The sequence below is a fragment of the Mucilaginibacter rubeus genome (assembly GCF_003286415.2).
Lineage (GTDB): Bacteria > Bacteroidota > Bacteroidia > Sphingobacteriales > Sphingobacteriaceae > Mucilaginibacter > Mucilaginibacter rubeus_A.
This window is the reverse complement of record NZ_CP043450.1, coordinates 6,574,551-6,629,743: the sequence shown is the minus strand read 5'-3', so window position 1 is coordinate 6,629,743 and position 55,193 is coordinate 6,574,551. Positions and strand designations below refer to the sequence as shown.

Genomic DNA, 55,193 nt, shown 5'->3' with positions numbered 1-55,193 from the left:
TCTTTGCCTTCGTACTTCGTTTCAATACGAGCAATTCCGTTTTTATTTTCGGCTTTCCATTGTGCCACTTTTTCGGCAGACACACCAGCCGGATAAACTATTTCTTTTTCGGTTTTCATCGTTTTAAAGGGTATTTAAAGGGTTTTATTAAGCGCGTTTGTATCGCATTGCCAGCCAAGGCAATTCAATTTCCATCATTTTAGCGCCCTGCTCCATTGCCTCTTCCAGATCGGTAAATTGTAGACCCAGAATGTTAATAGAGCGCAAAGGGCGGTTAAATGCCTTTCTGTAAACTATGGTAGACGTGATTAGCTGATAAGGCACATCGGTAATGTCTTCGTAACCTGCCGCCTGCGCCACATCATTAAGCTTGTCTACATCTCCTTTCAAAAACTTAAAAGAGCCGTCCCGTTTGATGTTGCCAGTTTGGATGCCAAACGCTTCCTCTCCAGCCGCAAATAAATGCTCCGTTTCTTTGCTTTTTTTTATTTTGAAGCCGCGCAAACCGCGTATGGTTGTACCCAGTACGCTAACGGTCACGTGTTTCCACTCCAGTTCTTGTGAATCCAGATAAGTTGCCATTGATTATTAATTAAGGTTTGGATTGTAAAAACCCAGTTCAACATCTATTACTTTGAGGTAGCCTTTGCGGCGTATGCGCAGTTTAGTTTTAAACTTGCTGGTAGCTGTGATTTGCTGGTTTTCGTCGACGTAAACAACCGGGTCGCCGCTCATACTTGCGCTCATATTTAAATTAAGCGCTGCAACGGTTACCCCTTCAAGAGCCTTTAAAACGACAGGCTCGATATTGTTATTGTCATCTAAATCAACATCATCGTTAATCTCGTTACAGTAAACTTTATAGGCGATTATCGACGCTTTGTCAATCACCCGGCCCGTAGCTAAATTGGCGTAATCATCGCTTTCGGCCACGCACATTGGGTCATTGCTGAAATAGAAACCAGCAGAGCCGTTCGGATAGGTTTTAACCGTGATAAAGCCAGCGTCGACAAGCTGATCTATTTGTTTGTACCATGCTGCCTGTGGATTATCTGTATCCTGCAAAATAGGCAAGCCACCTATAAAGTATGAGCTAATAGGAAGATCGCCGTCTTTTACTTTACCGATACAAACGTGAGGCGCGGTGCTGGCTACTTTACCCAAAACCAAACCCATTGATGTAATGCCATCGTTTGCAGTTCCGCCGATCACCAAACCAACATTATTTGCGGTCATGGTTTTAGGCGTATCAATGGTTACACTGGTAACATCATTAACCCTTGCAGCAATAAGTATGCGCAAAGGGGTATGATTTTCAAACATGGCGGTAGCGAATGTTTTCGCTACTGGCACAGCCAGCGCAACATCGCTATCCAAAAACTTTGAAACCGTAGGCACGTAACCCACTGCCGGAGTACGCGCAACACCTAATACCCTGATTGTACCCTGTGCGGCGTTAATCAGCTTTTTAATGCCGTTTTCATTATTGATATTGCACACATCAACAAGCGAAACGGCAGCGCCTACAAGCATAATCCAAACCGGGGCGTTTAACGTGCCGGGGATGCTGTAGAATTCTGTAACAAAACGGTATGCTTCCGGCTCCGCTTCGGCGGTTACGCCCTGGGCTTTCGCGTCATCAACGCTAATAACTTTAATTGGAGCTAAAAGCCCCAGTATGCCAGTGCCGGCCCCGGTTAGTACATACCCGGTTAAGTTGTCGTTAGTTGAAATACTGCCCCCTATTTGGCCGTTTGCAAGGTTAACATTTGCTTCAGGTATCATTAGTTAGCTTCTCCTTTCTCTTCGACAGCCGCCTTAGCTTTTTGATCTTTAGTGATAAGTCCTTTTTGTGTTGGAGTTCTTTCGGCCTCCGGCGTGTTATATGCCACCTCCAGAGCAGACACGCCCGGCGTTTGCTCCGAATCTGGCTTCGCCCCACTTTGGCTGGCAATGTCCATAATAAGCGGCGCTATCTTTTCGGCAGTCGCCTCTGCTATTGGCCTAACCTGTGCAATGGCAGCGGCTAAAGCTTCGTGTACAAGATTGCGGGGTGTTTGCTCTTCGTGTGCCAAAATATTTGAAGGCGGCACAATCACGCCGCCGCACTCCGGTGTAAACCCTCCGCCTTGTGTTTGCAAAAATTCGCTATACGGGCCAGCTATTGAGGGATGCAAAGGCGCAACAGCAGGGATGATTTCACCGCCCAAACCATCGGCGAAAGTTTCCGGGCTGTAGTCTTCCAAATCTTCGCGCGAAATTTCCAGCACATTTTTATCAAACAGGCGCTGCGCATGCGACTGCGCCGCCAGATCATATAAAAACGGCATGCCATCAGCGGCGATAAAAACAACGTCTACGCCGGGGTGTGTTTCAAACAAAGCCCTTAGGCGCTCATTTGTCATATTGTTATCAATCATTGCGTTTTGGTGTTAAAAGGGCGGCAGGGCATTTGTGTTATTGCCGGGCTGGCTGGCCCTGCCGTTTGCCTTTGATTATTTAATAGGGGGTTATTTAATACCGAATACCTGCTTGAAATAAAGCTCAATAAGGCTTACCGATTCACTCCATGTTACCTTCCCGTCAGATGCAACCATGATTAACCGGGCTGCCAAATTGTGGTAAAAGCCGTTTTTATCTGCATCATCGCTGAAATGAACCTTATTTAAAATATCGTTCAACAGCACGTTTTTATCTTGCGGCGGGTTTGTCTCCAGCCAGTTTTTAACAAAGGTCAATCCGGCCATTGTGGGTACAATCGCTTCATCAATCAGCGCCACGATTTTGTTATCCAGCGTGCCGGGTATTAAATCGGTTACTAAAATGGTTACGGGGCTTTCAACCACCTTTTTAACATTATTTACAATGTCAATTACGTGGTTAATAGTATCCTGCGAAATGTCGATGGCAGGCACTTGCACAACCACATCGTTTGAAGTTTTCTTTTTAAACAGGGTAGCCCATGCAAGGGCAATAAAACTTAAAATAGATTTCATGTATTTAAAGGGGGTTTAAAGCGGTTTTAAAAACAGTTTAGCTTCTTTAGCGCGGCGGTCGGTTAGCACCTGTGATACTACTTTCTTGCCTTCCTTAGTTACCTTGTTCCACCTGCCAAACTCTGCGGCGGCTCCGGCAAAGTCGCCAGCGTTTAACTTTTTGAGTAGTGTGCTCACTGCAAGCGCACCTGTGTTATATTGAAAGCTTAATAGGGCATCAAACTGGTTTTGATTGATTGTAACCTTAACCAGATTGTTAATTTGTGCGGCAAACCCTTTTAGCTTGAATTCCAGCAGATCATCAGCACACTCCCTGTTTGGCAGGGTATCGCCTTTTTTAACTGGCTTGCCGTTTGCATAGTGGGTATTACCCCAGCCAATTGTCCATACGCCTGCTATATCCTGATAGGCTTTTAAGCGCAAACCCTCAAAGCCTTGTATAAGCTTTTCGCCATCGGCACTGGCGGCGTGGTAAGCGCGGGCCGCTACGGTTTTTAAATTACTGATAAGGGCCAGAGAGCTGGCGGCAACCTTGTTAGCCATTATATAAGCTTGTTAATTTGTCCTTGATTTTGTTAATCCATGCGGTTTTGTCTTTACCAGTTATTACCGCAAGGTTTTCGAGTATGGAGATGATATTCTCAAAAGCGATCTGTACAATCAGTACACTTTGCAGCCAGTCGAAAACGGCCGCCATAAATTCTTTGTGCCTGGCTAAAAAATTTTCTTGCCAGTGATAGGGAACGGCAATTATTACCAGATATATGAACACCTTAAAGGTGAAGCGCGAAAGCCTCAAACTACTAAACTGTTGTTTGCTGATATGCGATGCAGCCAACCCGCTTGCAAGCTCCATTATGAACGCTGCGCTCATGGCTATAAAAGCCGGGCCGCTTATACCCAGCGTTGCTTCAACAGCAGGGAAAAACATTGCTGTAAAAGCCGTAATACCGGGATACAAAACACTTAATACTAATAGCGGCTTTGTAAGGCTATACCGAACAGAAGGCGCAAGACTTTCAAAGAAATTGATTAACCCATGATAGTCGTAAGTTGCCAACATCTGCACAAACCAGCCTTTTTTCATTTGGGATTTTGAGTTGAATAAAAAGCCCGCCACGCATTGCAGCGGGCTTTTTGATAGTTATTAATTGGGGATTAGTGAGCCGCTAAATAAGCGTCGATTTGCGCCTGTGTTGGCTGGCCTTGTACAAGCAATACAATACCTCTCCAGTCCGCACGGCGGGCACGACCACCAACACGTTTTAAGAATGAAAACAGGTCACCATAATAAACCGGGTTGCCGTATTGGTCAAACATTTTCATGTCGCCGTTTGCAGTTTCCACAGCATCTTTATACCAGAACAGAACACCTTCGCAGTCTGTAGCCTCTGGCGCAGCGCCCGGCGCTTTGATTGTGCCGTCTGCCGCAATTGTAAACACGTTACTACGCTGCATAATACCGAAGCCATTTGATTTACCCAACAGGCCGTTACGGCGCTCATCTTCTGTAGCAGCTTGCATATAGGTTGCGGTTACGATGCTATCAGCCGGGTACGTTTGAGCGTGCAGGTTAGCGCTATACAGGGCGTACATTTGGCCCTCAAACCAACGGTTTTGGGTACGTAAAAATGTAGCAGCCCTTTGCTGATCTGAAAGCGAAGCGGAAAAGCGGTAGCCAGTCGCGCCGGGGGCGGTTGCTTGCACAATTGGGCCGGTAGTTTTAATAATACTGGTTGCAGGTAACACCGCGCCTGTGTTTTGGTCATGCGTCCAGTTGTACAGCATTTCTTCTGCAATGGTCTGCGATAACTGGTTTTTGTCTTCACCTAAAACACTTTCGCGTTTATCGTATGAAAGCTCTACAGTTTCGGCGTTTGAGATTAGAACGGGGTCGGTAGTGAACTCATCAATCAGGTATAACACATCGGTATCGGTACGCTTACGAACGGTTGCACCACCCTGCGTAAAGGCACGGTTTTTAACAACATTACCAGCGCCACCAGATTGAGGGATATGCACCGCCCGGCCATTCACATACTCATCGGCATTGAAAGAAAAGCGAATAAATGCGTTATCCTTAAAAATGGCTTCTTCAATGTGATTTTCCCAGATTTCTACCTGCACGGCCATAAAGGCAAACCCAGGCATTTTAACGCAGTTTAAAAGACTGCCAGTAGCAACAGCGCCGATTGCGGCAACCGGAGCAGCAGCGGCAACGGATATGCCACCCAGTACAAAAAGGATAAATAATACAGCCACGTTGTACAGGTAGTTAACGCGCTTTAATTTTTGATTAAACATGATTTTAATAGGGGTTAATTAGAAACTTAAGTTGATTTTAATAGGGGTATTGTTGATGATTAGCCTTTGTACTCTTTGCCGAAATGCTCCAGATATTTTGCTTTGAAAGCGTCCAGACTTTCAGCCTTAAGCTTCACAAGCGTACCTGCTTTATCCATCTGGCTATATGAAAGCTGTGCGTACCATACGCCACCGCCTTGCTGGTTTTGTAGAGTTTGCGCCAGCGTGGTACTGCCCGGCATGCTATTTAAAAGCTTGATTGTGCCGTCAAAATCACGCTCTAAAGCTGCGCGCCAATCGGCTTCAGCGCCCGGCAAAAACTTACCCGCGCCCCCGTTACCAGTGCCGTTAAGCTTGATTGCTTCGTCTACTTTTGACTTGTTAGACAGCTTGATTTGCGCTGCCAGATCGCCTTCCGCTTTGGTTAACTTGCCTTGTATAGTTTCCTTTTCGGTAGTTAGGGTTGTGATCTCGTTTTTTTGATTTGTAGACAGCGTTATAAGGTTTTGAACTGCCGTTTGAACTTCTACATCTGTAGCGGTTTCTTTCAGTTTAAGGCCCAGCAGTATTGCTGACTGCACATCGGCGCTAAGGGTAATTAACTTCATTGTTGGGGTATCCTCTTTTTTAGTTATTTGAAGGTTATTGAATAGGGTTATTAAGCCGTTTTGGGTGAGGTCTGAAAGCTGGATTAGGTTTTCATCAGCGTTGTAAAGAGCGCATGGTAATGCATCGTCGTTACCCCCGATATCCACACAGCTAACCTCGAATAACTTGCCTTTGGTTACAGTTGGGCCGATCTGCCCGGCCACCATTAATTGAGGGTCTTCGCTCCACTCAAGTGGAATTACCCCGGCGCTTAACATTCTCAAAGTACCATTCTCATACTTGTTGAAAATTGCCATTGCGAAAGTGTCAGTTTCGTCAAATTCCAGCGCGCAAGTAATCTGGTCGCCTTCGAGACGAAGGTCAACAGCGTTACCAAGTGGCAGTACTTCATCTTTACTTAGCCCTCGCGGACGCTGGTGCATCCATAGCGTTATCGGGTTCTTTTCATACTGCGTTAAATCGAGGCCCTTTGTAAGGATTCTAAAAAAGTAGCAGTTAAGTGCGGAGGTCGTTATTACATACCGCTTTGATGTTCTTTTCATTTAATTTTTTTCGGTCGTTTTCATGATTATTTCGCGCACTTAACGCATACTTTTTGCCTGCATTTGGGGGAGCTTTCAGATTAGTTTTTCATTTGTTTTGTTTTCGTTTTGTGGTGCAAACGTAAGGCGCATTTTTACCGAAAAAAAACCGCATAATTTGTTGATTAACATAGTTTTACCTTACGATAAAAGCTACTTACATCATCCATTTTTCTGCTTTTATATTGTATAAAAAAGGGTACACTTTTGCGTCATAACCCCCCGTTATGGCAGAGAAAAAAAGACTATCAAAAGCAGAAATAGCAGTGCGAAAAGAGCTTGCTAAAAACCTGTTTACTAAGGATGGCGTGACTACCCAAAAGGAGTTGGCGGAGCGCGTAGGAATTAGTGAAAAGTCAATAGGAAAGTGGATTGCAGAGGAAAAATGGGAGACTCAACGCGCAGGTATTTTGATGACCAGAGAGGTTGAGTTAAAAAGGCTTTACAAACAGTTCACTAACCTAAATGACGCTATTGAAAAGCGCGGCAAAGGCGCTGACTTCCCCGACAGCAAAGAGGCGGATATTTTAAAAAAATTAACCGCATCTATCAGGGATTTGGAAACCGAAGTGAGCCTGCAAGAGGCGTGCGAAGTGTTAATGAAGCTTATAAATTTTGCCCGGACTGAAAACCTTACAGAGGCAAAAATTATAATGAAGTGGGCTGATTTAATGATTAAAACCCTCGTTAAATGATAAAGCCCGCTGATAAACGGGCTTTAGTTAATTGGGATGTTTTTGTAGACAATATGAACCGGGCCGCCCCGGTTGATTTGACAGAAACCCCCTTGCAAAAAGCGGCGCGTATTTCCGCGCTGGAAGCCTACCCGGAACACTGGTTTCAATATTATTTTTCAAAGTTTTACACGGCAGAGCCAGCACCGTTTCACCTGCGCAGCACCCAAAGGGTTTTAAATAATCCTGAATGGTTTGAGGCCCGCCCGTGGAGTAGGGAGCTTTCAAAATCTGGCCGTACTATGATGGAAGTTTTGTATCTGGCAATGACAGGTAAAAAACGGAATATCATATTAGCCAGCAACAACAGCAGCAATGCTATACGCCTGTTACTGCCATATAAAACCATACTGGAAAAAAACAGCAGGTTAATCAATGACTATGGTGTGCAGCAAAGTATTGGCAATTGGAAAGCCGACGAATTTATAACACGAAACGGCGTTGCATTTCGCGCCCTGGGCGCAGGCGAAAGCCCGCGTGGTACGCGTAATGATGAGATACGCCCGGACTGTATTATAGTCGATGACTTTGATACCGACGAACAATGCAGAAACCCCGAATTGGTTGAGCAGGCTTACGACTGGTTAGAGCGGGCGTTAATCCCTACGCGCTCCATTTCTGTGCCTTTGTTGGTGATCTTTAACGGCAACATCATTGCCGAAGATTGTTGTATGCTCCGCGCTATGGCCGTGGCTGATTTTTACGAAATCGTAAACATCAGGGACGAAAACGGCAAAAGCACTTGGCCCAATAAAAACACGGAAGCTTACATAGATACAGCGCTCCGCTTTTTGAGCTACAAAGCTATACAGGGCGAATACTACAACAATCCCATCACAGAGGGTAAAGTATTCAAAGAGATACATTTCAAAGCCATACGCCCTTTAAAGGAATATAGATTTTTAGTAAGCTACACCGACCCCAGTTACAAAAGCGGGCGCAAAAACGACTTTAAAGCCACCTGCTTAATGGGCAAGTGGAAAGATGAATACCACGTAATACGCCAGTACTGCCAGCAAACTACTACCGCAAATATGCTGGCGTGGCATTATGAAATAATGTCGCTGGTTAACGGCGCTGTACCGCTTTACATGCTCATAGAATGGCCGTGGATTGATGACAGCTTAAAACTGGAGATAGCCAAAGCCAATAAGCATTTTAAACGCAGCCTGCCGCTAACACCCGACCCCCGCAAAAAGCCCGAAAAGTTTTACCGCATTGAAAGCTCACTGGAGCCGATCAACCGAAACGGAAAACTCTATTTCAATCAGGCCATAAAGGACACCCCCGACATGAAAGCATGCGAGGCACAATTTAAAGCACTTAGCCAAACCAGCCGGGCGCATGATGACGGCCCGGATAGCGTAGAGGGCGCAAAAGCCACAATAGACAGCAAAACAATAAGCAACACCGGAGGCATGCAAGTGCTACCACCAATCAAAAACAGCAAACGAGTTTAACATGGCATTTATCAGCAAAGATGACTTAACCAGCCTCATGTATGAAGAGGATATGGACGCGATAACCGAAGGCAAAGACGAAGAGATAACAGGCGACACGGGCGCAATAGCGATTGGCATCACCGAAGCAAAAGGCTACTTAAACAGGTTTGACACTGCCGTATTATTTGCACGTGAAGAGAATGAGCGCGACCCGCTTTTAGTAGAGACATGCAAATCGCTGGCGCTTTATTACCTAACAAAAAAGTGCGCACCAAACCAAAATGTAAAGGACATACGGGCCGCCGCAAATGACGCGCGTATCTGGCTTGCTAAGGTGCAAAGCGGCAAGCTTACCCCCATTGGCTGGCCGCTTAAAGCCGCGCCGGAGGCTAACACTTTCTTTCACGTCTCCAGCTACCCAAAACGCAAAAACAATATTTAAAACCCTTTTAATACCCCTTTAAATGTCAAAGAATAAAAAGCATAGAGTTAAGCTTGCGGGCATTATCCCAACGCCACAAAAAGCGCCGCGGTCTATAACAGTTGACAAAGGCACGGCAGCGCGGCAATATTTGGCAGCCAACGGCGTAGCGGTTAACCAACCTATCAAAATAGATGTAAGAGCACCAATACGCCGCCCGCTTGATTTAGGCGTATGGCGAAACGGCCAAAAGCAGTTCGATAGCATCTTTGCCCCGCGCCGGGTAATCCTATATGATTTGTATCTCGATATAATGAGTGACGGCCATATCATTGCCGTTACTGGGAAACGTATCGACGCAATCACGACGGCTAAATGGCAATATGTAGATAAAGACGGCAATCCGGTTGATGAGATAAATGAACTTTTGGATAGCCTGGGTTTTGCCGATCTGTTAACTGAAATTTTGAACGCCCGCTTTTGGGGGTATTCAATGATAGAGTGCAATATCTATAAGGATACCGAAGGCCGCTGGCAGATGATAGCCGACCAGCAGAACCGCAAACACATGCGCCCGGAAACTGGCATTATCACCACCGATCAAAACGGAGACACTGGGGTAAACATCAGAGAAGGCCGCTTTGCACAAACAGTTATGGAAGTTGGCAAGCCGCGCGATATGGGCTTGCTGATCTCTGCCTCTATGTATGCCATTTTAAAGCGTAACAATTTAAGCGATTGGGCAAACTTCGTTGAAGTTTTCGGCGCTCCTATTATGGATGCCGAGTGGGACGGGTTCGACGAAGACCAGCGTTTAAAATTATTGGCGGCTATTGCTGCAATGGGCAATAGCGGGCGACTGGTTAGACCAGCAGGGACAAAGGTTAATTTCTTCCCAAATACCACCACATCAAACGGGCAATTGCAAAAGAGCTTTCACGATACCTGTAATGAGGAAATAAGCAAAGCCCTTTTGGGCACAACCGAAACCACGCAAAGCAGTAGTTCGTCGGGTTATGCGCAGGCTAAAGAACATGGCAGGCAGGATGATGATAAAAAGGAAGCTGATAAAGATTATGTACGCAGGCATTTAAACAGCTTCTTTATAAAGATCATGCGGGCGTTTGGCTTGCCTGTAGTTGAGGGCGGTAAATTCATTATTCCTGAAGGAAAAGAAAAGGTTACCCCGACCGACCAAATGAACATGTTTGTGCAAATGGCAAAGGATTTAGGCATGCCAATTAATCATGATGACGTGTACCAATTGGCGGGCATGAAAAAACCGGATGACTACGAAGCGCAAATGGCGGAGAAAAAAGCCCTTACAGATGCTTTAACGAGCGATTTTGAGGAAAATGGAGGCAAAGAAAATGCAAATACCCCCCAATCTTCAAAGGAAAAACAAGGCAAAAAAGGAAGCAAAGACGACAAAAAGCCGGGGAACGTGAAGCTAAAAACCCGTGAAAAGCTGGCATTATACCTACTTGATTTTTTCGCATAGCCCCGGAAGTAACGGGGCAACTTAAATTATCAGACCTGTACACTTATTGCGATTGCGGTCACGATCACGTTATCAAGCTTGCTGCCGGGGATGCCCGCGACATCTTGAATAAATTTTTATCAGATGTTCATTCAGGCAAATTAACCGCCGACAGCATACAGCCGGACTATTACAAAAACCTGTCTGCAAAACTGGTTAGTGCCGTTGCCGAAGGACTGGGAGGTAAAAGCTTTGGCGGCGATGACTACCGCAACAGTTTAAAAACCTATCTGGAGCATAATGTATATGCTTTCAGCGCCGCTAAAAGCATGGTAATGCTGGAGCAGTTCAATAGGTTTTTACTTGACGAAAATGGCGAAATAAGGCCGTTTGCAGAGTTTGCAAGGGAATGCGACACTGTAGACGTGCTGTACAACAAAACTTATTTACAGGCCGAATATAACAACGCCATAGCATCGGCACAGATGGCGGAGAAATGGCAGGGGCTACAGGCATTTAAATATTTAGAATACAGGACTGTAGGGGATGACCGGGTACGACCTGAACACGCCCAACTTGACGGCCTGATATTAAAAAGCACCGACCCGATTTGGAATAGGATTTACCCGCCGAACGCATGGAATTGCCGCTGTACGGTTATACCTGCCGCCGATACGGATACGCCAACCGACCGCGACCACGCCAAAGACCTTGAAAGGAGTGCAGATATACAGCCGTATTTTAAAGGCAACGTGGGCAAAGAAAAGGTGATTTACAAAGCAGGCCACCCATATTTTAAGCATGGCCGGTACGGCAAGTTAAAAGAGCTTGACGCAGAGAAAAACTACGGCATGCCCGGCATAGACAAGATTTATGCAAAGGGCGACTTTCCGCCGATCTCCTACATGAAGGACAAAGCCAGCGGTTTAGATTGGTGGATGCAGCAAACAGGCGGCGAAGTGCGCGGCTCGTTCGATGTGATCGCAGCAGATGGCGTAACCGTACGCTTTGATAACGCCTTTAGGAACCATGTTTTAGAACAAAATCGGGATGACAGGTACAGGATATTGAATAAAGCCCCGGACGTACTTAAAAATCCAGATGAAATCTGGAGCAATATGGTTAAGGGCAAACCTTCGCTAACCTATATCAAATATTACGATAAAGCCCCTGTAGTTGTACATGTGGATGCAGACAGCACGGTACGCAGTTCGACAATGGTCGAGATGCAGCATAACGGCAAAATCAACACCGCCGAAATGATTAAAATACGCAAAGGCATACTAAAATTTAAGCAATAAAAAACCGCCTGTGCGGCCCTTTAGACATTCAACTCAAAAGCGAACCTAAAGCACACAGGCGGTTAATTATGACGCAAATATAGGAAATTATTATAACTGTGGAAGATTTGAAAGCTGATTGCCTAATGCTGCCGCTTTCTCATTTATAGCCTTTTGCATGTTAGTATAAACCTCCTGTTTGTCTTTATCGTTCGCGTTTGCATATAAATCAGCAACGGCCTCGGTTAATACTTGTACGGTTGCTTGTATACGATGAAGACTAACTAAGAGCTCCATGTTTACCTGTGATTGTGTAAGTGTGGTTGCCATAATATTTTTTTTTAAATGTAATAATTTCAATTGGAAAGCAGAGATTTTATACGACAGCAGCGCCGTAACGCCGGACTAATAGCAACATATATAAATGACATTGCCCCCAGCATGGTAGTGCGTAAAACACTACGGTTTATTGATGGCAATTTCCGGGCGCAGGGCTGGCAGGGCTCAACCTTTCAACCGTGGAAAAACAAAAAATCAAACGAGGGAAAGAAAAGACCTGGTCGAATTCTAATTATTACCGGGCGCTTACGCAGGGGCGTTAATTATACCACCAATGGCCGGGGCGAAGTACGTTTTTACAACAATGTAAAGTACGCTCAAATCCACAATCAGGGCGGCACTATCGATACCACAGCGCACGTACGGGCATTTAGCCGCCGCAGGTTTTACGTTGATGAAGCCAGCGCCCCCGGCGCACGTAAACCCAAAATGGTTAAAACCCACGTAGGCGACAGTCAAGTAAAGGCACACACCCGCAAAATGAAAATAGTGATACCACAGCGCCAGTTTATGCCCTACGAAGATCATAACAGTCCGGTACTGGATGCCAGCATTACAAGGGAGCTAACACGTGAAATAAACAAGATTTTAAATAGATAGATATGAATGATGATGTGATGATCGCCATTTTAGGCAATGTGTTTTTAGCTGTACAAAATCGCTTGGCAACGCTGCCAGAGCTAAAATTTATAGATCAAGATTTGGGGCAACTTGAAATAGATGAACAGGGAGAGCGTGAAAGCCCCGTTGCGTTTCCCTGTGCGCTTACCGACTTTTTAGAGTTGCGTTATACCGACAACTCTAAAAACCAACAACAGGGCGAAGGCGTGCTGGAGGTGCGTATCGCATTATTGGCCTACACGGCGGCTACGCACTATTATAAAGACACTCACAAGTTAAAGGCATTGGGATTTTGGAACTTAGAACACCGGGTAAATAAGGTATTACACGGCTGGAGCGATGACAGATATTTTAACCCGCTTAGCCGGATAAGCTCCAGTACAGAGCGGCGGAAAGATAACATTAGGGTACGGGTTATCCGCTATAATTTTGGCTTTGTAGATAATACCGCCATACCAGTGCCAGCGCAAACAGTACCGCGTCCTGATCTGGAGACAAGCACAGAGGCAGCATAAAAAAAGCCCGCTATTGTTAGCGGGCTTTTTGCTATTTGCAGGGTGTAACCAGTGCATGATCGGCGATATATACCGTTGCATTAGTGCCGTATATTTTACATTGTATAAGTTCGTCATCTGCTTCCAAATCTTTCATAAACTTAACACCGCCGAATAAAAAGCTACTTTTAACTTCGACCCTTTTTAATGTTGTTTCCATGTTGACAAAGCTATTATGCGGGGCATTGTGTTTTTTACGGGAAACCGCATAGGGTAAAAAAAAGCCTGCTATTTGTTAGCAGGCTTTTCTATTTCTTTTGCAACTCTATTTACCCATATTTCAGAAAAACGATCTTCCAAAGGCTTTTGTATGAGAGTGTATATATTGCCTTCCGGGCCAATCATAACAGGATAATCAAATTTTATACCTTCAACCTCCTTACCACCTATAAATATGCGCACATCGCGCCATTGTACTTCTTTATTTTTCATGCCTTGAAATTATACGCCTTCCCATTCTCTCAAACGCACACCGAGGCCATAGCGAGCAAAGCCAACCATTTTGGGGGAAATAAAAATCAACAAACTTTTTCATATCTGCGCTACTGGCATTTTTCAAAGCGTTTTCATATTCCGCACGTAAAACAGGTGTATAGTCCGTTTGCTGTGCCTTTATGGCTTCTAAGAATTCGTTATAACCCTTTATTTCAGGGCGAGTTTTATTTCCCATTTTCTAAAATTATCCGCTGTTCGCTACGCACCATTTCGCCTTTTATATTTTCGAGGTAATGATGTAATAAGTCAAATTGATAATTTGAAGCGTTATTTAGGTCACTAAATACGTAGCTAAAATCATTCCCTTTTCTTGTACCTACCATCGCTAAAATATGTTTGTCTTCGTAAAAGCGGATTGTCTCGAAAAAATCTTTGAAATACTCCGCAACGATTGACTTAAGATTACTATCCATGCCGTAAATATATTAAAACCAGTTATAGTGAGGTAATTGCTTTTGAAGGTATTTGCTATCGGCTTTCAGGTTTTTAAGCTCTTCGATAGTGTCACGCTTGCGCATGATGATTTGGGCCAAAGTAGTTTCACCCAGATAAAATTCTTTGTTAAGAATTTCGATAGCCACATCGTAACGCAGGCCCTTGATTTTATAATGAAAGTAAAGGCGACAGGCTATAGCAAAATCACGTTCCTGCGTATAAACGCCTTTTACGTGTTTTACGTTGGTTTTATCTAAAGGGTCGCTAAGAAGGTTTGTAATAAGTTGGTGGCCGAGTTGCATAGATTATTAAGATATACAAATATACCACCACAGAAAATTTTCCGCAAATTTCAACCGCACCAACCGGGCATAAAAAAAGCCCCTTTAAAGGAGCTTTAAACAAGGTTTAAAATATTATTCGACTATCCTTAAAATTGGCCGTTCACATATTCCGGCTTTTACCTCAAAATCGATCACCGCAATGCTGTTTTTCTGGTAAAAAGATCTTTCCGGGTTATAGATAACAATGCGGGCTTCATACCCCGGCAGGCACTTAACACCAAAGATTTTCACCTCTTCACCAGCCGAATGGAACGGGTTATTAGCAAAAGGAGAGGCAATTATTTGCACTAAAACACCGCGAAGAGGTAGGGGTATTTGCATTATTAAATCTTCGCGGCGCTCGTTTTTACCTTCTAAATACTTTATTCCGGTTGAAATTTGGCTGATATATTGGTGTGCTATCTCGTAATTTAATGCCAGATTACCGCCTCCGTAAGGCATCTGCACAGGCTTGTTTCTCTCCATTTTTAATAATATTTCCACGTTCAACTATCTTCCCCAGTATTATTATGAAGTCCCCCGGCTTAACAAATACTGTAAAGCCTCCGGGGTATCTGTGATAAAATTCTACCTTGCTAACCACGTACCCAACATATCTGCAAATAAAGTAGGGAGCATTGGAAGCATACGCATGCCTGAATTTTACATGGCTGTATTTTTTACCTACTAAACGGGCCGCCATCCAATCGCCGCCCGCTCTGTACTCCAGTTTTTTTCTTTCGGCTTCCATCAGGTCGAAAGGCTCTTTTTTTAGCACTAAGTCTAAAACGCTACCGTATATCTCTGCCATAATCATTAAAGAGCCTTTAAATACGCCACGTAAACGCTTTCAATCATTGTAACCGCCTTCGGTAGCTCCCGATAATTTAAATCGTCCAGAGGCTTTTTAAATCCGCTTTTGTTTATGCACCATTTATCTACCTCCGCCATATCGATTTTGCAAGTGCCTGGATATGCCAGCGCATTTCGTGGGCTATGCTTATGATCTTTTTGCGCATTTTGTCGGCGGGTGTTTCTGTCGGTATACCGCAAGCCTGCTTTAGAGCCTTTTGAAGGGATAATGTTTCCTTATAATCCATAGCCCTTAAACTTGTAGTACGCCCATTGCTGTGAATTAAACACGCCTCTTCTTTATCATTTTCGTCGTAACCGAGTTTATTTAAAAGGTTACGGGTATATTTTATTTGTCCTGCGTTCATATTAATACCCGAAAAAGTCATTTTTTTTAATTCCGAATGGTGCATCAATCGTTACATTCCGCCGCTCAAAGTATTTTAAGAAGTCTTGAATTTCCCTTATATCTTTTTTACTCAAATTATAACATTGAATGAAGCTTTGCCCCTCTTTACCGTCCAAACAGACTATTGCCCAGCTACCACCATATCGCGGGTTATAATCAACGCCGACATGAACCGCACTGAAAACTATGTCCATTCTTGATTGAAGTTCTACAATGGCTCGTCGTTGAGTCTCTATTTTATAATCGACTTTTTCCAATCCCAACCATTGCAGTATTATAGCACGAAATTTGTTCGATATTTTTCCTATGCATTTTTTCATTATGCAGCCGTCCTCCAGTCCGTTTTCCAATATTGTTTTTTGATGTAGTTTTCGGGGTTCACTTTTGCAACCCCTGTACGGGTTAAGTATCTGAAATATGATGGCATTGCATTAAGAGCCGCAATCTTGTCACTGTCTTTTAATCTATTCCATAGCGGCTCACATCTATGCGGGTGTATTTTTTGGCCGTATGCTTCCCAGAATATTTTAAAACTTAAGTCCTGCGTTAACTCAACCACGGTAAACGATGGGTGTATGCCCGGCATTTCTTTAACCTGTTCAACCAAAAGCGGGATTCGCTTTAGCATAAAAACGAGTTGTTCCGTGCTTAATTCAGCGCTGCACACATATTCTACCAGCAATCCCGTTTCATTATATGTAAACTCTACAGAGCCTTCTACTCCTTTAAAACTTAATAAATATTTAGTCTTCACTTGTCACCTCCTCACTTTCAAATATTTCTTTTACTGTATTTTCGGTTTTGTTCTTTTTATCTAAGGCAGCGAAAAATTTAGGCTCTAATAATCTGGCCCGCTGTTCGTAGATAACATACTTTTCATTGCCTCCAAACCTATTTTTTAACGGCTCTGCGATGTAATTTTTAACCAGAATGGTAATGTGTCCCAAACGCGCAATGTCCTGCGCTACGCTGCCTTTAGGCAGCTTGCCGGATGGCTCTTTATGCGAAATCCAGATAAAGCCTTTTTTCTTGAACTTCTTAAGCAGGTACTTAAAATCCTCTACCTTAAAGTCGGTAAACTGTACGCTGTCAATTACAAATATGTCGGCGCTGCCGCGTTTACCCACTTTAGTCACCAAATCGTCAAAGTAAGATGTATTTTCATCTTTATTCCCGTCCGGGTCGGTTAATTGGAAATATTCGGCAACCTCAATCATGTTGTTACGATTAACACACAGTTGCAAATCGTATCCGTGCCCCTGTTCATAACTAACCCAGTCAACAGATAAACCAACCAAACACAGTTCTTTTACAAACTGCATTACGGCCTCTGTTTTACCTTGCCCACTATCCCCGTAAAATGTAATATGTGCGTTTTTGGGTATCCTGCTAATGGTGTGGCGATATTTGCCTAACAACTCAATTGTGTCGTATTTCTTTTGGTTAATTTGAAAAACCCCTATGGTGTTCATTAACTGAATAAATTATTTATGTCTTAAAAAAATTACTGGCAATGTGCTTTTTAACTTATCTGGATATTTAGGATTGCCACCATCTTTAAGACAATAGGCATAATAAAACCCCTTTCCTTGCCCTGCTGGCTCAAACTCTCCTGTTATCTCCCACACTTGCTTTTTCTTATCACTCTCTTTATAAAAGCGGTCGCCCGCCTTTAAATTTTCTATCGTTGTTTTACTGCCTCTGTTCATTTATTCGCTTATAACATTAATGCCGAAGGCTGCGGCCATTTCAAATTCCATTTTTGCGCCCTTACTATCTCCCCAGCATGGCAGCATATAAATGCAATCGGCCATCATTAATAGAGTTGATGCCATGCGCATAGCTATTTGCCAATCACAATCAAAAGGGATGAAATCGCAGGGGTTTAATACAATGAAGCCACGGCCCTGCAACTCGTTTTTCATTTTGGAAAACTTGTGTTTTACTGTGTGCTCCGCTAATCCGGTTACTTTTCCGGCGATGTAAACCACCTGCCTGCTACCACGTTGGGTTACAATAATTGAGGCCAGTTGAACCAAAAAATCAATTTTGTTTTGAAACTGCGCTGCCTCACTTGCTGGCACTGGGAGGGCTTTAGGCTCAATGTATCCTTCCGGGGCTAACCTACCGATATAGTCCTGAACGTGATCGCAGTAAACGCAAACGCGCTCATAACGATCTCTATCGTGTAGTATTTCTTCTTTATGTTCCCATGGCGTATACATATGACTGCATCGCCTTTGCTGCCATTCCTTAGCTGTTATTGACGGCTTGTTGAAATATTCTTGTTTTGACATTTTATTAGGTTTTAAAATCAATAGATACCGCCCGGATGTTACCGGGCGGTTACTTAAAGGTTATTCAAATGGGTTTAAAAGGGATTTTAAAGCCACATATTCTGGCATGTCAAATTCTGGCAATTGCTCTTCAATGTATACCACAAAGTCTTTTGCGGCGGCGGCGATAGTGGCAAGCGTGTTGGATGCGTGCATCACATTGGCAAAATAAGGCTCCAACATTAGCGAGTGCGCCATCCATCCTGCGTACCAATGTATCATGATTTTATTTTTGAAGTGCTCTTTATGTGCTCCCTCGATATCAGCGGTGCAGCCATCGGCATAAGCGTTTGCAGCGGCGGTTATATCCTCTTTGGTGATCTCCAGAGCAATTGCCTGGGTTTTCAACTCGTTGCGTTCGTTTTCCATTATGCTGCGGCCTCCACCTCTTCACTGTTAGCGTCCTTGTCTTCTTTTTTAGGCTCCACAAAAAAGCTCTCTGATTTGGTTACTTTAAAACCGCATTTGGCAAAGTGGTCATTTACCTTAATGTCGGAGCGTTTTGCTATCAGTTCATCTTTTGCGATTACTTCGACAGTGCGTATATAATCAGGCAGGTGTTTTTTTACCAGAGCAATAACAGCCTCCATTTTAAAGCCTTTTAAAAGGGTTATTGCAGGTGTGCCAGTCCTAAACCCGATTTTACCGAAGGAAAAAATCATTGATCTTTTTACTGCAAACTCTGATTTGTTCGCCATGGCATAAGCCTTCATTATGGCAAATGAGCCATTCTTTATGGCCTGTAGCTCCAGCATGCGTTTTGCCTTCGCATCCCTTAATTTGTTGATTTCAATTTCCAATTCGGCGTTGATTTGTGATTGCTCTGCATCAGCAGCCGCGTACACGCTAAAAGCCTCTGTACATTCTTGTTTTGTGATAATTTTTGCGGCATCTGCCTTCGCTCTGTTCGTGTTCTTAGCCATTGTTTTTGGTTGTTTATTAAAATAATTGTCTGTTGATTTCATTGATTTGGGCCGATATGAAGTTTTTCTCATATATCATCGTTGGCGGAAATGTATAGCCGTCGAAGTATGCGAAATATGCCATTGCCTCTTCGGGGGCAAGCGTTATGCTGTATCCGCGCGGCAGCCGGGCTTCAAGTTTAGCCCGTAGCTTCCTGAATACTTTTAACAGCATCATGATTATTAATTTGTCTTTCGCCCGTACTGGTTTAGCTGGAAGTATGAAGTTTTGGAATACTTCAAAAAGTGCCTCTGCTTGCTGTTGGGTAAGGTTTAAAGTCATTTTAAAGTGTGTGCTTTTATTAATTCGTATTTCTTTTTTAACTCTGGATATATCGTTAGCCAATCGTCAAAACGCTTCAAGGCTTTGGTAACATTTTCAACTTTCATTTCAAAGCTTATCGCTATTTCGGTATTGGCTATTCCCTGCTCTGAAAGCATTTTATAAGCCATATAGCGGGCCATCGCGGGTTCACCGTTTCCGCTTTGCTTCTGCAACATGCGCTCTTTTCGCATTGGGTAGTGTTTGGCTACGCCATCAATCACCCTTTTAATTTTTCTATCCATTTACAGTTGATGTACAATTTTTGGTTTATAGGTTATTTTCTTAAAGGCATCCTGCATAACAGGGCGGGGCGGGGTAAATTCAAAGCCTTCAACGGCGTGTACTATATCATAATATTGCCCCCGCTCCGCTTGTGTCAGCTTTCGGACTTCATCTACAAAGTCCATATCTACCGTATGCCAGTGATTGCGCCACCAGCCCCAGAACAGGGCGGTTTGAGGCAGGCTTTTAGCCATCAAATTATCACCCAAATGCAAGCGCAGGTAAGCGAGGCCGTGATCTATTACATATTCGCCGTACTGCTCTTCTGTTAAGCCTAATAGCTTCATTACCTTCTCTCTGGTTACGGCCTGTATAGTTACGGCCTGCTTAATTTTGTTCATTTTAGTTAATGTAAATTTGGGTAGTTGGCGTGTAAATCAATTCTTTTTGCACCTCCCTACCTGCTGTTATTACCACTCTAACAACCCATATCTTATTCATTTCTTTTTTAAGTTTCCGGGGTATCCTAAACCTTTTTTCAAGATGAACCTTTAAATTGTATTTCATTTTAATTAGCTATTATGTTAGATATATAAACCACTTCGACACCTACTGCTATTTCTCTTCCGCCGATCTCTTTAAACAGGTAATCGATGTTATCCTGATAGAAACCAAACTCCGTTAAATCCCTCACCACGGAGCCTGTAAGCTCAATTAACGGTGCAATCATTTACCAATACCCTTTTGTTTTATGGCGTGTACTAAGCGCTTTACACGGCGTAAATCAACCTCGTTATTATCGTTGTCGCTTTCGCTGATGATGTACTGCATTGCGTTAACCACTTTGCCTTTTTGCACGGTTGTATCTTTGTCGTTGATACCATTTGCCCGGATGATATTGCAGGCATCGGCGTGGCTGGGTGCTGGAATTTCAATTACTTTACCGCCTACACGGCTTAATAACTCATTGTAGCCCATAGTACCACGTGCTACGCCATTATCAATGCGGGTTTTAAGATTTGGCGTGCCTATGATGGTGATACCTACCTGATTTTCCAATGAGTTATAAATGTCAATTGGTAACACAAACACATCGTTTTTAACCTTTTCAAATTCGTCGACAATGAAAGACGGACTTTCAAGTTTGCGGGCAACTTCTACAGTTTTATTAAGCAAATCGGTAATCCTGTGCGAGTTGAAATTTACGTGCATGCTATTTAAAAGCTGTTTTAAGAAGTCGCGCTCTGTAGTGTGGCGATGGCATTTCACATAATAGGTATGCGGGTTTTTGTCCCTGAAATCATCCATTGCGTAGGTTTTACCGCCGCCCGGATTAGTTACCAATGCAAATACATTGGAGTGCAAACGGGCATCGTTAAAGTAATTGGTAAGCTTTTTATAAGGCTCTGTGTCGGCGTGTAACCATTGCAAATCAAAGTTCAAACCGAGTGCTCCAGATATGGAAAACCATAGCTGATCGGAGATAAGCGCGGTTTTATCATTTATGATATTGCTAATAGTGGCGTTTGATACTTTGAGCGTTACGCTCAATTTTTTCGCGCTGCCGATTAGGTTGATTTGTTTGTTTAATTCCGCTTTTATAGCGTCCTTTGTGCTTTGATTAATCATGATTTCGTTTATTAACGGGGGTTAATGATGGAATTAAAAGGCTGTGCCGCAGGGGCGCAGCCTTTTTTGTTACATTTCGTCGTAGATACTTGATATTGCGTCTATGGTATTTTCCAAATACATTGGAGTTTCGTAGCTGGTTAAAGCTTTTTGCGCCTTGTGGTTGATGGCCTTTGTTAATACGCTGGCTTGTATGATGCTTTGAGCGTCAATTCGTTCGCGCTGTAGGCGTGCGTTCCTGTCTTCCACGTAGTTTGAAAGTTTTGCAGCAATCCGGGTTTTATCCTCATTCTCTGCGTTTATCCGGGCACGGTCGCCCTCTTTGTAATCGGCAATGGCCGAAGGTTTAAACTGGTAAGTGTCGGCTACAAAGCGTATTCCCTTGTTATCAGTTACTAAAACTTGTGACATATCCGCAGGGTCGTAAATAATCTCAACACGTTTATTCACCTGCTCCGGGAAATAAATGCCCGGTATATCAAAGCTGAAATTCTGTTTATTTAGTTGAAAATTGATACCTTCAACCGACAGCCTGACAGGCTCGTTAGGCTCATGCTTAACGCCTACAAGCTCCAGCTTACGTTCTACCGAAATAGCCCTTGTTTTTGAAAACTCACTGGCGTGGTAATCTTCCAGCCATTGTTCCTGACGGCTTTTGCCAGTCCCTTCTACAATGCTATGACGCATAGTATTGATAACCATTTCTATCACTTCAGGCGCTTTGCTTTTATCCGGGAAATTAGCGGCACGTTTTTGAAGCGCATCTGTGTTAGGGCGTGATGTAACACTGGTAGCGGTGATGTTAGCGCCTGAATAGTTCGGGAACACCTTTAAAACCTTATGAAGCGGCCTGCCGAATACACGCTCTATATATTTTGATTGTGCTACCTGGGCGGGGAAGTATATTGTTTCACCTCCCATTTTAAAGAATGTAGCCAGTTCGCCTTCTAAGTCCCTGTCAATGCTCCATTTATCCGACTTTAATTGGTGCCAGATGTGCGGTTTGCCTGTAAGCTCTGCAATGTGGGCAATTGCGTTGCGGCACGCCTCTTTTATCAGTTCGATAGTTACAGTTTCGCCAACTGCATAACCCAATGGATAATCATTGTGACAGTCGATTATTACATACATTACAGGCCTCCAGTAGTTATTTACTACCTTTTTGTTTTTTAAAACGCCCTGTTTGTTTTTCACTTTCACGTACTTAACTTCTTTGAAATACAAGTCGAGCACGTTATCATCGGAGTTAATTAACATTAGCGGAGCGGATGGACGGGCCTGCTTAACATGCTTGCTGTATTTGCTATAGGCAGCCGCTTTTCCTTCGCGTGCCATTACAACTTGATAATCAAGGTTACGGCGGTGATAGGCTACGGCATGGTGTGTAATAGTTTCCATGCCATTTTGTACCGCCCAAAGGTTATAGCTGGCCGCTATCACTTCGTCGCTGTGTTTATTATCAAGCTCAATAAGCTTAAGTAATACGTCCTGTGCTTTTTGACCTTTTACTTTCGCCCGGTTATCGTTGCTAAAGCGAAAAGTTTCAATAAGGCAGTTAAAACCGTCCTTTTTGTAGCTTTTTATGCGCTCCTTTAAACGGGTTTCGTAAGAAGGTAAAGCCACATTTTGAGCCTTGATTACATCGCCTGCGATACGCCAAAAGGCTTCCATTTTGATGTTAAAATCCCTTTTAAGGGCTTGTTTGTCGGTGGTATAATAGATAATACCGTCCATATACGTTACCGCTTTTGTGTATTTATCGCGGTATTCTGTGGGAAGTTTTGCAGAATTCGGAAGCGTATAGTTATTGTAAAAGTCGAATGCCTTTTTGTTCCAATTTAGCTGCGCCCATTCTGTTAAAGGTTGCTTTACTACATATTGGTACGGGTCGCCGTATTTTTCAATAACTTTCGCTTTGCGATCTGCTGGCAGGGTTTCAAAATCTATTAAAACCTCGCTGCCGTTGCCACCACGGCCATAAACAATAAGCTTTCCACGCTTCTTATCGTTTTTGTAGGTATCCGGGCCGAAGCACTCCACATATTCAGGGTATGTGAGGCAAAGCATAGTTCTATCGTTATATTTCATTGATTAATCTGGGGGTTTTTGCAAGGATTATTTACTGATCTGGCCGGGGGTAGCCATGCGGGTTTTACGATCTTCGCAGAGAAAAAACTCTGTAGATATTGGTTTCCCATTTGGATTAGTATAACTATACAACGTTGCAAGAACCTTGTAAACTCTACGAGGCACATTGCGATCACAAACAATTACCGGGATTGTATCAATGATAGATTTATAACTGTAGTCTTTCCCAACCCTCACATAGGTGTAATGTTGCTGGTTTAAATACTCTGTGTCTGTAAGTGGTTTCTGCTGTGCTTTAGCTGCAAATGGCAGTAATAAGCTGATTAATAAGACTTTTTTCATTTTTTTAGATGTCTTCTTTGTTAATTAGAGATTTTACTTCGTTTACCAGATATTCAAAACCATCTGCCATAAGGGTATCAGCCTGTTTTACTCTTTTGGCGGTTTCGCTATTGTCTTCCCGATTCCCTACACGCAGTTTCTTTACATAACTTTCGGATACATTGCTGATTTGTGCGATAACCCGGGCGGGTATCGGCATTATAGCCGGGTGGCTAAAATTGTTGCAAGTGGTTTTATTAGCTGGTGAATAATCCATATTTTGTGTTCGATTAAGAACACAAATGACAGAATATTTTCTGTAATTAGCAAAACATTTACAGAATATTTTCTCTATTACATATGAAGACCATCGAAAGAATTAAGTTATTTATTGATTATAAGCAAGTTAGCCTCACTAAATTTGATAAAATGTTAGAGGCTGGGACGGGGTATATCGGTAAACAAATTAAGAAAAACGGGTCGGTAGGTAGTGATATATTAGAGAAAATAATCTCTGTTTTTCCTGATTTGAGCGCTAATTGGTTACTGACAGGGGAAGGAAAAATGATCAAAACGGGCGTTTTTGATGCCGATACCCCCGCCACTGGTATACAATTTGCTTCACAAAATGCGGGATATATTGCACATACCCCAGACAGTACAAAACGTTCGGGTGTAACAAAGCTGGCAAAAAGCGACCCTCCAACTGACCCCCCAACTACGTTTTTGACCCCCAGAATTATATCTGTGAACAATGACAAGGAAGAGAATATTCTCTATGTCCCGGTAAGGGCGGCCGCGGGTTATTTGAAAGGTTTTAGCGACCCTGATTTTATGGAAACCCTGCCCGCTTTCAACCTTCCGGGCTTAAATAAAAGAACCTACCGCGCGTTTCAGTTGGACGGGGATAGCATGTATCCAACCTTAGAAGATAAAGAGATTATTATAGGGGAGTGGGTAGAGAAAATAGAAGACATCCGGGAAGATCACGTACACGTTTTAGTTACTAAAAACCGCGGTGTAATCGTTAAAAGGCTGTTAAATAGAGTAAAAGAGCGCGGTTATATACTTGCAAAGTCTGATGCAATGGACAATAGAAACCAGTATCAGCCATACGAGGTTTACCCAGATGAGATACAAGAAATATGGTACGGCGTTTCCCATATCAACTTTAAATTTAAGCATCCGACAGATATGTACAAGCGTGTTAATAACCTTGAAGCCGACATGGCCGAAATAATGCGCATCCTTAAAGCAGGGAATATATTGCCCGGTGGAATTAACGGGCTTTAAAAGGCTTTAAAACTCCATTTAAAATGGAAGCAAAATTGAACCGATGGAAGCAAGTCGAATTCTTTCAATTTTTCAAAAAGTGCCCTAATCGTACAAAAAACGGACTTTTTTATAGTCTTAATTGTTGCAAGTGGTATTAACCCCCTTATTTACTGGCTTGTAGCTGGCGCAAGTATGTAGGGCTGGCCTGAGCGACGGCTACTTGTGCCTTCGACGCTGGAATAGCGAGAAAGCATAAAAGGCACAAGCAGCCTTTGCCCTTATTCCCTGCCCTACATGCTTGCGCCAGCAAAAGGAGAGCATCGTTATACAGCAAAAAGCCTCCGGAGTACTCCGGAGGCTGTGGTTAATTGTTATATTAAGATCAGTCAACAATTACATCTCTAAAAAATGGTCGAAAGTATCGCTGCGGATACCCAGCCTTAAAGTTTCTAACGGAATGATATCCGTAGGGGCTATGTTACCCAGGCTCACGTTGGCGCCAATCAGTTTAATAAACCAAACCTGCTGTGCCTTTTGAGGCGCTTCCCAAATGATAGTTTCTTCGGGAATCTGGGTCAGGATCTCATCAACTAAACCCTGGCGTACTTCGCCCGAATCACGGTAGATCCCTACATTGCCGCTTTCGCGGGCTTCGGCAATAACCTTCCATGAACCAGCCTCAATTTCGGCACTCATCAGTTTAATCCATTTATACGGCGCGAAGATCTTTTGAACATCTTTTGAGCCTACTTCAGATATTACAGTAACCTGTTTGGCCAGCTCGCTGATGTATTTACATTTTACATCATGCTCAATGGTGATGGACCCGTCAGATACTTCGCAATGTTCCAGCTGGTATTTATCTAATAAACGGCGGTAGTCATCAAACTGGTTACGCACAATAAAAGCCTCAAACAAAGTACCGCCAAAATAAACCGGAATCCCGGCCTCGCGGTAAAGTTTCAGCTTTTGTTCAAGGTTAGGGGTAACATATGATGTAGCCCATCCCAGTTTTACAATATCAGTGTAGGCGCCACCAACTTCAATAAAATCTTCAACCTGGCGTAAACTAAGCCCCTTGTCCATAACCATGGTAATGCCTTTATCACGTGGTTTAGCTGTACGTTCGGGAAGATGATTGATAGTGTAGTTCATTGTGAGTATTTGTTATAGCCTATAACTAAAAGTTCTAACGAGGCAAAGGTCGCAACAAATATGCAGATGTGCAAATTTCAAATGTTAAATGATCTTAAAGCTCATGGTAAATTCATGTTGTTGGTTATGGTGAGTGGTTGATTAAGTGAGTAGTTAAATGTAATGTGGCTTTTCTGGCGGTATAGCGGTAGTTGATATTCCTAAAACACGAAAGACGCACAATGTGCGTCTTTCGTGTTTTAGTTTATTTAAAAGGCAGAACTATTCACCTAATCAACCCAATCAACCATTCACTCTCCTTACTTCGTATACCTGTTAATGATATCCACAATTACTTTATTCTTTTGCAATTGCGGCAGGTAATCAAACAGGATATAGTGCTTTTCCGGGTCGGCAGCTAAGGCATACTCAAGGTTGTTAAGGGCTTCGTTGTACTCGCCTTTAGCAAACAGGTAGGCCACCATACGGTAGTAAAGCTCGGCAGCTTCGGGGTTATTTTTAATGGCCTGCGCTATGATCTCAATAGCTTCATTTAGCTTTTGTTGCTCATAAAGTATTGATGAATAGTCCAACCAGGCGTCAATGTCCAGCGGGTTTAACTCCACCACTTTCTCATAAGCTTTTTCCGCTTCATCTAAATGGCCAAGCTTATATTCGGCATCAGCTATGGCAAACCAATAGTCGGCATTGGCAATATCCAGGTCGAGCGCTTTTTTGTAAAAGTGCAGGGCCTCAAAATAACGCTCTTCAAAATCAAGGGTAACACCAATCCCAAACCAGGCATCGGCCAGCTTTGGATCCATTTTTACCGATTTTTTGTAAAAAGCACGGGCATCATCCATTTGCTCCAGCTTTTCGTAGCATTCGCCAATAGCGCAATAAGTATCGGCATTGGGCTGCTCATACTCAAAGGTGTGACGGTAAACCTCTATCGCTTCGGCATATTTTTCGAGGTTAACCAGCGCGTTACCTTTGTTGAAATAGGCCGATGCAAAACTGTCCTTAATTAATATGGCATAATCGTAAGCATCGATAGCTTTTTCAAACAGGCTTAGCTTGGTATAGGCGTTGCCTAAGTTATACCAGGCCGCGTAGCTATATGGTTCGTTATCGATATATTGCTGATAAAACTGCACGCTTTCCTGCTGGTTGTCCATTACGTCGTAGCAAAAAGCCAGTTCGTAAAGGGCATCCTGGTTTTCCATGTTTTGCTTAAGGCAAAGCTTAAGGTAAGTAATGGCAGTATCGTAATCGCCCATGTTTTGGTAAACGTAGGCAATGTGCAGCAGGATCTCGTCGGTTTCTTCGGCAAGGTCAAGGGCCTTTTCGTAGTTTTCCAGCGCCTCGGCATAACGCTCCAGGCTTTCGTACAGGTTACCACGGATGATATAGATATCCGCGTCCGATGCTTCAAGCATAGCAGCTTTATCCAGCGCGGCAAAAGCCTCCGGTACTTTGTTGCTTACCACAAGCAGTTGAGCCTGTTTAATCAGGAAAATTGCCGCAAAAGGGTGCTGATTTCGCGCGTACTCTGCTACCTGTAATGCCCTGGCCGGATCATTCTTTTCGATGTAGTAGTCGATAATGTTCTCAAACGCCTGGGCATCAAAAAAGTACAAGTCCTGATTTCTGATCATTTCCTCGTACCGTTCTACCGAGAATTTTGGGTCTTCGGTAAAACCAAATTCAAATTCTTCTTCCATTCAATTTTGTTTGCAGAACATCCGCTTTAGGTTGACAAATTGCCTTGTAAAGACTTATTAAGTGTCAAATTACAACAACTAACTTCCAAATTGCAATTTAGTTTTCAACATTCAAACATTGTTAACAACTGTTAAATACAAAGCATTGATAATTAATAGCAATGGATACAACAGGCAACGGATGAGTGATTCTGAAAAATTTGCCCTAAAGATTTCTACCTTTGACAAAAGTAACAATTATGGAGCCTAATATTTCAGATATCCTAAAACGTTTACATATAAACGATATTAATGAAGCCTTTAGTACAGGCGGCAACTGGGGCAGCAGCGCTGGTGCCACTGTAAAAGATATAACATCGCCTGTTGACGGTAAAAAGATAGCTTCGGTACGTATGGCAACCGAAGCAGATTACAATCAAGCTGTTGATCAAGCTGCCAAGGCGTTCAAAACCTGGCGTGAAACCCCGGGACCTAAACGCGGTGAGATTGTACGCCAGATTGGCGAGGCGCTACGTGCCGCCAAACAGGATTTGGGTACTTTGGTATCATATGAGATGGGCAAAAGCCTGCAGGAAGGCCTTGGCGAGGTACAGGAAATGATAGACATTGCCGATTTTGCCGTTGGCCTTAGCCGCCAGCTATATGGTTTAACCATGCACAGCGAACGTCCGGATCACCGCATGTATGAGCAATACCATCCGCTGGGCATTGTTGGCATTATTTCGGCTTTTAATTTCCCGGTGGCGGTTTGGAGCTGGAACTCATTACTGGCCTGGGTTTGCGGCGATGTATGCATCTGGAAACCGTCCGAGAAAACACCTTTGACGGCTATTGCCTGCCAGCATATTGCACAGGAAGTTTTTAAAAAGAATAACATTGAAGAGGGCGTTTCATGCCTGGTTATTGGCGACCGTAACATTGGCGAACTTATGGCGGCTGATACACGCGTCCCGCTGGTTTCCGCTACAGGTTCAACCCGTATGGGTAAAGCTGTAAGTGCCGCCGTTGGCGCAAGGCTTGGCAAAAGCTTGCTGGAACTTGGCGGTAACAATGCCATCATCATCAGCGAAAATGCCGATCTGGATATGTCGCTTATCGGTGCGGTGTTTGGGGCGGTGGGTACTGCCGGGCAGCGTTGTACCAGTACCCGCAGGCTCATTATTCACGAAAGTGTTTACGACGCTTTTAAACAAAAACTGGTTAACGCTTATAAACAGATCCGGATTGGTAACCCATTGAATGAGCACAACCATATGGGCCCGCTGATTGATACCGATGCTGTTGCCCTATACCTTAACTCGATTGAAAAATGTAAAGCCGAAGGTGGCAATTTTGTAGTTGACGGTGGTAAGATGGAAGGCGCAGGTTACGAGTCGGGCTGTTATGTAAAGCCATGTATAGCCGAAGTTGAAAATCATTTTGAGATAGTGCAGCATGAAACCTTTGCACCTATCCTTTACCTGATAAAATACAGTACCATTGAGGAGGCCATTGAATTGCAGAACGGCGTTCCGCAAGGGCTGTCGTCGGCCATTATGACCAATAATTTGCGTGAGGCAGAACAATTTTTGTCATATGCTGGTTCTGACTGTGGCATTGCCAATGTTAACATCGGCACATCGGGCGCCGAAATTGGCGGTGCTTTCGGCGGCGAAAAGGAAACAGGCGGTGGCAGAGAGTCCGGCTCCGATGCATGGAAAGTTTATATGAGGCGGCAAACCAATACTATAAACTATTCAAAAACGTTGCCTTTAGCCCAGGGGATAAAGTTCGATTTGTAAATCAGCTCTTTGTCATTGCGAGCGAAGCGTGGCAATCGCATACTATACAAAGCGGCCATGCTTCCGTGCGATTGCTTCGTCGTTCCTCCTCGCAATGACATGATTTTTTGTTTTTGCGTTAGGGATAGCAGCGGATACCGGCCATGAGCGTAATGCCTGCAGGCGTATGAGCGGATAGCCCGGCCGGAGGAAACGCCCTGAAATAAAAGGGTCAAGATTTACCGATGGGAGAAAATAAATAAAAAATTAAAAGAATAAATTAAACTTATATCTGATAGAAGCCGTTAAAAAAGGATTTAACTCAATAGTTTAAACAGCATTCCTGCAAGAACAAAGTGATTTTGCACTGTGCATAGCCGATCCGCCAATTGGGGATTGCTTCGTACCTCGCAATGACGCTTTTTTAAATGCTTCTAAAGAATTCTATATACCATATAAACACTGTTCATGTTCAAATTTTGTAAGTACGTAAGCGCAACCACCTTATCAGCAGCATTATTAGTTAATTTACCGGCATCGGCACAACAGGCACCCGCCGCCGATCCAGCCCCGCCAAAAGCATGGCACCTGCTTGATTTAAAGGAGACCGGCTTTTACGGCATCAGCTTAAAGCAGGCTTATTTGTTTTTACAAGGCAAAAAAAGTAAGCCCGTGGTTGTCGCAACTATCGACAGCGGTGCTGATACCCTGCAAACAGACCTGAAAACAGTGTTATGGGTAAACAAAAAAGAAATTCCGGGGAACGGCATCGATGATGATCATAATGGTTATGTTGATGATATACACGGCTGGAACTTTTTAGGTGGACCGGGCGGCAAAGCCGATTTTACCCAAACCACCGAAGAAGTACGCGAATACAATAAGCTGAAAGGTAAATATGCTTCAGTTACCGACTCGACAGCCACCGATAAAAAGGAGTATGCCTACTGGCTGCGTGTTAAAACAGTATATGATTCTACAGTGAATAAAGCTAACAGCGAGATTGGTCAACTTTCGCCGGTAATGAACGCGCTCATGGTTACCAGCGGGTATATTAAACGTGGCCTTAATTTGCCTGCCAATGGTACCTTTACGCAGGCCGACCTGGTGCGCGTGAAAGCCAGCAATGATACCTTGAGCCAAAGCAAATATGTTTGGGAATCGGTATTTGCGCAGGAGGGGGCCAACTCAACCAATGCCAAGATCATTAAAGACCTGAGCGAGTACCTGGCCAAGCTTAACAATGATATTTCGCCCGATCTTACATCACGCAAACGCATTGTGGGTGACGATCCGGATGTTATGGACGGTAAGCCATATGGCAATAACCTGGTAAAATTTGCCGATGCAGCACACGGCACAGGCGTAGCCGGACTGATTGGCGCTGTACGTAACAACAACTACGGCATTAACGGCGTAGCCGACAATGTAAAACTAATGATCATTAAAGCCGTGCCTAACGGCGATGAATACGATAAAGATGTAGCCAATGCTATCCGCTACGCGGTTGACAATGGCGCCAGGGTGGTTAATATGAGCTTCGGCAAAAAGATCTCGCCTCATAAAGAATGGGTTGATGCAGCCTTTAAATATGCCGCATCAAAGAATGTACTATTGGTAATGGCTGCAGGTAACGACAACCAGGATATGGATACACAGCCCGAATTTCCGAATGATACTTTTTTAGACGGTTCATCAACCGATGCTGACAATGTGATCAGCGTAGGCGCTTCAGGGCCAAAACTTGGTCAAAACCTTGCAGGTGATTTTTCTAACTACGGCAAAAAAAGCGTCGACATTTTTGCCCCAGGCGTAAAGGTAACATCTATTACTACCGATGCAGAAGTTGACACCGAAGACGGCACCAGCTTTTCATCGCCAATAACAGCCGGCATAGCCGCTTTGATATTAGAATATTATCCTAACCTCAGCGCTAAACAGGTAAAGGAAGCCATTTTAGGCTCGGCTACACCACTTACCGGCACCATGGTTTTGAAGCCCGGCAGCAAAACTGAAAAGGTTGATTTTACAACACTTTCAAAAACAGGTGGTATTGTAAACGCTTACAAAGCGTTACAACTTGCGTCAAAAATGAAACCCGAGGTTCTGGTCAATTAATTTTATGATAATTAAGAAGATAATTCCGCATGAAAATCTTCTTAATTATCAAGCTTTTAGCTTTCGCCTTTGGGCATTTACCTTGGTGAAAAGTCAAAATAAAAAAACACTTTCCAGTTATGGTATTTTTCCCTACATTTGCGGGCTAATTGTTGCTCATTGAAATCGCTTAAGAAATATTCGATTCCCTTTACGGGGCTTAAACTGGGGAAACACCAGTTTGAGTATGACATACAGGATGACTTTTTTGATGAGTTTGAATACTCACTGGTAAAAAAGGCAACCCTGCACTGTGAGGTTGAACTGGATAAGCAGGAAACTATGCTGATCCTGAACTTTAAGATTGACGGTACAATTGATACTACCTGCGACAGGTGTTTATCGCAATTGCCTCAACAGGTTGATATTACTGAACAGCAGATAGCTAAATTCAGTGATGAGGAGATTGATGAAGACGAAGAGATCATCACCCTTGGTAAAAACGATCATGAGATTGATATAGCCGGGTTGATTTATGAATACATAAACGTTGCAGTACCGTTTATTTCGGTTTGCGACAACGAGGGCGAAACCCCTTATTGTGATAAGGAAATGCTTGACAAGCTGAATAAGCTTTCGGCAAATGATGAACAAAGTGAGCAAACAGACCCACGGTGGGATGCGCTCAGGAACATGAATAAATAATTAATATTAGGATATTATGCCACATCCAAAGCGGAAATTTTCGAAATCAAGGAGAGATAAACGCAGAACTCATTACAAAGCGGAAGCTCCAACTTTAACTACCTGCCAAACTACAGGCGCTGTGCACTTGCCACACAGAGCATACACTGTTGATGGTAATGTTTACTACAACGGTAAAGTTCTTATTGAGAAAGCAGCAGTAGCATAAGTTTAATTTTCTGCAAATGAAGATTGGCTTAGACATTATGGGCGGTGATTACGCTCCCAAAGCAGCTGTTTTAGGAGCTATCGAAGCTTATAAAACTTTATCCGCCGACCAGAAACTGGTTCTTATTGGCGATAAGGAAGTTACAGTAAGTATTCTTCAGGAAAATGGTGTAAGCCCCGATCACTTCGAGTTTGTACATACAACCGAAGTTATTGGCATGGGCGAGCATCCTACCAAAGCTATTGTCCAGAAGCCTGACTCCAGCATATCAGTTGGTTTTCAACTGCTTAAAGCCGGCGAAATTCAGGCCTTCTCGTCAGCTGGTAACACCGGCGCTATGCTTGTTGGCGCCATGTTCAGTGTAAAAACCATTCCGGGTGTTGTACGCCCGGCTATGACTACTATTGTACCCAAACTTAAAGGAGGTTTGGGTATTTTGTTGGATGTAGGTGCCAATGCCGATTGCAAACCCGATGTGCTTGTTCAGTTCGGGGTACTTGGCAGCTTGTTTGCCCAAACCGTTTATGATATACCTAACCCACGGGTTGCGCTCATAAACATTGGCGAAGAAGAGGAAAAAGGCAATTTACTTTGCCAGGCTACCTACCCATTAATGAAAGAAACAAAGTTGTTTAACTTTGTTGGCAATGTTGAAGGACGCGATCTTTTCAGCGAAGGTACCGACGTGTATGTATGCGATGGTTTTACCGGCAATGTAATATTAAAGCTTGCCGAATCGTTTTACGTTATAACGAGGAAGAAACAGCTGAAGGACGAGTTTTTTGACAGGTTTAATTATGAACAATACGGCGGTAGCCCAATACTGGGTGTAAATGCCCCCGTTGTTGTTGGTCACGGCATCTCGAGTCCGGAGGCTATAAAAAACATGGTCCTTTTGTCAAGGAATATGGTAGAGAGTAACCTCGTTGATAAAATAAAACAAGCATTCCAGTAATTTTATAAAGATGAGTAAAGTTCATGCCGCTATTACCGCTGTACATGGTTACGTTCCCGACTATGTATTAACCAACCAGGAACTGGAAACAATGGTTGATACAAATGACGAGTGGATAACCAGCCGTACCGGTATCAAAGAGCGACGCATATTAAAAGGCGAAGGCCTTGCTACATCTGATATGGCGGTCCCTGCCGTTACCGAGCTCCTTAAAAAACGCGGTATCGGTGCCGATGAGATCGATCTTATCATCTTCTGTACTACCACCCCCGATATGATATTCCCGGCTACGGCCAACATTTTAGCCCATAAAATAGGCGCAAAAAATGCATGGGGATTTGATTTGCAGGCAGCCTGCTCAGGTTTCCTGTATGGCTTAACCTCGGGCGCGCAGTTTATTGAAAGCGGCAAGCACAAAAAAGTATTGGTTGTTGGCGGCGATAAAATGTCGGCCATTGTAAACTATAAAGACCGTGCTACCTGCATCATTTTTGGTGATGGCTGTGGTGCTGCCCTGCTTGAGCCAAATGAGGAAGGCAACGGCCTTATCGATTCTATTTTAAGGAGCGATGGCGCCGGCGGCCAGTACCTTAACCTTAAGGCGGGCGGTTCATTAAAACCGGCCAGTCATGCCACTGTTGACGCGGGCGAACATTATGCTTACCAGGAAGGGCAGGCGGTGTTTAAATTCGCGGTAACCAATATGGCTGATGTTGCACATGAGGTTATGGAGCGTAACAACCTTACAGGCGATGATATTGCCTGGTTGGTACCGCATCAGGCCAACAAGCGCATTATCGACGCTACTGCAAACCGTACAGGTATCAGCCCCGAAAAGGTGATCATTAATATTGAGCGTTACGGTAATACTACCAACGGCACTATTCCACTTTGTTTATGGGAATGGGAAAGCAAGTTTAAAAAAGGGGATAACCTTATTTTAGCGGCTTTCGGCGGTGGCTTTACCTGGGGTTCTGTGTATTTAAAGTGGGCTTATTAATTTGATGTTAGTGTTCCAGATATGGAACAGATGGAACACCGGTAAATCGGTGTTAACTGCATCAAAAAAATAAAACATCTGTAAACGGCACATGTTATCTGCTTATAAAAACATATAAAACTGTTCAATTGTGATATAATTGAACCTCTGATTAATTAACTAACGTATAATTTGCAACAAAGGGCATTTGCACATCAGTACATGGATTTGCATATTTGCACAACGGGAATTTGCACATTAATTGTATAACTTAGATATAAACTTTGTCCCAAACCAATTAATCCTTCAACATGGATATTAAACAAATTCAGGACCTTATTCGCTTTGTTTCCAAATCGGGCGTGAACGAAGTATCAATCGAGCAAAAAGATTTTAAAATCACAATAAAAACCAACGAGGTACAGCCTACGGTGGTTCATGCTACTATTCCGGCTGTTACACAACCTGTTACTCCGGTATTGCCATCTGCTCCGGCCCCAACACCAGTTGAACCTGCTGCACCGGCCGCTCCGGATACATCGAAATACATTACCGTTAAATCGCCAATGATCGGTACTTTTTACCGCTCATCAAGTCCGGATAAACCTTTGTTTGTTAACGTTGGCGACGAAATAAAACCAGGTACTGTAGTATGTATCATCGAAGCTATGAAACTGTTCAATGAAATTGAATCAGAAGTTTCGGGCCGTATAGTGAAAGTACTTGTTGATAACGCTTCACCTGTTGAGTACGATCAACCACTGTTTTTAGTAGAACCAGTTTAATTGTTAAGTTGATTAAGTGAATGGTTGATTAGGTGAGTAGTTTTACTGCTTTATAAATCAACCTTTCATTGTTTAAGCTAATTAAGTGTTTGATAACCTAATCAACCACTTAACTCAATCAACCATTAACTAACATATACTTATGTTTAAAAAAATATTAATAGCTAACCGTGGCGAGATCGCCCTTCGTGTTATCCGTACCTGTAAGGAAATGGGTATTAAAACGGTTGCTGTATATTCAACTGCCGACCGCGATAGTCTGCATGTTCGTTTTGCTGATGAAGCAGTTTGTATCGGTCCGCCGCCAAGCCGCGATTCCTATTTAAATATTCCTAACATCATATCGGCTGCTGAGTTAACCAACGCGGATGCTATCCACCCTGGTTACGGTTTCTTGTCTGAAAACGCTAAGTTTTCGGCTATTTGCGCTGAGTATGGTATCAAATTTATTGGTGCTACTGCCGAGCAGATCAACCAGATGGGTGATAAAGCTTCGGCTAAAGACACCATGAAAAAAGCCGGTGTACCTATTGTTCCCGGTTCAGATGGTTTACTTTCTGATGTTAAATCGGGCATTGCTATTGCCAACAAAATTGGCTACCCGGTTATACTGAAAGCTACCGCCGGTGGTGGTGGCCGTGGTATGCGTATTGTTTGGAAAGACGAAGAGTTTGAAAACGCCTGGGACTCGGCCCGTGCCGAATCAGGTGCAGCCTTTGGTAACGATGGCCTATACCTTGAAAAATATGTTCAGGACCCGCGCCACATTGAAATACAGGTTGTAGGCGACCAGTTTGGTAAAGTTTGCCACCTGTCTGAACGTGATTGCTCTATCCAGCGCCGTCACCAGAAACTGGTTGAAGAGGCCCCATCGCCTTTCATGACCGAAAAACTTCGTAAAAAAATGGGTGAGGCTGCCATTAAAGGCGCCAAAGCTGTAAAATACGAAGGTGCCGGTACAGTAGAGTTTTTGGTTGATAAAGACCGTAATTTCTACTTCATGGAGATGAACACCCGTATCCAGGTTGAACACCCGGTTACCGAAGAGGTAATCAACTTCGACCTGATCAAAGAGCAAATTAAAGTTGCTGCAGGTATCCCTATCTCAGGTAAAAACTATGAGCCAACAATGCATGCCATTGAGTGCCGTATCAATGCCGAAGATCCGTTTAATGGTTTCCGCCCGTCACCAGGTAAAATAACCAATTTCCACTCTCCGGGTGGTCACGGTGTACGTATCGATACGCACGTTTACTCAGGTTATGTTATCCCTCCAAACTACGACTCAATGATTGCTAAAGTTATTTGCGTGGCCCAAACCCGCGATGAAGCTTTAAGCACCATGGAGCGCGCTTTGAGCGAATTTGTGATTGAAGGTATTAAAACCACTATTCCATTCCATTTAAAATTATTGAAGGATCCAAACTTCCGGGCCGGTAACTTTACCACCAAGTTTATGGATACATTTGAGATATAATTCAAACTATCTTCATAAAATATTACGTACTTAGCAAGATAGCGTTTATACAGCGGTATATATTATAATGAGCGACAGCAAGATCATCAAGGCCATAAAAGATAAAGGGAAAACGTTAGAGGCAGAAATGTCGTTCTTTGATCACCTCGAGGCTTTAAGGTGGCACCTCGTAAGAGCTTCAGTAGCCATTGTAGTATTTACCGTTGTTGTTTTTTATTACTACGACTGGATTTTCAGTACCATTATTATGGGTCCCAGCAAGTCAACCTTCTGGACCTATCGTATGCTTTGCAAACTTGGTGCCGCGCTTCACCGCGATGGTTTCTGTATTGATAACGTAAATGTACACCTCATCAATACCGAAATGGCAGGTCAATTTACCCTGCAGATCAACTCTTCGCTTATCATCGGTATTACCTTAGGTGTTCCGTACCTGATATGGGAAATATGGCGTTTTATAAAGCCTGCCCTTCATGAGGCCGAGCGTAAGGCCGCTACAGGCTTTGTTTTTTATGCCTGTATTCTTTTCTTTTTAGGGATTACATTCGGTTATTTTGTGATCACCCCAATGTCAATCAACTTCCTGTCGAGCTATACTGTTAGTACAGCCATTCAAAACTTGTTTGATATTGACTCTTATATTTCATCGGTAGCCACGCTTACGCTTGCTACCGGCGTGGTTTTCCAGCTGCCAATATTGGTTTATATACTGGCAAACCTGGGCATTATGACGCCTAAGTTTATGAAAGAAACCCGCCGTTACGCTATTGTAGTGATCCTGATCATTGCCGCGGTGGTTACCCCTACACCAGATATGCTTACCATGACAGTGGTTAGTATTCCGCTATTCGTGTTATACGAAGTGAGTATAGTTGTAGCAGGCCTTGTTGAAAAAAGAAAGATTAAAAAAGAGCTGGAATTCAATAAGGGTAATTAATCCTATTTGACAACCCGCGCCTCTTCAAATGTTCTTCTAACGACAACCATCGCAAATAGGTGAGATCTGCATATTTTCAATTGGATTATTCGCCGTTTCGCGCCGAAGCAGATTAGCCTGTTTATAACAAATTATTTACCTTTAAAAAGTGATAAAACGTTATACTTTTGATAAATGATGCAAGGATTAAAAATCGCTATCGGTTCGGATCACGCCGGGTATGAATACAAACAAATTTTAACAGAAACACTTTCATCTATCGAAGTAAAAGACTTCGGCACTTACTCGTCCGAGTCGGTTGATTATCCTGATTTCGCGCATCCTGTAGCCAACGCAGTTGAAAGCGGTGAGTGTGACCTTGGCATCCTGATTTGTGGTGCAGCTAATGGCGTTGCTATAACGGCCAATAAACATCAGAACATTCGTGCGGCTATTTGCTGGAAAGAAGAAATTGCCGTACTGGCCCGCAGCCACAACAACGCCAACATAGTTTGCGTACCGGCCCGCTTTGTTACCCCCGAAGAAGCAAAGGTCATAGTTACCACATTTTTGAATACTGAATTTGAAGGCGGCAGGCATGCCAATCGCGTAGAGAAGATAGCCTGCGTTTGACAGGTGAAAGGATAAAGGCGAAAGGTAAAAGGTTTTTAACTGATTACACAATTTCACCGCCGTGCAGTTGCAGCTACCTTTCGCCTTTGACCTTTCACCTTAAAAAAAGAACTATTAACTAAAAGAATGAATAAATTACCATTATTGCTTATCGCGCTGGCCTCGGCAACTACGGCCTGTGCACAGCAGAACGCCACGGCAATGAAATACGCCGGGCTGATCACTGCCGACGATGCGAAAAAGCACCTCAGTATCCTGGCTTCTGACGCCTTTGAAGGCCGCGAAACCGGTAAGCCTGGTGCCGAAAAAGCCGCTAACTATATAGCCGGCGAGTTTAAAAAATTAGGATTGCAGGCCCCTGTTAACGGATCATATTTTTTTGATGTACCTCTTACGGAAAATGCGTTGAAAGTAACAGCATTTACTGTTAACGGTAAATCATTTGAGTATGGTACCGATTTTTATTTAGGCGGCGCATTTCCGGATAAAAGCACAACTGTAAGTGATATCGTTTTTGTTGGCTACGGCACCGATGCTGAAATTGGTAATACCGACCTGGCCGGCAAAATTGTGCTTTGGATCAATGAAGATAAACCGGAAGCAGGCACTACACCAAACACCAGCTACCGCATGAGCACTGCGCGTACTAAAGTTGTCAAAAACTTACAAAGTAAAAACCCGGCTATCATATTAGCGGCTAACCCCGGCATTGCAGCAGCTTTAGCCCGTTTTGGCAAAAGCGTAACAAGTCCAAGGTTAACTATTAAGGACGAAGCGGCTAAACCGGCGAATACTAACGCCCCTGTATTTAACATTACCGCGGTACTGGCCGACGAGCTGGTAAAATCGACTGGTAAAACTTATGCCGACCTTAAATCTGCGTCGGCAGCGGCAACTACACCGGCTGCTATTATAAAGGATAACGTAGTTGTAAACTATGTAACCACTAAAAAAGATGTAAAAGCGGTTGACGTATTAGGTTACATGCCAGGCACCGATCTTAAAGATGAAGTATTGATCTTTTCGGCACACTATGACCATATTGGTTTAAATCCTGATGAAAAAGCTAAAGACAAAGTTAACAACGGCGCTGATGACGATGGCTCTGGCACTACCGGTATTTTGGAAATTGCCCGTGCTTTCTCAAAAGCTAAAAAAGATGGGCATGGCCCTCGCCGCAGCATCCTGTTTTTAGGTAACGTTGGCGAAGAAAAAGGTTTATTAGGTTCTGAATATTATTCAGATCATCCTGTATTCCCGCTGGCCAATACCATTACCGATTTAAATATCGATATGATCGGTCGTGTGGGCGAAGAGTACATTGGCAAACCCGATTCCGCAAACTATGTTTATCCAATTGGTTCGGCTATGCTGAGCAAGGAGTTACATGAAATTGGTGAGAATGCCAACAATACTTACACCAAATTAAAACTTGATTATAAGTACGACGATCCTAATGATCCTAACAGGTTTTACTACCGTAGCGATCACTACAACTTTGCAAAACACGGCGTACCAATCATCTTCTACTTTAACGGCGTACATGCTGATTATCACCAGCCAGGCGATGAAGTAAGCAAGATCAACTTCCCGTTGCTGGCTAAACGTGCTCAACTGGTATTTTATACCGGATGGGAACTTGCCAACCGCGACAAGCGTCCCGTTGTGGATGCAGCTGCTGGGAAATAGTGAGTGGTTGATTGGGTTGATTAAGTGAGTAGTTGGCAGCCGGTGAATGGTTGACTAAGTTGATTAAGTGAATGGTCAATCCAATTTAGAATATATTGTAAGAGGCGCATTATATGCGCCTCTTTTTGTTTTAGGAAAGTTTTAAATATTACCTGTCCTAAAACAACCACTCACCTAATCAACTTGGTCAACCACTCACTAAATTAAAACCTTCTGATATATTATCTGTTCAAAAACAACCACTCACCTAATCAACCCTATTAACCAATCACCAAAAAACAAACCATTCACCAAATTAAAAACAAAATCCTACTTTCGCATATATGGGAGCAATCGCTGAAGAATTTTTGGTAAAATCGGAAGAGAAGGCATTTGATGCTGATCATCGCCGTATTATCAACTTCAATATCGACCGTTATGATAATGCGGTGTCCCGTGGCCTATCACGTATTATCAATTTAGATAATGCCAAGAAAAAGGGCCATGTGCTCAAATGGAAGGTGATGGAAAACCTGGACAAGTTCCTGCCGGAATTTGAAGCCAATTTCCAGAAACGCGGCGGCAAAGTGATTTGGGCCAATGATGTAGAAGAAGCCCAGCGTGAGATCCTGAACATCATTAATAAAGCCAATGCCAAAACTGTAGTAAAATCCAAATCGATGGTTACAGAAGAAATTCACCTGAATGAATTTCTGGAAAGTAACCACATCGAGTCATTAGAAACAGATTTGGGCGAGTATATAGTTCAGCTTTTAGGCCAAAAGCCATACCATATTGTTACCCCGGCCATGCACCTGAGCAAGGAGGATATTGCCAAACTTTTCCACGAAAGGTTTGGAACCCCTATTGATGCTACGCCTGAGCAAATTACGCTGAAAGCCCGTGAGCTGCTTCGCGAAAAATATGTACAGGCCGATGTTGGCATTACCGGAGCTAATTTTTTACTGGCTGATACCGGCAGCATAGCCATCAGCGAAAACGAAGGTAACGCGCGTCTTTGCACCACGTTACCTAAAATCCATATCGCTATTGTGGGTATCGAGAAAATCATCCCTTCAATAACCGATCTTGATCTGTTTTGGCCCATGTTATCTACCCATGGTACCGGGCAAAACCTGACTGTTTACAATACCATATTAAGCGGCCCCCGCCAGCCAAATGAAACCGACGGTCCCGAAGAAATGTACGTGGTGCTGTTGGATAATGGCCGAACCAACCTACTGGCAAAAAAAGACCAGCGCCAGGGTCTTTACTGTATCCGTTGTGGGGCTTGCCTTAACGGTTGTCCTATTTATAAAAACATTGGCGGCCATACCTACGCTACTACCTACAGCGGCCCGATAGGATCTATCATTACCCCTCATACACGGGGCATGGAAGATTTTAAGCACCTGAGCTACGCTTCAAGTCTGTGCGGTAAATGTACCGAGGTATGCCCCGTTAAGATCGATATCCACAAAATGCTGCTCCTTAACCGCCGCGATGCCGTTAACGAAAATCTGGTAACCAACAAAGAACGCTGGGGTTGGGCTATCTGGAAAAAAGGAATGCTTAAACGTAAGCTTACAGACTTTTTTGGCGGCGGCATGAAAAACTTCCTGCTTAAAACTTTCTTCAAACGCACCTGGGGACATCTGCGCGAGATGCCAAAAGTGGCTGACAAATCATTCAGCAAGCAATGGCAGGAAATGAATAACACTCCTGAAGAATAGCACTATGCGTAAAATAATATTAAATCTTGCTGTAAGCCTCGACGGCTTCATTGAAGGCCCCAACGGCGAATACAACTGGTGCCTTGCCGATCAGGATTATGGCATGACCGAGTTTTTAAGCAGCAGCGATGCTATTTTCATAGGCCGTAAAAGCTATGATCTGCTCATGAGTACCGATCCGGAAATGTTTGGTGCTTTGAAAATGTATGTATTTTCAGATACGCTTCAACCTTCAACAAACCCCAACACGGAGATCATTAAAAGCGTCGACTTCAAATCGAGGGTTGAAACTATCAGGGATCAGCCGGGTAAAAACATATGGATGTTTGGTGGGGCAAGCCTTGTTTCCTCTTTTATTGAGGAAGGCTTTATTACTGAGTTTCTACTTTCGGTACATCCTGTTATTTTGGGAAGCGGCAAACCATTGTTCATGGGTTCGAAAGATCGTATCGAACTTATTTTACTGGGAAGCGAACAGTTCTCGAGCGGGCTGATACAGCTTAGATATACCATCAAACCAAAGTTTGATTTAGGTATGCTGGATGGTATGTAGCTTTTTGAAAGCTAAAAGCAAAACGCTTAAGGCCGAATGCCTTTTGATAATCTAACCTAACAGTTCATTTAGGCTAAAGCCACATATTGATATATCAAGATCCGTCCCATAAATGGGACGGCAATGAAAAAAAATTATTTATGCCCTGCTTCATTGCCGTTGGTTTTAACCAACGGATAAGTGAAATAACTAATGCGGGCTTTAGCCCAAACCTCCCGCAGGAGCAATTCGCTACCCCACCTGAATTACTACATAATCCTTTTGCATCCTTTTTACCTGCTCGGCCATGCGTTTGATGAACAGGTAATTTGCTGTGCCGCCTATAACCGCGCCCACAACGGGTACCAGACGTTCGGCGGTACGGGTACCTAATATCACGAGCATACGTTCGGCTATACCTTCCATCATGCTCCTGGTGATGGCTACACCTGCCTCTACCCGGACCGACGTTGCCACTAAAGACATAAAATCGTCGAAACCGTTATCATATGTACCCCTGTAATAATACATGATACCCATGATAGCCCTGAACTGTTGGGTAATGAGGTTAATAAAATCAAAAGGGATCCCCGCTACAAGGGTAAACATGCCTCCGCTCCCGGCCATAGCACCGGAGCCTGCCGCAAGACAGGCACACTGGTTAATAAAACCTTCGAGGCCCAGCTTATCAACACCGTTTTTTATTTTAAGCTGATCGATGCCCTCAAATATTTTCCTAAACCCTGTGTGGGCAAGGTTTTCGGTATGCAACCTGATATCAGTACCTATTTTATTGAGTTTGATGAGTTTCATTGTATGCTGATTAATATCCGGATTATGATCCGGCACATATCAGTAACAACGGATGTCAACAGCTGTTTTTGTCAACGGCCCGAAATAGAAATAATAATTTATCCCTGTAAATTTATATAGAGTGCGAAGCTTTCCTGTCTCTTGATTCCTGCCGTCTTGACTCTAAACTCACTTCCATTTAAAGCTCTTAATCATCACAGCCATATCCTGTTTAATAAAATTAAGCACCGGTTGTATAGAATCCAGGCGAGGTTCGCTGTTAAAATATAATGCCCCGCGGATATAGTTATGCACACTATCGGTCAGGAAAAACTGGGCAGATGATGCAGCATTACCATCTATAGTATAATAGATGCCATAAACCTTTTTATCGGCATAATGAATGATGCCCTCATCAATGGATGTGGCTTTTACCGTATGCTTAAATGCAAAGGTACGCGCGTCCTCAACCAATTGGTTAAACTCCTTTTTCGAAGTAATAGGCTGATAACTCAAATGCAGCGTAGCATTAAATTGCGGAAACTGCATATTTACCCAGCAAGGTTTGGCATCGCGTTTTTTATCCGGTTCGATGTAGGCGTATTTAGGATAGGTAAAAGCATATGGACAACCCGTCGCATAATCCTGGTACTCCTTTTTTGGGAATGGTATGCGATAAAAGCCACGTGGCTTAGGTGCATAGTCATGATTGCCACTACTACAAGCTGCCAGAAACAATAATGCCGCTACCAGTAAGGTTAAATACTTCATGGGTGTTTCTCTTTTGAGTTCCAGATCTCCCACGATTTTTCGGCCTGCAAAACCAGCATTTCGTAGCCGTTTTTAGTTGTAGCCCCGCGCTCGCGGCCTTGCTTTAAAAACAGGGTTTCTTCGGGATTGTATATCAGGTCGTATAAAACATGATCATCGCCAATAAATTCATAAGGGATAGGCGGGCATTCGTCAATATTAGGATAGGTTCCTAAAGGGGTAGTGTTAATAATGATCTTATGCTGGGTGATATGATGTGGCTTAAGATCTTTAAACAAAATATTATCCGGGTGGTGCGTGGGTTTGCGGGTAATAACTTTATAGCTGATACCCAAATTTTCCAGTACACACTTTACAGCCTTTGCAGCTCCGCCATCACCCAAAATCAGGGCATCATCGTTACCATCGCCAATTAAAGGTTTTAACGATTCCTCGAATCCGTAAATATCGGTGTTGTAGCCTTCCAACCTGAAATCATGGTCTTTAACCCCAATCTCGCCCGAAAATGCAGCTTCAACCGGACTTTCGGCTGTTACCCTGATGCAGTTCACTGCACCGGCTTTGCGGGCGTCATGCTCTATCCAATCTAAAAAAGGCAACACATTTATTTTATGCGGAATGGTTACGTTAAGGCCGCAAATATCAGGATGTTCATCAAGCAGGTCCTGCAGATCTTTGATATGTTCAATCGGGTAAAGATCGTAGCGTGCATCTGTAATGCCTTCGGCTTCAAATTTTTCGGTAAAAAACATTTTTGAAAATGAATGGGAGAGCGGAAAACCGATTAGTCCGTAGTGTTTCATGGTCAATTCTATAACAATACCAGCTGCTAAAGTAATCAAATAAGCTTTAAGCCGGGCATATACCTTTTATATGGCGTAATATTAACACCAAAACAAACAAATTTAACTATTGATTTAAAACCAATGCCCGTGATTACCTTATAAATAAATATTATTTATAAGGTAATTTATTTCAAATTAATTAATTCCAGTTTTCGATAAAGTTGTAATTTGGACACATTATCATGACCCCTATTACAATTTCAACCACCTGTTATTTCAAGAGGCTACTCCTCCCTTGTTTAATTATTTTTTGCTGTTTTACTGCCGGCCGGGCGCAAAACAAACCTAAACCAGATAAGGAACCGATACTGAAAACGCTCCGCGGCATGAAAAGCCAGGATTCGGCCGCAATACTTGCAAAAAGGCTTATCGATTCGGCAAGGAAAAATAGTAACCAACCTTTTGAAGCCAGGGTACTATTGGCACAAGCATACCAGGCTTATGGTATAGGCAACGAACATGATGCTTTAACATTTGGACGTGAGGCCACCAAACTTGCTACCCCTACAGATTCGCTCACTTACGAAAAAGCTCCCATCATGGTGGCTTATATGCTTAGCCGCGAAGCCAAAACGGTTGAAGCATTAAATGTAGCTTTCAAAATATTAAAGGAATGTGACGGCCGCGGATGGAAAGGTTTAAGTATTGATTGCCGTGCCTGCATTGCCGACATCTACCGGTCGATAGACAACCCTAAACAAGCCCTGCCTTATGCCGAGCAGGCTGCCAAAGATGCCCAAAGTTTAAAGGATACCGCAGCCTATATTTTCGCACTGAGCAATATTTCCAACATACTTTCCGAGCGCAGCATGTCATCGCCGGCAAACCTGGCTAAGGCCATACAGTTGATGGAGCTGGTGCTGGATAACAGGTACGCGCATTTCCTTTCGGATTTTAGCATAGCCCGTTACCAGGGCAACCTGGGCCGACTTTACCTCATGACCAACCAGGATAAAAAGGCCGAAGAGATTCTGATGCAATCATTGGAGCTATCGCGTAAAGGGGATTTTAAAACCCTCGAAAAGCATAACCTTAACGAGCTTATGACCATGTACGTTGATCATAAGGATTTTAAAAAGGCAGTGCAATATGGCGAGATGGCCATTGCTATCCAACCGGAGGCGCAAAGTAACCTTACCATCCAGAAAAATATCTACAACCATTTAACAGATGCCTATAAAGGCCTTGATGATTATAAAAATGCCTTTAAATATAACAACCTTTATCGCAAGCTTAATGACAGCATCAACGCGCTTGATAAAGTACGGGACGCAGCCGAACTGGATAAAAAATACCGGGCAGATAAACGCTTGCTGATAGCAGCCAACCAAACCAAGCTGGTTGAAATTCAGCGCGATTTTTTAATTGCGATTGCATTGATCATAGCCGTTGCTTCAGTTATTGGTTACCGGTGGTTTATACTTAAAAAGAAAAGAGAGGCTGCTTTACTGGCCGAAGAACACAGTCAGCTGGAAAAGCTGGATGCCATGAAAACGCGCTTTTTTGCCAACATCAGTCACGAGTTACGCACACCGCTTACTTTGATTATGGGGCCGGCCAATCAACTGATGGGTTTTAATAATTATGCCGATGAGCAGCGGGGAATGTTGCAAACCATATCAAACAATAGCAAAAAGCTGCTTAACATCGTCAACGAGCTGCTTGATCTTGGTAAACTTGAAGCCGGTAAGTTAACCGTGAATCCAAAACCAGTCGCATTGGCGTCGCTGATAAAAGCCTTATACCAGGGTTTTGCATCAGCTGCCGAATATAAAGGGATCAACTACAGATTGGTTGACTCCATTGATCCTGCACTTTTTGTTTCGCTTGATCAGGAAAAGTTTGAAAAAATAGTTAATAACCTTATAGGCAATGCCATCAAGTTTACGCCTCACGGAGGAGACATCACCATTACATCAACAGTAAAACAGGATAAAATAGAATTTAGCGTAGCCAATACCGGGACAGGCATTCAACCCGAAGATTTGCCGCACATATTCGACCGTTATTACCAAGGCAAACGGGATAATGCCCCGTTAGAGGGAGGAACAGGTATAGGCCTTGCTATTGCGCGCGAATTTACCGAGCTGATGGGTGGCCACATTTCTGTAGAAAACAACAGGGGCGAGGGCGTAATGTTTAAAATCGGACTACCGCTTCATATTACCGGAGAAATGGCTGCCGGGATAGTTCCCGGCGAAAGTGGCCTTAAAGCTAACGAATATTCCTCTGTAAGTGCTACCGAACAGCTGATCATGCTGGTAGAAGACCATCATGAGATGGCAACATATATTGCCGATATTCTGCGCCCTATATATAAGCTTGTTACAGTGAGCAACGGGAGCGAAGCATTGAAAAAGCTGCAGGAACTGCCTGCTACCCCAAGCCTGATCATATCGGATGTAATGATGCCCGAAATGGATGGCTTTACCTTGCTTGAAACCCTTAAACAAAGTGCCGAATACTGCAGGATCCCCGTGATTATGCTTACAGCACTGGCCGATACGCGCCATAAGCTTAAGGCGCTTCATACCGGTGTTGACGATTATCTTACCAAGCCGTTTTTAAGCAGCGAATTGCTTGCACGTACAGCCAACCTGATAACTAACGCAGCCGCCCGTGCTGCAGCAACCGTCGCTGAATACGACGAGTTAGCCACCGTCTCTAACGAATCACCAATTGAGCAATCATCGACAGAAAATGCCGACCAGGTACTTTCGCCTGCTGACCTGTTATGGTTGGAGGAACTGGAAACTATGGTACGCAAACATACCGGCAAAACCGACCTTACCCTTGCAGGGCTGAGTTACGAACTTGCTATTAGCGAGCGACAGTTATTCAGACGGATAAAATCAATTACCGGGCTTACACCTAATAAATATATCCGCGCCATCCGGCTGCAAATTGCCCGTGAAGCTATTGAAAGCGGCAAGTACCGTACGGTTGCCGAAGTATCCTATGCCGCCGGTTTTGATACGCCCGCGTACTTCGGCAAATTGTTTAAAGAATACTATGGCAGGGATGTTAACGAGTTGCTTTAAACTTATATATCCCTATCATTCTAATTATCCTTTTTAGTTTTCAGGCATTTTTTAACTTAAAGTGTGCTTTTTTAACGTAAATGGCGGTTTTGTGAAGTTAAATGGCAGTTTTGTTATACAACTTTTAGGCAGCTTTGTGACATACAATCCCCCCTGAATAATGACTGTTACTGTTAATGAAGATAAGTTTATTGCCCAAAACAATAACACCAATACCATACCAACCATTGGTAAAACAAATACAGCGACGTGCCCACGCTGTAAAAATAAATTTTGCGACAGGATAAAAAGAGGCTCAATTGTTAAGCTATTGCTTCCGTGGCTTTCAGTAAAACGTTACCATTGCACCAAATGCAACAATCGTTTTTATAAACGCTCGTAAGTATTCCGGCTATTTGAAAAAACATCTACCTTTTATTTTTTAGGATAGCAAAAGAAATCGGGCCTTTTAACCTTAAACCTAAATTGTGCTTGATTTTAATTGTGCTTTGCCGGTTACCTTCGGGTGGCCGGCATTGTTTTTTACAGGCCATCCCTCAACAAAAAAGCCCGCCAGTTATCCCGGCGAGCCTTCTTCATTAAAAGTAAGATCCTAAATATTGTTATTCAATAACACTTAATTTTAGTGTATTGGTTTTTCCTTGTTTAATAATAGGAGTAGAGGCTGTGTTAACAACGATATCGCCTGTTTTAATCAGGTTTTCAGCTTTAAGCATGTTATTAACATCGGCAATAGTTTGGTCGGTACTTTCCAACTGATCGTAGTAGAATGCCCTTACACCCCAAACAAGGCTAAGCGCGTTAAGCAACTGCTTGTTTGATGTAAAGATATAAGTACTTGCTTTAGGCCTGTGGCTTGATATTTCAAATGCAGTATAGCCTGATGTAGTCATTGAAACAATACCCACCGCGTTGCTTTGCTCAGCAATGTGTACGGTTGACTCGCAAAGCGCGTTGATCAGGAAGTCTGGAGATGCAGGATCCTTAACAACCGCTTCTTTAGGGGCATTGAAAGGATAGCCAAGCTCTTCAACGTTACGAACTATCTTAGCCATAGTTTCGATAACGATAACCGGAAACTCACCAACAGATGTTTCACCGCTTAGCATTACCGCGTCGGCGCCATCAAGTACAGAGTTTGCAACGTCATTCACTTCGGCACGGGTTGGGCGCGGGGTAGTAATCATTGACTCCAGCATCTGGGTAGCAACAATTACCGGTTTTGAAGCAGCGCGACATTTGCGGGCAATCATTTTTTGCAGCAATGGCACTTCTTCAAGCGGCATTTCAACACCCAGGTCACCACGGGCAACCATTACACCATCTGTAGCGGCAATAATGGCATCAATATTTTCAATGGCTTCAGGTTTTTCAACTTTAGCTATTACTTTAGCTGCAGAGCCGTTACGTGCAATAATACGTTTAAGGTCTACAATATCTTCGCCTGTACGAACGAAAGAAAGACCAATCCATTCAACATCCTGTTTAAGGGCGAATTCAAGGTTGATCAAATCCTCTTCTGTTAAGCTCGGGATAGATACTTTAGTGTTTGGCAGGTTAACACCTTTACGTGATGTTAAAATACCACCGTGAATTACCTCACATATAACTGTATCAACTTTGTTGGTTTCAATAACCCTTAATTGCAGCTTACCATCATCAAGCAAAATAATTTCGTTTGCCTGTACATCCTGCGGGAAGGTATCATAAGTAATGTAGATCTGCTCATCGTTACCAATGCACTCATGTGTGGTAATTTTGATGTGCGTTCCGTTAACTAAATGAATACCGCCATCCTTTACCAGGCCTATACGGATTTTAGGACCCTGTAAATCGGCAAGGATACCTACGTTGGTTTTGTATTGCTCGTTAATTTCACGGATAAGATCGATCACTACCTTATGATCTTCGGGCTTACCGTGCGAAAAATTAAGACGGCAAACGTTAACACCTGCCTTGATCATCGCTAATAAAACATCCTTTTTAGCTGATGCCGGCCCCATGGTGGCAACAATTTTTGTTCGATTATAGTATAGTTCCATATTATTCGGGTTAAAACTGGAGGGTATTTAATGATTGTAAAACCGACATTTTTTAAATTCGGCGCTAAAATAACAGATTTTCCCGTGATTTTATTTTTTTTGGATCAATCTTTACTGCCGCAACTATCTCCGGTATTTTATTGAGCGAAGAGATGATCGTATCAAGCTCATTATCATCTATATAGTTACGTATCATTAAAAAATAGTCGGCACTTTTTATTTCAGGCACCAGGTAACCGTCTGAGCCTTTATTGCCAATAAAGAAGAAATCCGTTTCGGTGGTTTCCCAACTGTAGCGGTATAATGAAAACAAAACAGGATCAGCCCCGGGGTAGATATCCACTTCGAGGTCGTCGTTTTTTACGAAATTAAAATTCAGGTACTTATTGATAAGGAAACAAACGCGATAGTCCTTAAGCGACGTTGTTATCGCAATGAGCACAAAATCAAAATCGATCTCAAACTTTAAAAATTTCCTGTTCAAAATCATTACTTTTACGCCGTCAAAATTACTAATACAAACTGTTTCAATAAAATTTTGTTTAGAGAATTATATTGTAAAAGTTTTAGATTTGTTTATTGACAGAATTTATTTTTCTTTGCACTGAATTTTTATTAATCATTAAACTATAAAGACTATGTCTGATATCGCTTCAAGAGTAAAAGCTATTATCGTAGAAAAACTGGGTGTTGACGAAAGTGAAGTTACGCCAGAAGCGAGTTTCACCAATGATCTTGGTGCCGACTCGTTAGACACCGTGGAATTAATCATGGAGTTTGAAAAAGAATTTAACGTGGCTATTCCTGACGATCAGGCTGAAACTATTGGTACTGTTGGCCAGGCAGTTGCTTACCTTGAAAAAAACGTTAAATAAGAACTCCCTAACTGGATTAAATGGAGTTTAAAAGAGTTGTAGTAACCGGGCTTGGAGCACTTACTCCTATTGGTAACACCGTTACAGATTACTGGAACGGACTGATCAATGGAGTAAGTGGCGCTGCCTTGATTAAAAGTTTTGATACCGAAAAATTCAAAACTAAGTTCGCGTGCGAAGTGAAAGGCTTTGACGCGGATGGTTTTTTGGGCCGTAAAGACGCCCGTAAATTGGATCCCTTTGTACAATACGCCTTATATTCAACAGAAGAGGCCGTAAAAGACGCGGGATTAGATTTTTCGAAACTGGATACCAGCCGCATAGGTGTTATCTGGGGTTCGGGTATTGGTGGTTTAAAAACTTTCCTTGACGAGGTTATGGCCTTTGCAAAAGGCGATGGTTCACCACGTTTTAACCCGTTCTTCATCCCTAAAATGATAGCCGACATAGCCCCTGGCCATATTTCTATTAAATATGGTTTGCGTGGCCCTAACTTCACTACCGTTTCCGCGTGTGCTTCATCAAACAATTCACTGATAGATTCATTTAACTATATCCGTTTGGGTAAAGCTAATATGTTTATCAGCGGTGGTTCTGAAGCTATCATCAACGAAGCCGGTATTGGTGGTTTTAACGCTATGCATGCATTATCAACCCGTAATGATGATCCGGCAACGGCATCACGTCCGTTTGATCTGGACAGGGATGGTTTTGTGGCCGGCGAAGGTGCTGGTACCATTATTTTAGAGGAATTAGAACATGCTAAAGCCCGCGGCGCTAAAATATACGCCGAAATGATGGGTGGCGGCATGAGTGCCGATGCTTACCACATGACAGCCCCTCACCCCGATGGCTTGGGTGCTGCTTATGTAATGCGTGCAGCCCTTGAAGATGCTAACTTAACCCCTGCCGATATTGATTATGTGAACGTTCACGGCACATCAACCCCAATCGGTGACCCGCAGGAAGTTAAAGCGATACAGGACGTGTTTGGCGAAGATATCTACCGTATCAACATCAGCTCAACCAAATCAATGACAGGTCACCTTTTAGGTGCTGCCGGCGCGGTTGAAGCTATTGCTTCGATATTGGCATTGAAACATGGTATCATTCCACCAACCATTAACCACTTTACCGACGATCCTGCCTTTGATCCAAAGATCAATTTTACTTTCAATACCGCTCAAAAACGCGATATAAGGACAGTGCAGAGCAACGGATTTGGTTTTGGCGGCCACAATGCTTCTGTAATATTTAGAAAATACGAAGATTAATTGTGGTAATTTGATGCCTATCAATCGGTTCTACAAACTATATATATCCCCTAACCGGAAATATGTTAAAATATTAAAGAATTTGCTCGGCTTCGTGCCGGGCAATTTGTCTTTATACCGCATGGCTTTTCGCCATAAGTCGGTAGCGCAAAACATTAAGAAGGGGGTAAAGAACAGCAACGAGCGCCTGGAGTTTCTGGGTGATGCTGTATTGGGCAGTGTTATTGCCGAAGTACTTTTCAAATTATACCCTTATGAAGATGAGGGCTTCCTGACCGAATTGCGCTCAAAAATAGTGAGCCGCGTAAACCTCAACGCGCTCGGTAAAAAACTTGGCTTTGATAAACTCATTGAATATGATAACCGTATGCTTAACTCAAGCAGGCAGGGTTCATTATTGGGTGATGCTTTTGAGGCCCTGATTGGTGCAGTTTACCTGGATAAAGGGTACGACTTTACCAAAAACTTCCTGATCAATCATATCATAAAACCACATATTGATATCCACACGCTGGAGCAAACTGAAACCAATTTCAAGAGCAAACTCATTGAATGGTGCCAACGCCATGGTCGCGATATTATTTTTGAACTGGTAACTAACCAGGATGGCGAAAGCACCAAACTTTTCACTGTACAGGCTAACGTAGATGGCGAAGTAATGGGCTCGGGCAAGGAATTCAGCAAAAAGAACGCTGAAAAACTTGCTGCCGAAAAAGCCTGCGAAGCTTTAGGGATCTGATTCAAAAACCCTTATTGATTAAAGCGGCGGTTGCTTCTCTTTCTTAAGCTGCACCGGGCCTTCACCAAGTTTAACGGTTGAATCCGGTACGATAAACGTAGGGCTGTTTAACCTCTCCAGCTTCTCTTTTTCGCTGCTGTTTTTGTAATACTCATACGCCCGTATGGTATGCTTAATCAGGTCGTAATCTGTCCAGGCTTTGATATCCTTATAGGTAGGCGTATAGTAATTCATGAATTTACGGGCAAGGCTGTCGGTAGCCAGGCCGGTATACTGTTTTACGAACGGAATGTTGTAATGCTTATGAATTTCGGCCTGCTCCAGTTCGCTTTGAGCGTTTTGGGCAAAGCGACGTGCACGATTAGGTGTTGTACCCAAAAGCTCGTAAAGACCGGTTACCGGGTTACTCAGGAAAGATAATACCGGCGGCTTTCCGTCGTAAGTACTACCTTGTTTCTTGTAATCTCTCAGAACCTCGTTTATCTCCTGCCTTTTGGTTTGGCCAACAACTTTTACTTCATCAAGCTTAATTATTGGCTGCATGTAAACAGGCATATCGCTATTATTCAAAACCACTACTTTTTGCGGAGTATAGTCGTCCCGGGAGAAAAGCAAAGTATCGCCAACACGGGTTTTTATGCTAAACCAGCCAACATCATCACTAAGTATCAGTGTTTTGGTATTCAGATCTTTAACAAAAACTTGTCCAACACGCTCGTTGGTCACCTTTTTGGAGATAACACCCTTTACCGTAAATTCCTGGGCAGAAGCATAAACGGACATAAGGCATAGAACGCCTGTTACAAGCAGGTATAAATAGTTGCGCATCAGTGATAATTGAACGTAAATATAGGAACTCTATTTTACAGCAAATGTGAAAAAGTGTTAAAGCGCTTCGCGTTGATGGTTAGAGGTTAGAGATTGGAGGTTAGTTTCGAAACGCCCAGGAAGCTAACGCCAATCTTTTACCATCAATCTCGATGTCCCGATACGCCTTTTCCAAGTGGAAAACACTAATCTCTAACCTCCAACCACTAATCTCTAAAATTACTATCTTTGCGCATGATAAAATCCATGACAGGGTATGGAATTGCCAGTTTTGATACAGGCAATACAAAATATACCGTAGAGGTTAAATCCCTGAACAGCAAATTTTTAGAATTATCGCTTCGTTTACCGAAGATTTTTGCCGAAAAAGAGTTTCAGCTGCGTACCGATTGCAGTAAACTCATCGAACGCGGTAAAGTTAATTTATCTATTAACACCGAGCAGGCAAGTCAGGCGGTAAAAGCTGCAGGTATTGATAAAGATCTGCTAAAACATTACTATAACCAGCTTAAGGCGGTAAGTGAAGAGCTTGGCGAGCCGGGCGGCAACTTGCTTGAGCTGGCCTTAGGCTTACCCGAAGTTGTAAAATACGAAGAAGATACCATATCCGAAGATGAGTGGAAATCTGTTGAGAAAACCTTTCAACAGGCCATGGCTGCTTTCCAGGAATTCCGCACGCAGGAAGGAAATGTTATTGAACAGGAAATTAAAGGCCGCATCAGCACCATTTTGAAAAACCTGGAGCTTGTTGAACTGGAAGACCCTAAACGGGTTCCATTAATTCGCGAGCGTCTGGATACATTCTTAGCCGAAGCTGCAAGCCGCGAAGCTATCGACCAAAACCGCTTTGAACAGGAGTTGATATACTATATTGATAAGCTTGATATTACCGAAGAAAAGGTAAGGCTGAAAGCGCATTGCGAATACTTTATAGAAACCCTGAAAAATGCCGACGCAAACGGTAAAAAACTGGGTTTCATTTCGCAGGAAATTGGTCGTGAGATCAACACATTAGGCTCAAAAGCCAACGATGCCAACATCCAGAAACTGGTAGTAGGCATGAAAGAAGAGCTTGAAAAAATTAAAGAACAACTGTTAAACGTATTATAGTATAGTCATTGAGTCATCAGGTCATTAAGTCATTGATTGCTTTACCGGCGGTTTTTGAAAAATGATACAATGACTTAATGACGCAATGACGTATATAATCAATGACCAAAGAAGGTAAACTCATCATATTTTCGGCTCCGTCGGGTGCCGGTAAAACAACAATTGTACATCATTTGCTGGGGAAAATCCCTGAGCTTGAATTTTCAATTTCGGCCACCACGCGTGAGCGCCGTGGCGATGAAGTGCATGAGAAAGATTACTACTTTATTAGCAAGGAAGAGTTTTTGCACCGTATTGCCAAAAAACAGTTTGTTGAATTTGAAGAGGTTTATACCGGTACTTTTTATGGTACACTCCGCACCGAAATTGAGCGCATTTGGGCCCAAGGCAAAACAGTAATATTCGATATTGACGTTGAAGGCGGTTTACACCTTAAACGTAAATACGGGCCACAAGCGCTGGCTATATTTGTTCAGCCCCCATCGCTCGAGGTTTTAATTGAAAGATTGACCGGCAGAGGTACTGATAGCGAAGAAA

68 protein-coding genes (2 of these 68 cut by a window edge) are annotated in these 55,193 nt (G+C 43.2%); 27 read left to right on the top strand and 41 right to left on the bottom strand.

From position 1 onward, the window contains the following. The 9 genes from DEO27_RS26875 to DEO27_RS26835 all read right to left on the bottom strand — a co-directional run. Nucleotides 1-119, bottom strand: the 5' end (the start) of a protein-coding gene (locus tag DEO27_RS26875) for a hypothetical protein (RefSeq protein ID WP_112574852.1). The gene continues 220 nt to the left of window position 1, outside the view; the window shows 119 of its 339 coding nt (coding positions 1-119); its start codon is at nt 117-119; its stop codon lies beyond the left edge, outside the window. A gap of 28 nt (nt 120-147) precedes the next feature. After that, entirely contained in the window at nt 148-582 is a 435-nt protein-coding gene (locus DEO27_RS26870; protein WP_112574851.1) for a hypothetical protein, read from the bottom strand. A 6-nt stretch (nt 583-588) separates the two neighbouring features. Further along, the gene (locus DEO27_RS26865) at nt 589-1,785 is read right to left on the bottom strand and encodes a DUF2586 family protein (protein WP_112574850.1); all 1,197 of its coding nucleotides are present in this window, start codon (nt 1,783-1,785) and stop codon (nt 589-591) included. After that, the gene (locus tag DEO27_RS26860; protein ID WP_112574849.1) at nt 1,785-2,420 is read right to left on the bottom strand and encodes a hypothetical protein; all 636 of its coding nucleotides are present in this window, start codon (nt 2,418-2,420) and stop codon (nt 1,785-1,787) included. Before DEO27_RS26860 ends, DEO27_RS26865 begins: the two co-directional genes overlap by 1 nt. Nucleotides 2,421-2,510: 90 nt before the next feature. Further along, the gene (locus tag DEO27_RS26855; protein WP_112574848.1) at nt 2,511-2,996 is read right to left on the bottom strand and encodes a hypothetical protein; all 486 of its coding nucleotides are present in this window, start codon (nt 2,994-2,996) and stop codon (nt 2,511-2,513) included. A gap of 15 nt (nt 2,997-3,011) precedes the next feature. Continuing rightward, the gene (locus tag DEO27_RS26850; protein ID WP_112574847.1) at nt 3,012-3,539 is read right to left on the bottom strand and encodes a lysozyme; all 528 of its coding nucleotides are present in this window, start codon (nt 3,537-3,539) and stop codon (nt 3,012-3,014) included. Beyond that, the gene (locus DEO27_RS26845) at nt 3,532-4,083 is read right to left on the bottom strand and encodes a phage holin family protein (protein WP_112574846.1); all 552 of its coding nucleotides are present in this window, start codon (nt 4,081-4,083) and stop codon (nt 3,532-3,534) included. The genes DEO27_RS26850 and DEO27_RS26845 overlap by 8 nt, the downstream gene beginning before the upstream one ends. A 71-nt stretch (nt 4,084-4,154) precedes the next feature. Next, complete coding sequence (locus DEO27_RS26840; protein ID WP_112574845.1) at nt 4,155-5,300, bottom strand: hypothetical protein; 1,146 nt, start codon at nt 5,298-5,300, stop codon at nt 4,155-4,157. Nucleotides 5,301-5,359: 59 nt separating this feature from the next. After that, the gene (locus DEO27_RS26835; RefSeq protein WP_146750111.1) at nt 5,360-6,451 is read right to left on the bottom strand and encodes a hypothetical protein; all 1,092 of its coding nucleotides are present in this window, start codon (nt 6,449-6,451) and stop codon (nt 5,360-5,362) included. 266 nt (nt 6,452-6,717) lie between these two features. Here DEO27_RS26835 and DEO27_RS26830 point away from each other — a divergent pair, with 266 nt between their 5' ends. The 5 genes from DEO27_RS26830 to DEO27_RS26810 all read left to right on the top strand — a co-directional run bounded on the left by DEO27_RS26830 (nt 6,718) and on the right by DEO27_RS26810 (nt 11,868). After that, nucleotides 6,718-7,185, top strand: a complete 468-nt coding sequence (locus tag DEO27_RS26830) for a DDE transposase family protein (protein ID WP_112574843.1) — start codon at nt 6,718-6,720, stop codon at nt 7,183-7,185. Then, a complete protein-coding gene (locus tag DEO27_RS26825; RefSeq protein ID WP_112574842.1) occupies nt 7,182-8,684 on the top strand; it encodes a hypothetical protein in 1,503 nt (500 codons plus the stop codon). The genes DEO27_RS26830 and DEO27_RS26825 overlap by 4 nt, the downstream gene beginning before the upstream one ends. Before the next feature lies 1 nt (nt 8,685). Then, nucleotides 8,686-9,108 carry a phage protein Gp36 family protein gene (locus DEO27_RS26820; protein WP_112574841.1) on the top strand — a complete coding sequence of 141 codons (423 nt, stop codon included), beginning with the start codon at nt 8,686-8,688 and terminating at the stop codon, nt 9,106-9,108. Between the two features lie 22 nt (nt 9,109-9,130). After that, on the top strand, nt 9,131-10,588 hold the full coding sequence (locus tag DEO27_RS26815) for a DUF935 family protein (RefSeq protein WP_112574840.1): 1,458 nt from the start codon (nt 9,131-9,133) through the stop codon (nt 10,586-10,588). Between the two features lie 104 nt (nt 10,589-10,692). Then, complete coding sequence (locus tag DEO27_RS26810) at nt 10,693-11,868, top strand: phage minor head protein (protein WP_112574839.1); 1,176 nt, start codon at nt 10,693-10,695, stop codon at nt 11,866-11,868. Nucleotides 11,869-11,958: 90 nt separating this feature from the next. Here DEO27_RS26810 and DEO27_RS26805 read toward each other — a convergent pair whose 3' ends face one another. Next, nucleotides 11,959-12,177, bottom strand: a complete 219-nt coding sequence (locus DEO27_RS26805) for a hypothetical protein (protein ID WP_112574838.1) — start codon at nt 12,175-12,177, stop codon at nt 11,959-11,961. Between the two features lie 30 nt (nt 12,178-12,207). Here DEO27_RS26805 and DEO27_RS26800 point away from each other — a divergent pair, with 30 nt between their 5' ends. After that, nucleotides 12,208-12,786 carry a phage virion morphogenesis protein gene (locus tag DEO27_RS26800; protein WP_112574837.1) on the top strand — a complete coding sequence of 193 codons (579 nt, stop codon included), beginning with the start codon at nt 12,208-12,210 and terminating at the stop codon, nt 12,784-12,786. Nucleotides 12,787-12,788: 2 nt separating this feature from the next. Next, nucleotides 12,789-13,322 (top strand): hypothetical protein, encoded by a 534-nt coding sequence (locus tag DEO27_RS26795; protein WP_112574836.1) that lies wholly within the window; start codon nt 12,789-12,791, stop codon nt 13,320-13,322. A gap of 31 nt (nt 13,323-13,353) precedes the next feature. On the opposite strand, the gene DEO27_RS31635 is transcribed toward DEO27_RS26795, so the two are convergent. The 23 genes from DEO27_RS31635 to DEO27_RS26690 form a co-directional block, all read right to left on the bottom strand. Beyond that, nucleotides 13,354-13,521 carry a hypothetical protein gene (locus DEO27_RS31635; RefSeq protein ID WP_190295253.1) on the bottom strand — a complete coding sequence of 56 codons (168 nt, stop codon included), beginning with the start codon at nt 13,519-13,521 and terminating at the stop codon, nt 13,354-13,356. Between the two features lie 68 nt (nt 13,522-13,589). Then, nucleotides 13,590-13,793 carry a hypothetical protein gene (locus tag DEO27_RS26790; protein ID WP_112574835.1) on the bottom strand — a complete coding sequence of 68 codons (204 nt, stop codon included), beginning with the start codon at nt 13,791-13,793 and terminating at the stop codon, nt 13,590-13,592. Continuing rightward, nucleotides 13,783-14,031 (bottom strand): hypothetical protein, encoded by a 249-nt coding sequence (locus DEO27_RS26785; protein ID WP_112574834.1) that lies wholly within the window; start codon nt 14,029-14,031, stop codon nt 13,783-13,785. Before DEO27_RS26785 ends, DEO27_RS26790 begins: the two co-directional genes overlap by 11 nt. After that, complete coding sequence (locus DEO27_RS26780) at nt 14,021-14,269, bottom strand: hypothetical protein (protein ID WP_112574833.1); 249 nt, start codon at nt 14,267-14,269, stop codon at nt 14,021-14,023. The genes DEO27_RS26785 and DEO27_RS26780 overlap by 11 nt, the downstream gene beginning before the upstream one ends. A 12-nt stretch (nt 14,270-14,281) precedes the next feature. After that, nucleotides 14,282-14,593: a hypothetical protein gene (locus DEO27_RS26775; RefSeq protein WP_112574832.1), complete on the bottom strand. Its 312-nt coding sequence runs from the start codon at nt 14,591-14,593 to the stop codon at nt 14,282-14,284. Nucleotides 14,594-14,707: 114 nt separating this feature from the next. After that, nucleotides 14,708-15,100 carry a hypothetical protein gene (locus DEO27_RS26770; protein ID WP_146750110.1) on the bottom strand — a complete coding sequence of 131 codons (393 nt, stop codon included), beginning with the start codon at nt 15,098-15,100 and terminating at the stop codon, nt 14,708-14,710. Next, nucleotides 15,057-15,425 carry a hypothetical protein gene (locus tag DEO27_RS26765; RefSeq protein WP_146750109.1) on the bottom strand — a complete coding sequence of 123 codons (369 nt, stop codon included), beginning with the start codon at nt 15,423-15,425 and terminating at the stop codon, nt 15,057-15,059. The genes DEO27_RS26770 and DEO27_RS26765 overlap by 44 nt, the downstream gene beginning before the upstream one ends. Nucleotides 15,426-15,552: 127 nt before the next feature. Next, nucleotides 15,553-15,834: a hypothetical protein gene (locus DEO27_RS26760; protein WP_146750108.1), complete on the bottom strand. Its 282-nt coding sequence runs from the start codon at nt 15,832-15,834 to the stop codon at nt 15,553-15,555. A 1-nt stretch (nt 15,835) separates the two neighbouring features. Beyond that, nucleotides 15,836-16,225 (bottom strand): hypothetical protein, encoded by a 390-nt coding sequence (locus tag DEO27_RS26755; RefSeq protein WP_146750107.1) that lies wholly within the window; start codon nt 16,223-16,225, stop codon nt 15,836-15,838. Further along, entirely contained in the window at nt 16,195-16,629 is a 435-nt protein-coding gene (locus tag DEO27_RS26750) for a hypothetical protein (protein ID WP_112574827.1), read from the bottom strand. The genes DEO27_RS26755 and DEO27_RS26750 overlap by 31 nt, the downstream gene beginning before the upstream one ends. Beyond that, on the bottom strand, nt 16,619-17,347 hold the full coding sequence (locus tag DEO27_RS26745) for a hypothetical protein (RefSeq protein ID WP_112574826.1): 729 nt from the start codon (nt 17,345-17,347) through the stop codon (nt 16,619-16,621). The genes DEO27_RS26750 and DEO27_RS26745 overlap by 11 nt, the downstream gene beginning before the upstream one ends. 12 nt (nt 17,348-17,359) lie before the next feature. After that, nucleotides 17,360-17,584, bottom strand: a complete 225-nt coding sequence (locus DEO27_RS26740) for a hypothetical protein (protein WP_112574825.1) — start codon at nt 17,582-17,584, stop codon at nt 17,360-17,362. Then, nucleotides 17,585-18,172 carry a DUF4406 domain-containing protein gene (locus tag DEO27_RS26735; protein WP_112574824.1) on the bottom strand — a complete coding sequence of 196 codons (588 nt, stop codon included), beginning with the start codon at nt 18,170-18,172 and terminating at the stop codon, nt 17,585-17,587. Between the two features lie 60 nt (nt 18,173-18,232). Beyond that, nucleotides 18,233-18,580 carry a hypothetical protein gene (locus DEO27_RS26730; RefSeq protein WP_112574823.1) on the bottom strand — a complete coding sequence of 116 codons (348 nt, stop codon included), beginning with the start codon at nt 18,578-18,580 and terminating at the stop codon, nt 18,233-18,235. Next, nucleotides 18,580-19,176 (bottom strand): host-nuclease inhibitor Gam family protein, encoded by a 597-nt coding sequence (locus DEO27_RS26725; RefSeq protein ID WP_190295251.1) that lies wholly within the window; start codon nt 19,174-19,176, stop codon nt 18,580-18,582. Before DEO27_RS26725 ends, DEO27_RS26730 begins: the two co-directional genes overlap by 1 nt. Next, nucleotides 19,151-19,456 (bottom strand): hypothetical protein, encoded by a 306-nt coding sequence (locus DEO27_RS26720; RefSeq protein WP_112574821.1) that lies wholly within the window; start codon nt 19,454-19,456, stop codon nt 19,151-19,153. Before DEO27_RS26720 ends, DEO27_RS26725 begins: the two co-directional genes overlap by 26 nt. Next, entirely contained in the window at nt 19,453-19,740 is a 288-nt protein-coding gene (locus DEO27_RS26715; RefSeq protein WP_112574820.1) for a hypothetical protein, read from the bottom strand. The genes DEO27_RS26720 and DEO27_RS26715 overlap by 4 nt, the downstream gene beginning before the upstream one ends. Next, nucleotides 19,741-20,121: a hypothetical protein gene (locus tag DEO27_RS26710; RefSeq protein WP_112574819.1), complete on the bottom strand. Its 381-nt coding sequence runs from the start codon at nt 20,119-20,121 to the stop codon at nt 19,741-19,743. A 167-nt stretch (nt 20,122-20,288) separates the two neighbouring features. Next, nucleotides 20,289-20,450: a hypothetical protein gene (locus DEO27_RS31630; protein WP_190295249.1), complete on the bottom strand. Its 162-nt coding sequence runs from the start codon at nt 20,448-20,450 to the stop codon at nt 20,289-20,291. Next, nucleotides 20,447-21,349, bottom strand: a complete 903-nt coding sequence (locus DEO27_RS26705) for an ATP-binding protein (protein WP_112574818.1) — start codon at nt 21,347-21,349, stop codon at nt 20,447-20,449. The genes DEO27_RS31630 and DEO27_RS26705 overlap by 4 nt, the downstream gene beginning before the upstream one ends. 69 nt (nt 21,350-21,418) lie before the next feature. Next, nucleotides 21,419-23,437 (bottom strand): hypothetical protein, encoded by a 2,019-nt coding sequence (locus DEO27_RS26700; protein ID WP_112574817.1) that lies wholly within the window; start codon nt 23,435-23,437, stop codon nt 21,419-21,421. Between the two features lie 27 nt (nt 23,438-23,464). After that, on the bottom strand, nt 23,465-23,779 hold the full coding sequence (locus DEO27_RS26695) for a hypothetical protein (protein WP_112574816.1): 315 nt from the start codon (nt 23,777-23,779) through the stop codon (nt 23,465-23,467). Nucleotides 23,780-23,783: 4 nt separating this feature from the next. Next, the gene (locus tag DEO27_RS26690) at nt 23,784-24,035 is read right to left on the bottom strand and encodes a hypothetical protein (protein ID WP_112574815.1); all 252 of its coding nucleotides are present in this window, start codon (nt 24,033-24,035) and stop codon (nt 23,784-23,786) included. 83 nt (nt 24,036-24,118) lie between these two features. Between DEO27_RS26690 and DEO27_RS26685 the strand changes: the two genes are divergently transcribed. Then, the gene (locus tag DEO27_RS26685; RefSeq protein ID WP_112574814.1) at nt 24,119-25,051 is read left to right on the top strand and encodes a helix-turn-helix transcriptional regulator; all 933 of its coding nucleotides are present in this window, start codon (nt 24,119-24,121) and stop codon (nt 25,049-25,051) included. Between the two features lie 375 nt (nt 25,052-25,426). Here the strand turns inward: DEO27_RS26685 and DEO27_RS26680 are convergent, their stop codons facing one another. Together DEO27_RS26680 and DEO27_RS26675 are read right to left on the bottom strand one after the other, a co-directional pair. After that, nucleotides 25,427-26,188, bottom strand: coding sequence for a phosphosulfolactate synthase (locus tag DEO27_RS26680; RefSeq protein ID WP_112574563.1), 762 nt, complete (start codon nt 26,186-26,188; stop codon nt 25,427-25,429). 299 nt (nt 26,189-26,487) lie between these two features. Next, nucleotides 26,488-27,891, bottom strand: a complete 1,404-nt coding sequence (locus DEO27_RS26675; protein ID WP_112574564.1) for a tetratricopeptide repeat protein — start codon at nt 27,889-27,891, stop codon at nt 26,488-26,490. A gap of 239 nt (nt 27,892-28,130) precedes the next feature. On the opposite strand from DEO27_RS26675, the gene DEO27_RS26670 reads away from it, so the two are divergent. The 13 genes from DEO27_RS26670 to DEO27_RS26610 all read left to right on the top strand — a co-directional run bounded on the left by DEO27_RS26670 (nt 28,131) and on the right by DEO27_RS26610 (nt 42,360). Next, entirely contained in the window at nt 28,131-29,672 is a 1,542-nt protein-coding gene (locus DEO27_RS26670; RefSeq protein WP_112574565.1) for an aldehyde dehydrogenase family protein, read from the top strand. Nucleotides 29,673-30,119: 447 nt separating this feature from the next. After that, a complete protein-coding gene (locus DEO27_RS26665; protein WP_112574566.1) occupies nt 30,120-31,769 on the top strand; it encodes a S8 family serine peptidase in 1,650 nt (549 codons plus the stop codon). A gap of 159 nt (nt 31,770-31,928) precedes the next feature. Continuing rightward, entirely contained in the window at nt 31,929-32,453 is a 525-nt protein-coding gene (locus DEO27_RS26660) for a YceD family protein (RefSeq protein WP_112574567.1), read from the top strand. A 16-nt stretch (nt 32,454-32,469) separates the two neighbouring features. Beyond that, entirely contained in the window at nt 32,470-32,661 is a 192-nt protein-coding gene (gene rpmF / locus DEO27_RS26655) for a 50S ribosomal protein L32 (protein WP_090534782.1), read from the top strand. A gap of 16 nt (nt 32,662-32,677) precedes the next feature. Beyond that, nucleotides 32,678-33,616, top strand: coding sequence for a phosphate acyltransferase PlsX (gene plsX, locus DEO27_RS26650; RefSeq protein ID WP_112574568.1), 939 nt, complete (start codon nt 32,678-32,680; stop codon nt 33,614-33,616). 10 nt (nt 33,617-33,626) lie between these two features. Further along, a complete protein-coding gene (locus tag DEO27_RS26645; protein WP_112574569.1) occupies nt 33,627-34,616 on the top strand; it encodes a beta-ketoacyl-ACP synthase III in 990 nt (329 codons plus the stop codon). Nucleotides 34,617-34,906: 290 nt separating this feature from the next. Then, on the top strand, nt 34,907-35,380 hold the full coding sequence (accB, locus tag DEO27_RS26640; protein ID WP_112574570.1) for an acetyl-CoA carboxylase biotin carboxyl carrier protein: 474 nt from the start codon (nt 34,907-34,909) through the stop codon (nt 35,378-35,380). Nucleotides 35,381-35,522: 142 nt separating this feature from the next. Next, nucleotides 35,523-36,857, top strand: coding sequence for an acetyl-CoA carboxylase biotin carboxylase subunit (gene accC, locus DEO27_RS26635; protein WP_112574571.1), 1,335 nt, complete (start codon nt 35,523-35,525; stop codon nt 36,855-36,857). A gap of 67 nt (nt 36,858-36,924) precedes the next feature. After that, complete coding sequence (gene tatC / locus DEO27_RS26630) at nt 36,925-37,794, top strand: twin-arginine translocase subunit TatC (RefSeq protein WP_112574572.1); 870 nt, start codon at nt 36,925-36,927, stop codon at nt 37,792-37,794. Nucleotides 37,795-37,971: 177 nt separating this feature from the next. After that, entirely contained in the window at nt 37,972-38,406 is a 435-nt protein-coding gene (gene rpiB / locus DEO27_RS26625; RefSeq protein WP_112574693.1) for a ribose 5-phosphate isomerase B, read from the top strand. A 126-nt stretch (nt 38,407-38,532) separates the two neighbouring features. Further along, a complete protein-coding gene (locus DEO27_RS26620) occupies nt 38,533-40,095 on the top strand; it encodes a M28 family peptidase (protein WP_112574573.1) in 1,563 nt (520 codons plus the stop codon). 323 nt (nt 40,096-40,418) lie between these two features. Next, nucleotides 40,419-41,807: a LutB/LldF family L-lactate oxidation iron-sulfur protein gene (locus DEO27_RS26615; RefSeq protein WP_112574574.1), complete on the top strand. Its 1,389-nt coding sequence runs from the start codon at nt 40,419-40,421 to the stop codon at nt 41,805-41,807. Nucleotides 41,808-41,811: 4 nt separating this feature from the next. After that, nucleotides 41,812-42,360, top strand: coding sequence for a dihydrofolate reductase family protein (locus DEO27_RS26610; protein WP_112574575.1), 549 nt, complete (start codon nt 41,812-41,814; stop codon nt 42,358-42,360). Between the two features lie 231 nt (nt 42,361-42,591). Here DEO27_RS26610 and DEO27_RS26605 read toward each other — a convergent pair whose 3' ends face one another. From DEO27_RS26605 to DEO27_RS26595, 3 genes are all read right to left on the bottom strand, one after another. Continuing rightward, nucleotides 42,592-43,152, bottom strand: coding sequence for a hypothetical protein (locus DEO27_RS26605; RefSeq protein ID WP_112574576.1), 561 nt, complete (start codon nt 43,150-43,152; stop codon nt 42,592-42,594). A gap of 168 nt (nt 43,153-43,320) precedes the next feature. Then, nucleotides 43,321-43,902, bottom strand: a complete 582-nt coding sequence (gldD, locus tag DEO27_RS26600) for a gliding motility lipoprotein GldD (RefSeq protein WP_112574577.1) — start codon at nt 43,900-43,902, stop codon at nt 43,321-43,323. Beyond that, nucleotides 43,899-44,705 (bottom strand): shikimate dehydrogenase family protein, encoded by an 807-nt coding sequence (locus DEO27_RS26595; RefSeq protein ID WP_112574578.1) that lies wholly within the window; start codon nt 44,703-44,705, stop codon nt 43,899-43,901. The genes gldD and DEO27_RS26595 overlap by 4 nt, the downstream gene beginning before the upstream one ends. Nucleotides 44,706-45,073: 368 nt before the next feature. Between DEO27_RS26595 and DEO27_RS26590 the strand changes: the two genes are divergently transcribed. After that, entirely contained in the window at nt 45,074-47,788 is a 2,715-nt protein-coding gene (locus tag DEO27_RS26590; protein WP_190295248.1) for an ATP-binding protein, read from the top strand. A gap of 602 nt (nt 47,789-48,390) precedes the next feature. Here the strand turns inward: DEO27_RS26590 and pyk are convergent. Both pyk and DEO27_RS26580 read right to left on the bottom strand, forming a co-directional pair. After that, on the bottom strand, nt 48,391-49,830 hold the full coding sequence (pyk, locus tag DEO27_RS26585) for a pyruvate kinase (RefSeq protein WP_112574581.1): 1,440 nt from the start codon (nt 49,828-49,830) through the stop codon (nt 48,391-48,393). Nucleotides 49,831-49,894: 64 nt separating this feature from the next. After that, nucleotides 49,895-50,320, bottom strand: a complete 426-nt coding sequence (locus DEO27_RS26580) for an IPExxxVDY family protein (protein ID WP_223818063.1) — start codon at nt 50,318-50,320, stop codon at nt 49,895-49,897. 148 nt (nt 50,321-50,468) lie between these two features. On the opposite strand from DEO27_RS26580, the gene DEO27_RS26575 reads away from it, so the two are divergent. From DEO27_RS26575 to rnc, 3 genes are read left to right on the top strand one after another with little or no spacing between them, the layout of a single operon-like run. After that, nucleotides 50,469-50,705: an acyl carrier protein gene (locus tag DEO27_RS26575; protein ID WP_031266521.1), complete on the top strand. Its 237-nt coding sequence runs from the start codon at nt 50,469-50,471 to the stop codon at nt 50,703-50,705. A gap of 20 nt (nt 50,706-50,725) precedes the next feature. After that, a complete protein-coding gene (gene fabF, locus DEO27_RS26570) occupies nt 50,726-51,979 on the top strand; it encodes a beta-ketoacyl-ACP synthase II (protein WP_112574582.1) in 1,254 nt (417 codons plus the stop codon). A 13-nt stretch (nt 51,980-51,992) separates the two neighbouring features. Continuing rightward, on the top strand, nt 51,993-52,718 hold the full coding sequence (gene rnc / locus DEO27_RS26565) for a ribonuclease III (protein ID WP_112574583.1): 726 nt from the start codon (nt 51,993-51,995) through the stop codon (nt 52,716-52,718). An 18-nt stretch (nt 52,719-52,736) separates the two neighbouring features. On the opposite strand, the gene DEO27_RS26560 is transcribed toward rnc, so the two are convergent. Then, nucleotides 52,737-53,546, bottom strand: a complete 810-nt coding sequence (locus DEO27_RS26560; protein WP_112574584.1) for a hypothetical protein — start codon at nt 53,544-53,546, stop codon at nt 52,737-52,739. 234 nt (nt 53,547-53,780) lie between these two features. Here DEO27_RS26560 and DEO27_RS26555 point away from each other — a divergent pair, with 234 nt between their 5' ends. Both DEO27_RS26555 and gmk read left to right on the top strand, forming a co-directional pair. Further along, nucleotides 53,781-54,656, top strand: coding sequence for a YicC/YloC family endoribonuclease (locus DEO27_RS26555; RefSeq protein ID WP_223818062.1), 876 nt, complete (start codon nt 53,781-53,783; stop codon nt 54,654-54,656). Between the two features lie 101 nt (nt 54,657-54,757). Continuing rightward, a protein-coding gene (gene gmk, locus DEO27_RS26550) for a guanylate kinase (protein ID WP_112574586.1) crosses the window boundary here: on the top strand, nt 54,758-55,193 show its 5' portion. 134 nt of this gene lie beyond the right edge of the window; only the first 436 of its 570 coding nucleotides appear in the window; the start codon lies at nt 54,758-54,760; its stop codon lies off the right edge, out of view.

What these genes read in the sequence shown, in the direction of transcription:
- DEO27_RS26605 (WP_112574576.1), bottom strand. Translation starts at nt 43,152, where the DNA reads ATGAAACTCATCAAACTCAATAAAATAGGTACTGATATCAGGTTGCAT.
- accB (WP_112574570.1), top strand. Translation starts at nt 34,907, where the DNA reads ATGGATATTAAACAAATTCAGGACCTTATTCGCTTTGTTTCCAAATCG.
- DEO27_RS26745 (WP_112574826.1), bottom strand. Translation starts at nt 17,347, where the DNA reads ATGAACACCATAGGGGTTTTTCAAATTAACCAAAAGAAATACGACACA.
- DEO27_RS26765 (WP_146750109.1), bottom strand. Translation starts at nt 15,425, where the DNA reads ATGGCAGAGATATACGGTAGCGTTTTAGACTTAGTGCTAAAAAAAGAG.
- DEO27_RS26735 (WP_112574824.1), bottom strand. Translation starts at nt 18,172, where the DNA reads ATGTCAAAACAAGAATATTTCAACAAGCCGTCAATAACAGCTAAGGAA.
- DEO27_RS26695 (WP_112574816.1), bottom strand. Translation starts at nt 23,779, where the DNA reads ATGAAAAAAGTCTTATTAATCAGCTTATTACTGCCATTTGCAGCTAAA.
- DEO27_RS31635 (WP_190295253.1), bottom strand. Translation starts at nt 13,521, where the DNA reads ATGGAAACAACATTAAAAAGGGTCGAAGTTAAAAGTAGCTTTTTATTC.
- DEO27_RS26560 (WP_112574584.1), bottom strand. Translation starts at nt 53,546, where the DNA reads ATGCGCAACTATTTATACCTGCTTGTAACAGGCGTTCTATGCCTTATG.
- DEO27_RS26680 (WP_112574563.1), bottom strand. Translation starts at nt 26,188, where the DNA reads ATGAACTACACTATCAATCATCTTCCCGAACGTACAGCTAAACCACGT.
- DEO27_RS26690 (WP_112574815.1), bottom strand. Translation starts at nt 24,035, where the DNA reads ATGGATTATTCACCAGCTAATAAAACCACTTGCAACAATTTTAGCCAC.
- DEO27_RS26645 (WP_112574569.1), top strand. Translation starts at nt 33,627, where the DNA reads ATGAGTAAAGTTCATGCCGCTATTACCGCTGTACATGGTTACGTTCCC.
- DEO27_RS26860 (WP_112574849.1), bottom strand. Translation starts at nt 2,420, where the DNA reads ATGATTGATAACAATATGACAAATGAGCGCCTAAGGGCTTTGTTTGAA.
- DEO27_RS26675 (WP_112574564.1), bottom strand. Translation starts at nt 27,891, where the DNA reads ATGGAAGAAGAATTTGAATTTGGTTTTACCGAAGACCCAAAATTCTCG.
- DEO27_RS26785 (WP_112574834.1), bottom strand. Translation starts at nt 14,031, where the DNA reads ATGGGAAATAAAACTCGCCCTGAAATAAAGGGTTATAACGAATTCTTA.
- DEO27_RS26580 (WP_223818063.1), bottom strand. Translation starts at nt 50,320, where the DNA reads ATGATTTTGAACAGGAAATTTTTAAAGTTTGAGATCGATTTTGATTTT.
- DEO27_RS26665 (WP_112574566.1), top strand. Translation starts at nt 30,120, where the DNA reads ATGTTCAAATTTTGTAAGTACGTAAGCGCAACCACCTTATCAGCAGCA.
- rpmF (WP_090534782.1), top strand. Translation starts at nt 32,470, where the DNA reads ATGCCACATCCAAAGCGGAAATTTTCGAAATCAAGGAGAGATAAACGC.
- DEO27_RS26815 (WP_112574840.1), top strand. Translation starts at nt 9,131, where the DNA reads ATGTCAAAGAATAAAAAGCATAGAGTTAAGCTTGCGGGCATTATCCCA.
- DEO27_RS26825 (WP_112574842.1), top strand. Translation starts at nt 7,182, where the DNA reads ATGATAAAGCCCGCTGATAAACGGGCTTTAGTTAATTGGGATGTTTTT.
- DEO27_RS26740 (WP_112574825.1), bottom strand. Translation starts at nt 17,584, where the DNA reads ATGAACAGAGGCAGTAAAACAACGATAGAAAATTTAAAGGCGGGCGAC.
- rpiB (WP_112574693.1), top strand. Translation starts at nt 37,972, where the DNA reads ATGCAAGGATTAAAAATCGCTATCGGTTCGGATCACGCCGGGTATGAA.
- DEO27_RS26830 (WP_112574843.1), top strand. Translation starts at nt 6,718, where the DNA reads ATGGCAGAGAAAAAAAGACTATCAAAAGCAGAAATAGCAGTGCGAAAA.
- DEO27_RS26590 (WP_190295248.1), top strand. Translation starts at nt 45,074, where the DNA reads ATGAAAAGCCAGGATTCGGCCGCAATACTTGCAAAAAGGCTTATCGAT.
- DEO27_RS31630 (WP_190295249.1), bottom strand. Translation starts at nt 20,450, where the DNA reads ATGATTGCACCGTTAATTGAGCTTACAGGCTCCGTGGTGAGGGATTTA.
- DEO27_RS26760 (WP_146750108.1), bottom strand. Translation starts at nt 15,834, where the DNA reads ATGAACGCAGGACAAATAAAATATACCCGTAACCTTTTAAATAAACTC.
- DEO27_RS26835 (WP_146750111.1), bottom strand. Translation starts at nt 6,451, where the DNA reads ATGAAAAGAACATCAAAGCGGTATGTAATAACGACCTCCGCACTTAAC.
- accC (WP_112574571.1), top strand. Translation starts at nt 35,523, where the DNA reads ATGTTTAAAAAAATATTAATAGCTAACCGTGGCGAGATCGCCCTTCGT.
- pyk (WP_112574581.1), bottom strand. Translation starts at nt 49,830, where the DNA reads ATGGAACTATACTATAATCGAACAAAAATTGTTGCCACCATGGGGCCG.
- plsX (WP_112574568.1), top strand. Translation starts at nt 32,678, where the DNA reads ATGAAGATTGGCTTAGACATTATGGGCGGTGATTACGCTCCCAAAGCA.
- DEO27_RS26790 (WP_112574835.1), bottom strand. Translation starts at nt 13,793, where the DNA reads ATGAAAAATAAAGAAGTACAATGGCGCGATGTGCGCATATTTATAGGT.
- DEO27_RS26820 (WP_112574841.1), top strand. Translation starts at nt 8,686, where the DNA reads ATGGCATTTATCAGCAAAGATGACTTAACCAGCCTCATGTATGAAGAG.
- DEO27_RS26610 (WP_112574575.1), top strand. Translation starts at nt 41,812, where the DNA reads ATGCGTAAAATAATATTAAATCTTGCTGTAAGCCTCGACGGCTTCATT.
- DEO27_RS26730 (WP_112574823.1), bottom strand. Translation starts at nt 18,580, where the DNA reads ATGGAAAACGAACGCAACGAGTTGAAAACCCAGGCAATTGCTCTGGAG.
- DEO27_RS26710 (WP_112574819.1), bottom strand. Translation starts at nt 20,121, where the DNA reads ATGAACAAAATTAAGCAGGCCGTAACTATACAGGCCGTAACCAGAGAG.
- rnc (WP_112574583.1), top strand. Translation starts at nt 51,993, where the DNA reads ATGCCTATCAATCGGTTCTACAAACTATATATATCCCCTAACCGGAAA.
- DEO27_RS26855 (WP_112574848.1), bottom strand. Translation starts at nt 2,996, where the DNA reads ATGAAATCTATTTTAAGTTTTATTGCCCTTGCATGGGCTACCCTGTTT.
- DEO27_RS26850 (WP_112574847.1), bottom strand. Translation starts at nt 3,539, where the DNA reads ATGGCTAACAAGGTTGCCGCCAGCTCTCTGGCCCTTATCAGTAATTTA.
- DEO27_RS26805 (WP_112574838.1), bottom strand. Translation starts at nt 12,177, where the DNA reads ATGGCAACCACACTTACACAATCACAGGTAAACATGGAGCTCTTAGTT.
- DEO27_RS26715 (WP_112574820.1), bottom strand. Translation starts at nt 19,740, where the DNA reads ATGGATAGAAAAATTAAAAGGGTGATTGATGGCGTAGCCAAACACTAC.
- DEO27_RS26555 (WP_223818062.1), top strand. Translation starts at nt 53,781, where the DNA reads ATGATAAAATCCATGACAGGGTATGGAATTGCCAGTTTTGATACAGGC.
- DEO27_RS26700 (WP_112574817.1), bottom strand. Translation starts at nt 23,437, where the DNA reads ATGAAATATAACGATAGAACTATGCTTTGCCTCACATACCCTGAATAT.
- DEO27_RS26615 (WP_112574574.1), top strand. Translation starts at nt 40,419, where the DNA reads ATGGGAGCAATCGCTGAAGAATTTTTGGTAAAATCGGAAGAGAAGGCA.
- DEO27_RS26705 (WP_112574818.1), bottom strand. Translation starts at nt 21,349, where the DNA reads ATGATTAATCAAAGCACAAAGGACGCTATAAAAGCGGAATTAAACAAA.
- DEO27_RS26775 (WP_112574832.1), bottom strand. Translation starts at nt 14,593, where the DNA reads ATGCAACTCGGCCACCAACTTATTACAAACCTTCTTAGCGACCCTTTA.
- fabF (WP_112574582.1), top strand. Translation starts at nt 50,726, where the DNA reads ATGGAGTTTAAAAGAGTTGTAGTAACCGGGCTTGGAGCACTTACTCCT.
- DEO27_RS26725 (WP_190295251.1), bottom strand. Translation starts at nt 19,176, where the DNA reads ATGAAATCAACAGACAATTATTTTAATAAACAACCAAAAACAATGGCT.
- DEO27_RS26620 (WP_112574573.1), top strand. Translation starts at nt 38,533, where the DNA reads ATGAATAAATTACCATTATTGCTTATCGCGCTGGCCTCGGCAACTACG.
- DEO27_RS26870 (WP_112574851.1), bottom strand. Translation starts at nt 582, where the DNA reads ATGGCAACTTATCTGGATTCACAAGAACTGGAGTGGAAACACGTGACC.
- DEO27_RS26720 (WP_112574821.1), bottom strand. Translation starts at nt 19,456, where the DNA reads ATGACTTTAAACCTTACCCAACAGCAAGCAGAGGCACTTTTTGAAGTA.
- DEO27_RS26770 (WP_146750110.1), bottom strand. Translation starts at nt 15,100, where the DNA reads ATGGAGAGAAACAAGCCTGTGCAGATGCCTTACGGAGGCGGTAATCTG.
- gldD (WP_112574577.1), bottom strand. Translation starts at nt 43,902, where the DNA reads ATGAAGTATTTAACCTTACTGGTAGCGGCATTATTGTTTCTGGCAGCT.
- DEO27_RS26575 (WP_031266521.1), top strand. Translation starts at nt 50,469, where the DNA reads ATGTCTGATATCGCTTCAAGAGTAAAAGCTATTATCGTAGAAAAACTG.
- DEO27_RS26685 (WP_112574814.1), top strand. Translation starts at nt 24,119, where the DNA reads ATGAAGACCATCGAAAGAATTAAGTTATTTATTGATTATAAGCAAGTT.
- DEO27_RS26865 (WP_112574850.1), bottom strand. Translation starts at nt 1,785, where the DNA reads ATGATACCTGAAGCAAATGTTAACCTTGCAAACGGCCAAATAGGGGGC.
- DEO27_RS26795 (WP_112574836.1), top strand. Translation starts at nt 12,789, where the DNA reads ATGAATGATGATGTGATGATCGCCATTTTAGGCAATGTGTTTTTAGCT.
- DEO27_RS26670 (WP_112574565.1), top strand. Translation starts at nt 28,131, where the DNA reads ATGGAGCCTAATATTTCAGATATCCTAAAACGTTTACATATAAACGAT.
- tatC (WP_112574572.1), top strand. Translation starts at nt 36,925, where the DNA reads ATGAGCGACAGCAAGATCATCAAGGCCATAAAAGATAAAGGGAAAACG.
- DEO27_RS26840 (WP_112574845.1), bottom strand. Translation starts at nt 5,300, where the DNA reads ATGTTTAATCAAAAATTAAAGCGCGTTAACTACCTGTACAACGTGGCT.
- DEO27_RS26845 (WP_112574846.1), bottom strand. Translation starts at nt 4,083, where the DNA reads ATGAAAAAAGGCTGGTTTGTGCAGATGTTGGCAACTTACGACTATCAT.
- DEO27_RS26595 (WP_112574578.1), bottom strand. Translation starts at nt 44,705, where the DNA reads ATGAAACACTACGGACTAATCGGTTTTCCGCTCTCCCATTCATTTTCA.
- DEO27_RS26780 (WP_112574833.1), bottom strand. Translation starts at nt 14,269, where the DNA reads ATGGATAGTAATCTTAAGTCAATCGTTGCGGAGTATTTCAAAGATTTT.